Source organism: Flavobacterium ginsengisoli (genome assembly GCF_029625315.1).
GTDB classification, from domain to species: domain Bacteria; phylum Bacteroidota; class Bacteroidia; order Flavobacteriales; family Flavobacteriaceae; genus Flavobacterium; species Flavobacterium ginsengisoli.
In genome coordinates, this window is sequence record NZ_CP121110.1 from 634,386 (window position 1) to 692,056 (window position 57,671).

Genomic DNA, 57,671 nt, shown 5'->3' on the forward strand with positions numbered 1-57,671 from the left:
TAATCTGTAAAATCATTAAGAATCCGTTAGGAATTAATCCTACCTTGGTAAAAGTTGTGGATTAAAGAAAATAGAAAATAGAAAATATTACTGTTTTATTAACAGACTAAATTGGTTTTAAAACCACAGATTAAAAAGATTATAAGGATTTTTAAATGAACAAATTTAATCTGTGCTAATCCTTTTAATCTGTGGCAAAAAAATACAATTAGAAAAGCAAAAAGGAAATTTTATAGTTTAAGATTTTTCACAATTTTGATATAAATTGATAATTTCAGAACAATAGATAGAATTCGTAGTAGATTGTTGAAAGTTGTTTTTAAATTTACAGGAATTACACTTAAACTTATAATATTTTAAATTATGAAATTATCTATCGTAACCTCTTTACTTTTTTGCTGCATTTGTTTCGGACAAAATAATACAGACACTAGTTTGTATATGAAGTCTGATAAAATTACGTATCTAACAGATATTGGCTCAGAATCAGGAGATTTATATAAAACAATCGGACACCACGGCCCAGCAATTGAAAACGAATGGATGGCTTTGCGAATTTATTTCAGCGATAAAGTAGCAATCGATGTTTATTCTAAAGCTAAACCAGGTTTAGAATTAAAAAAGCAAATTGGTACCCAACGCCAGAACAGCAAAAAGAAGGCTGGGGAGCAGATTACTATAAAGTGGCATCTACTGTTGGTTTAGGAGGAGTAAAACTTTGGGATGGCGAAAAATTGGTGCCGTTAAATCCGGTAACAAATCGTTTGGCTCGTGTTGGAAAAACAGAAAATACTTCTTGGATGGAAATGATTTCAAGAGGCGTTCCTTACAAAGGAAAAAAAGTAGACATTTTAGTTCGTGTTACCGTGTTTTCTGGTAAAAGAGAAGCGAAAGTAGAAGCAGTTTCTTTAACTGGAGAAAAAGTGCAATTTGCAACAGGAGTAAATTACTTTAAAGATTGCGCAACAAAAAAAGGTGCTAATTACATAGCAGTTTGGGGAAAACATCCAGAAGACGTTGCAGCAGAAATTGTTGAAGTAGGAGGAGCGATTATATACAATCCGAAAGATTATGAGAAAACAACAGACGATGGAACGCAATATTTGTTGATTTCAAAACCTGCAAAAACTTTAGAAACTTCAATTATATCGTCAAGTGCAAGAGAAACAGAACTAAACACTTTAGATAAATTGGAAGCATTTATTAAAAAATAATTGAATTATCCTTTAAGCAAGGACGCGGATTAAACGGATTTATTTCGTAAAGGCGCGGATTAAAACGGATAATCTATTTATATTTTTAAACAGATTAATAAAATCCGGTTTAATCCGCGCCTTCGCGTTAGCGAATCGGTTTAATTCGCGTTTGATTTTACAGACTTACTATTTTTAAAATAGGACAAATAACGGATAATCATAAAATTAAAAACAAACAAAACACATGTTTAGAATATCGATTATATTAGTACTGCTTCTTTCTTTAAATTCCTGCAAATCACAGCAGAACATTAAGAAAGAAATTCAGATTGCTTTTATAGCCGATGCTCATCTGCAAGATATTTATGCCAAATTTGAAGACAATAATTATCAAGGCATTCCAAATCCTGTAACGGGCGAATATGCCAATATTAGAACGATGAATTCTCAATTGCATTCTACGAGAATTTTTAATGAAAACTATTTTGCTTTTTTAGAAGCTTTAAATGATATTGTAAAAAGAGGCATAAAACAGGTAGTGCTTCCAGGCGATTTCAGCGACGACGGACAGCCTGTTCACGTTCGTGGATTAAGAAAAATTCTAAATGAATACTCCGAGAAATACGGAATTTCATTCTTTGTTACTACAGGAAATCATGATATTGTAAAACCTTTTGCTCAAGATGCTGTTAAAACAGATTTTTTAGGAAAAGACGGAAAAGAACAAATTATTAGCAGTTCTCCAGACAATTTTAATAAAAGTAAAAGCGAACTGGAACCCATTATTACTGCCGATATAAAAAATTGGGGTTATAAAGAAACCATTAGCGAAATGCGTGATTTTGGTTTTTTCCAAAGAAGAGTGATTTGTATTGGGAAACTCCTTTTTCTAATTACAGCTATGAAAATTATAATTTTGAAGAAGCTCAAAAAGAATCCGTTTTAGAAAAAAGAACGTATTTAATAAAAAACACCAATTTGTATTTGCCTGATGCCAGTTATTTGGTTGAACCAATAAAAGGAATCTGGCTTTTGGCAATAGATGCAAATGCGTATGTTCCAAATGAAAAATTATCAGGAGAATCTAATAATCCGCACGATTTTTCGGGAGCAAATACAGGTTATAATAACGTTCTGATTTATAAAAACCATTTAATTAATTGGGTAAAAAAGGTTTCTGCAGAAGCAAAACAAAAAGGAAAAATATTGATTGCTTTCAGTCATTATCCGATGGTTGAATTTAATGACGATGCTTCGCCAGAATTAAAACAGCTTTTCGGTGCTAATAAAATGCAATTGCAAAGAGTTCCAAATGAAGAAGTAGCACAGCAATTTGCCGATGCTGGAATTCAGATCCATTTTGGCGGACATATGCACATTAACGATACGGGAGTTAGAACAACAGCAAAAGGAAATACACTTTTTAATATTCAAACACCATCGCTTGCGGCTTATATGCCAGCTTATAAAATATTGACTATTCATTCTCAATATGATCTGGAAGTAGAAACTGTTGTAATTGGTAAAGTCAATAAATTCAACAGTTTATTTCCTTTTTATCAAGAAGAATATGCTCATTTGGAAGCTATTAAAAGTAACATCATTTGGAACAAAGAAATTCTAAAAGCAAATGATTATGCGGCATTTACCAATTGGCATCTAAAGGAATTAGTTCGTTTGCGATTCTTACCCGAAGATTTTCCGACAGATTTTTTAAAATCGATCGAGAAACTTTCTGGTAAAGATTTATTAGAATGGAATAAAAATGCAAATGAAGTTTCTAAAGATTTGAAAGAGAATTCGCTAACATTTTCTGATTTTGAATCATGGACAGGTTTTGATATGATTTTCGATTTTTACAGATTAAAAAGTGCCGATGAATTGGCTTTTTCTGAAATTGGAAAAAAGAGATTAAAGCAATATGAATTGATATGCAAACAGTTAAAGAAATCAAATAACCCTAAGTTGGTTTTATGGGCCAAAATATTTTGGAAAACCATGAACGGCAAGCCTTCCAATCATTTCAGAATTGATTTAAAAAACAACAAAATTGATAATTTATCTGTTAAATAATTTTAATATTTATTGAATCAAAAAGATTAAATTGCATTTATAATTTATTTCCATGAGCCAAAAATCCTTTTTATTATTCTTGTTATCCGCCTTTTTTTATCATTCGTATTCACAGAATATAAAATTTGCGCATTATAATGATAATAACGGATTGTCTCATAATTCGGTGCGCCATATTGTACAGGATAAAAAGGGTTTCATGTGGTTTGGAACTTTTTCAGGACTAAATCGTTTTGACGGTTATCAGTTCAAAAATTACATGAGTTCTACGCCTGGTAAAAACAAATTGTACAATGATGATATCACGGCTTTAGAGCTGGATGAAAAAAATAATTATCTCTGGATTGGTACCCGAAAAGGACTCACGCTTTTCAAAATGGATACGCATGTTTTTACTACTTATTTTCATAAAAAAGACGATCCAAACAGTTTGCCAGATGATGAAGTTAGAGCCGTTTATGTAGATAAATTTGAAAGAGTTTGGGTAGGAACCAAAACGAAAGGAATTTATTTATTCTTTTTGAAAGAAAACCGATTCGAAAAAATTAAACTGAATGGTTATGAATATATAAAAGAAATTTTTGAAGATAAAAAAGGAAATGTCTGGGTTGGAAGTTATGAGAAATCATCTGTAGCCAAAATTACGATGGATGCGAAAGGTGCGATTGTGAAAATCAATAATTATACGCTTTCTGTTCCAAATTCGAATATAAAAAATCCATACCTAAATTTTATTTACGAAGATGCCAAACAAGATATTTTTGTTGGAACTCGTGAAGGTTTGTATAAACTCGATAAAGCAAGCGATAAGTTTGTTAATCTATATATTGAAAGCAAACAAGTTAGAGGTGCTTTAGGACCTTATTTTATTTCTGTTGCACAGGCTCCTGATGGCAAATATTGGGTTGGAACTTTGGGCGGATTATTAGTTTGTGATCAATTAGAAGACATTCAAAAAGGAAATTATAAATGGTATTATTCTATTCTTTCAGATGACACTTCGCTTGTCGATAATTTAATTTCGGCTCTTTATTTTGATAAATCTGGAGTCTTATGGATTGGAACCGAAGATGGTTTAGATAAATACGATCCGTATGAGAATCAGTTTACTTTAAATAAAGATATTTCGCGTTCTATTGGCAATCAAGCGCCTAGAATTAGAGGTTTTGCCAAAACCTATGATGAAAAAGTAATTGTTGCAACTTATCACAACGGGCTTTTTATTTCTAACATAAAAGGTTCGACACCTCTGCACAACACAGGAAAAGATATTGCTAGTATTTATTCTGAAGACGGAAAGATTTTTTACTGTGGTCTTTGGGATGGCAATGTTTTGGTTTATAATTATTTGAGCAATTCTTCTAGAGAAATAAATTTAGGATTTGAGAAATCGCCTGTTTTTGCCTTTAGAAAAATTACAGATGATAAAATGATTGTAGGTTCATTTGGAGAAGGAGCTGTAATTCTAAATACTAAAACACTTCAAGTAGAAACTTCAAGTAAACTTTTACCCGATTTTCAGATTAATGCTATTGAAAGAGACACCAAAAATAATGTTTGGTTTGCAACAGAAACGGGAGTGGTAAAATACAATATCAATACCGGAAAAATAGAAACATATTCGTCACTTTTTATCAAAGAAAAAGGTGTTCCTCATGACGAAAATGTTAGTGATGTTTTAGTTGATGTTAAAGGAAAGATCTGGGCTTCAACTCGTTTTGGGCTATGTTTGTACAATCCGAAAAAGAACGAATTTGAACCCGTAAAAAATCTTAAGGAACTTTCTGGAAAATGGATTACTGATATTTTATCAGATGCCAACGGTAATTTGTGGCTGAATATCAACAATAATAATATTGCTTTTGTAAAATCGAATTTAAAAGATATTAGCATTTATCACGTAAATAGCGGAAACAGATTGGATGTTTTTAGTTCTAGTGGTTTCTTTTATTTTAATAATTCTAATATTTTTCTTGGTGGTAAAAACGGAATTATTTCTTTTTCTCCGCCAGCGATGAAAAGAAACAATTGGTCGCCATTGCCTGTTATTTCTGAATTTAAGATTCAAAATGAGGAAGTTTTTCCAGAAATGGAAATCAACGGAGAAATTCCGCTTTCTAAAGATTTAAATTATGGAAATGAAATCGAATTAAGCCATAAAAACAGGAACTTTTCTCTGCAGTTTTCGGCACCTTCATTCGCAAACGAAAAATTGAATAAATTTCAATACATGTTAGAAGGTTTTGATAAAGAATGGATAACAGTTAATAGTACATCTAGAATTGTACAATATACCAATCTTTATCCAGGCAATTATACTTTTAAGATAAGATCAAGCAATAGCGACGGTTATTGGAGTAAAACGGTTTCTTATAAAATAAAAATTCTGCCTCCGTTCTGGCTTACGCCGACTTCTTTTTTAATGTTTTTTGCTATTTTATTCGGTGTTTTTTATTTCATTAGAAAAGAGATTAAGAATCGTATTCGTTTAAAACAAGAGCTGCTCACAGAAAAAGTAAACAGAGAACACGACATAAAATTAAATAATGAGAAATTACGTTTCTTTACCAATATTTCGCATGAATTAAGAACGCCATTAACGCTAATTTTAGGTCCAGCAAAACAGCTTTTGGATGAAAACAGTAATGCTACAGATTACGAAAAAAGCCGTTATAACTTAATTTATCAAAATGCCAGCCGATTGCTAAATTTGGTGAATCAGGTTTTGGATTTTAGAAAAGCGCAGTCGGGTGAATTAAAACTAAAGGTAACCAAAACGGACATTTTATCGTATTCAAAAAATATTTTCGATTCGTTTAAGGAAATGGCTTATAATAAAAAAATTAAGCTCAATTTTATTTCTGAAGATGATGAAATAAATGGCTGGCTAGACAATGACAAATACGATAAAATTCTTTACAATCTTTTGTCTAACGCCTTGAAGTTTACCAACAAAAATGGTAATGTAGATTTGTATGTGAGACTAAAAGATACGGTTGAAGATATTTTGGTAATTGAAGTTACAGATGACGGAATTGGTATTCCGTTAAAAAGTATAGATAAAATTTTCAAACGTTTTTACCAAGCTTCAAACAGTAAAGACAATAATACTGGATCAGGAATTGGTTTGTCATTGGTAAAATCTTTGGTTGCCATTCATAAAGGAACTATTTCTGTAGAAAGTACTGCAGGAAAAGGAAGTACTTTTAAAGTAGAAATTCCGATTGATCGTGAATCTTACGAACATAAAGAAGTGTTTGAATATGCTCTTAAAAATGACAATCTAAGTATGCTGATTCCAGAAAAGGTCGCCAAGAAAATTATTCAGAATACAGATTTAAAAGAGAAGATTCTGGTTATTGAAGATAACTCAGAACTCAGAAAATATTTGGTCGATTATTTATCGGATTATTACAAAGTGTATGATGCTGAAAATGGAGAAGAAGGCTTAAAAATCTGCCGACAAATAAAACCTATTTTATGCGTAACCGATGTTATGATGCCCGTTATGGACGGATTGGAATTTTGCCAGCAATTAAAAAATGATGATTTTATAAGTCATATTCCAGTTGTGATGCTTACAGCGTTGGGAGAAAATATGGATAAAGTAAAAGGTTATGATATTGGAGCTGATGGTTATTTGGTAAAACCTTTTGAGCCTTTACTTTTGAAAACGGTTATAGAAAATATGATCAAATCGAGATTAGATCTGAAACAAAAATTCTCTGGCGAAGTAGAAAGCAAAGTTAGCATGCTGACACATTCGCCAATTGACGAGGAGTTTATGGAAAAAGTAACGAATCTAATCAACGATAATTTAAGCGATGTTGATCTTTCAACCGATTTTTTATGTGACAAACTGGGCGTTAGTTCTTCCAAATTATATAGAAAAATTAAAGAATTGACCGATTTAGCACCAAATGAATTTATCAGAACCATTCGTTTAAAAAAATCAGCAGAATTGCTAAAAACCAAAAAATACAATGTTTCTGAAGTAACAGATTTAGTTGGTTTTAATGATCCATTATATTTCAGTAGATGCTTCAAGAAACAGTTTGGTTTCCCGCCAAGCAAGTTGATTAATTAGGTTTTTTTGACAGGATTCGGGCGATGGCGATTGGCGAAGCAATTCAGGAATTTTACAATCCAGCTCTCAAAGAGTCAAAAACATCAAAGTAGTGCGACTCACAGCGAAAGAATGTGCAACATCTAAATTAGCCCTGAAAGAGTGAAAGCATATTCTGAGTATTATGTGTTGAATTATTATATGGACATATTTGTGCTTTCACCCTTGTAGGGTGCTATTCATTCCCATGTTAGAGTGTAGTGCGGTGCACTAGTTTGATGCTTTTGGACTTTCAGTCCAATTCAAATTCTATCCATTTTTTCTTTGATTGATATGTAAAAATCCTACAATAATCAATTTTATCCATGTTTTTGATGTATTAATCCATTTTGAAAGAAGGATGTAATTCTATTTTTGTCTTATAACTTTTAACTATTTAGCATTATGAAAAAGCATATAGATACAGACAATCCGTTAAATAATTTAGATGAGTGGGAAGATGATTTGTTAATGCGATATCCTGATCCTTCTGAAGAAAATGAAGAAGTAAAAGAAAAGCAGAAAGAAGAATTTAGAAACTATGTCGATTCGGAAAGAGTAGAAACTGTTAAGGAGTTTTACAGAATAAACCACACGTATCAAACTTATGATTTTGTATGCGACAAAGAACAAGATTTTCTGCAATTTAATAGAAAAGAAATGTCAATCTGGGAAGCTGTTGAGTTTTTAAACACGCTTGTAGACGACAGTGACCCAGATATTGACTTAGACCAAACACAGCACCTTTTACAAACTTCAGAAGCAATTCGCGCAGACGGTCATCCAGATTGGTTTGTATTGACAGGTTTCATTCATGATTTAGGTAAAGTATTATGTTTGTTTGGAGAACCGCAATGGGCAGTTGTAGGAGATACATTTCCTGTTGGATGTGCTTATTCGGATAAAATTGTATATTCAGAATTCTTTAAAGAAAATCCAGATTTTACAGACGAAAGATTCAATACCAAGTTTGGTGTTTACACAGAAAACTGCGGATTGGACAATGTAAAAATGAGTTGGGGACACGATGAGTATTTGTATCAAATCATGAAAGATTATCTTCCAGATCCAGCTTTATACATGATTCGTTATCATTCCTTTTATTCTCAGCATAAAGAAAATGCTTATGCGCATTTAATGAATGAAAAAGATATCGAAATGTTTGACTGGGTGAGAAAATTCAATCCTTACGATTTGTATACAAAAGCGCCAGTAAAACCAGACGTGCAAGCATTGCTTCCTTATTATAAAGAATTAGTTGCGAAATATTTACCAGAAAAATTGAAGTTTTAAAAGGGTCATATAAACACATAGAAACATAGTCCCGATAGCTATCGGGATTCTTTTAAGTGTAAAAACATTTATTAGAAGAAACTAGTTTCCCACACATAGTTATATGTTTTAATAATAAAGTGAAACGCCTTTCAAGACAAAGAAAAACTATGTTTCTATGTGTTAAAAAATAAATGCCAGCTATCTAAAACCAAAAATAATGCAGAAAATCACAACCAAAATATTTTTTATTAGCCTGTTATTGCTTTTCACAATAGGAATTTCGGCTCAAGAAAAAGACCGTAATGATTGGGAAAATCCAGAGGTATTTCAAATTAACAGAGAGCCAGCTCGTGCGGCTTTTCTTCCGTATGCAGATGAAACTTCTGTTATAATGGATAAATATGAAAACTCACCTTGGTATTTTTCTTTAAACGGAAAATGGAAATTTTCTTGGTCGCCAACACCAGATGAACGTCCAAAGGATTTTTATAAAACGGATTTCAGTACTTTACATTGGAAAGAACTTCAAGTGCCTTCTAATTGGGAACTGAATGGTTACGGTGTGCCAATTTATACTAACATTACGTATCCTTTTGAAAAAAATCCGCCTTTCATTAATCATTGGGATAATCCAGTTGGGTCTTATAAAAGAGATTTTGTCTTTGCCAGAAAACTGGAACGGCCGACATGTTTTTCTTCATTTTGAAGCAGGAACTGCGAGCTATGTATATTTGGGTGAACGGAGAAAAAGTAGGCTACACAGAAAACACCAAAAGTCCGGCAGAATTTGATATTTCGAAGTATTTAAAATCTGGAAAAAATGATTTAGCGATAGAAGTGTACAGATGGAGCGATGGTTCGTATCTAGAAGATCAAGACATGTGGCGACTTTCTGGTATTGATAGAAATGTGTATTTGTATAGTACAGATAATGTTCGTATTGCAGACTTTTTTGCCAAACCAGATTTAGATGCTAAATACAAAAACGGAAGTTTAAGTGTCGATGTGAGTTTAAAAAATCTGAGTTCAACTTCTGCTAACAACCAAAAAGTAGTCGCAAAACTGGTTGATGCTTCTGGGAAAAATGTATTTGTAAAAGAATTGAATGTCAATTTAGAAGCGTCAAAAGTTCAGACTTTAAATTTTTCTCAAAATGTATCAAGTCCAAAATTATGGAGCAGTGAGACGCCTAATTTGTATACGTTGATTCTGACTTTAAAAGATGCAAAAGGAAATATTGTAGAAACAGTTGGAACACAAATCGGATTTAGAAAAGTAGAACTAAAAGGTGGCCAATTATTAGTTAATGGAGTTCGATTAATGGTTCATGGAGTTAATATCCATGAACATAATCCAGAAACAGGACATTATCAGGACGAAGCGACGATGATGAAAGACATTAAAATGATGAAACAGCTGAATATTAATTCAGTTCGCTGCAGTCATTATCCGAACAATATTTTATGGGTAAAACTATGTAATAAATACGGTTTGTTTTTGGTGGATGAAGCTAATATCGAAAGTCATGGAATGGGAGTAGAGGGACAACCTCTAATTTGGATGAATCCAAAAACGAATCCTGGTTATCTTCCAGAATGGAGAGAAGCACATCTAGACAGAATTTACAGCCTTGTTGAAAGAGATAAAAATATGCCGTCTGTAATTATCTGGTCATTAGGAAATGAAAGCGCCAATGGACCTGTTTTTCACGAAGCATACAAATGGATCAAAAAAAGAGATAATTCTCGTTTGGTTCAGTTTGAACAAGCAAAAGAAAACGAAAATACTGATATCGTTTGTCCAATGTACCCAACAATTGAATACATGAAAGAATATGCGGCACGTAAAGAAGTTACACGCCCTTATATCATGTGTGAGTATTCGCATGCAATGGGAAACAGCAGCGGAAATTTTCAAGAATATTGGGATATCATTCGCGGAAGCAAAAACATGCAAGGCGGATTTATTTGGGATTGGGTAGATCAGGGATTTTATGGAATTGATGAAGCAGGCCGTAAATACTGGACTTACGGTGGCGATATGGGAAGCCAGAATTACTTAAATGATGAAAACTTCTGTCACAACGGGTTGGTTTATGCTGATAGAACACCGCATCCTGGAGCTTTTGAAGTAAAAAAAGTATATCAGAATATCTTGTTTAAAGCTGTAGATATAAAGAACGGAATTATTGAAATCAATAATGATTTTGGGTTTACCAATCTGAACAAATACAATTTTAGATATGAAGTTTTAGAAAACGGAAAAGTAATTAAAGAAGGAATTTTGAATGTTGCTTTAGATCCGAAATCTAAAAAGCAATTTAAAATTGATTTACCAAAATTAGAGTCAAAAGAAGGAACAGAATATTTATTGAATGTTTTTGCTAGTACAAAAACAGGCTCAGAAATATTACCTCAAAACTTTGAAATCGCAAAAGAACAATTTGTAATTGAAGACGGGAAATATTTCGCAAAATCTGAAAATGGAAGTCTTGCAAAAGTACAAGATGAAAAAGATCAGTTTGTTTTGACTTCTGATAATGTAACCGTTAAAATCAGCAAATCGACTGGATTGATTTCGTATTACAGTTTAAAAGGCGAAGAATATTTCAAACAATATCCTGAGCCTAATTTTTGGAGAGCTCCAACAGATAATGATATTGGAAACAAAATGCAGATTAGAACAAATGTGTGGAGAACTGCTGGAAAAAACACTTCGTTAGAAAGTATTCAGCAAAGTGAGGAAAATGGCAAAAAATATATCATTGCAAAATTAAAATTGAACGATGTTGCTTCCGATTATACGATCAAATATGCATTAGGAAATGATGGTGCTTTAGAAATTCAGGCTTCTTATAAAAAAGGAAATAATCCGGTTCCAGAATTACCGCGTTTCGGAATGATTTTCACTTTAAAAAATACATTAGAAAATCTGGATTATTACGGAAGAGGACCTTTAGAAAATTATCCTGACAGAAAAACAGCATCCTTGAAAGGAATTTATACTAGTAAAGTTGCAGACCAATATGTGCCTTATACACGCCCACAAGAAAATGGATACAAGACCGATATACGCTGGTTTAAATTATCAAGCAATTTAGGAAATGGCTTGGAAATAAAAGGTCTGCAACCTTTAGGAATAAGTACTTTAAATAATTATCCGAATGATTTTGACGGAGGAATTTCTAAAAAGAATATTCATTCTAGCGATATTACTCCGAGAAATGAAGTTGTAGTTTGTGTCGATTTAACCCAACGTGGATTAGGAGGTGACAACAGTTGGGGCGCACCGCCACACGAACAATATACCTTAACCCAAAGCGAATACAGCTACGGATTTGTCATTAAACCACTTTAAATAATTTTAGTTTTCAGTTTCAGTTTTCGGTCACAGTTAGGACTGAAAACTGAGACTGCGACTGAAGACTAATCAAATAAAAAAATGAGTAACACTACAAGTGGAAGATTAATTTCTTTAGATGCACTGCGCGGGTTTGTGATGTTTTGGATCATGAGTGGCGAACATATTATTCATGCTCTGGCCAAAGTGGCTCCAATTCCTATTTTTGTCTGGATGTCATCGCAACTGCATCATGCAGAATGGAATGGTATTACCTTCTATGATATGATTTTTCCTGTGTTTCTATTTGTGGCCGGCGTTTCGATGCCTTATTCTTTCGAAAAGAAAATGCAACTGGCTGGTGTTAAATCTCCAAATGATTTGCCTCCAACCGAAAAGCGAAAAATATATTTATCGATGTTGAAAAGAACCTTCATTTTATTGGTTCTAGGATTTGTAGTAAACGGATTATTACGATTTGATGGTTTTGACCAAACGCGTTTTGCAAGTGTTTTAGGAAGAATTGGACTCGCTTGGTTTTTTGCCGGAATCATCTTTTTGAATTTTGATTTTAAAAAACAATTAATCTGGTTCTTCGGAATCTTAATTGGCTATTATGCTTGCAATGAAATGGATTCGGTCCCAGATTTTGGAGCTGGAGTTTTAACCAAAGAAGGTTCACTAGAAGGCTACATTGATCGTCTTTTTTTACCAGGAAGATTGCACAGTACGGTTTACGATCCAGAAGGAATATTTTCAACTCTTCCCGCTATCGCAACTGCTTTATTAGGCGTTTTTATAGGAACATTTTTAAAAGCAAAATGCCCATTCTCTATAAATGTGAAATTGCTTTTAATGACCTTAACGGCAGTAGTTTTAATTATTATAGGTTTGATTTGGGATATCAGTTTTCCAATCAACAAACATTTATGGACCAGTTCTTTTGTCTGTTTTGTTGGCGGATTTAGTATTTTGTTTTTTGTCTTTTTTTATGTGATAATCGATTTGTTTGGTTTTCATAAATGGGCATTTCCATTAATCTTAATTGGTTCCAATTCTATTTTAATTTATATCGCAGCAGAAGGTTTAGTCGATTTTAAACATACAGCAGATTATCTTTTTGGCGGACTTATACAATATATCTCGCTTAATTGGCGACCTTTTTTTGTCGCATTATCCGTCACCATTGTACAGCTTATTTTACTGTACTTTTTATATAAAAAGAAATGGTTTCTCAAGATTTGATAGCAATCAAATTTTAAAATACATTTTACTATCTAACCACACAATAACCACACAATTATGAATGTATTACAAACCGCAGATTACATTGTTTTCTTTATCTACTTTGTCATAGTTACTGCCTATGGAATGTATATTTACAGAAGCAAAAAAACTGTCGCAACGAGTTCTAACGAATATTTTTTAGCCGAAGGATCACTTACTTGGTGGGCAATTGGGGCCTCTTTAATCGCTTCTAATATTTCAGCAGAACATTTTATTGGTATGAGCGGTTCAGGTTTCGCCATCGGACTTGCTATTGCTTCTTATGAATGGATGTCGGCCGCTACATTAATTATTGTAGCAATGTTTATTTTACCCATTTATTTGAAGAATAAAATATTTACGATGCCTCAGTTTTTAGCCAAAAGATATAGCGGAACAGTGAGTACAATTATGGCTATTATTTGGTTGTTAATCTATGTCTTTGTTAACCTTACTTCAATAATTTATTTAGGTGCTTTAGCTATTTCTTCTATTGCTCCAATTAGCTTTCAGTTTTGTGTCATCGGTTTGAGTTTATTCTCGGTAATCGTAACATTGGGCGGTATGAAAGTAATTGGATACACAGATATGTTTCAGGTTATCGTTTTAATTCTCGGCGGATTAGTAACAACTTATTTAGCCTTAACATTGCTTTCAGATCAGTTTGGTTTTGGAAAAGATATTCTAAAAGCACTTTCGATTATTGCTGATGAAGCTCCAGGACATCTGCACATGATTCTAGAAGAATCAAATCCGCATTATAATGAATTGCCAGGAATGTCGGTTTTAGTTGGCGGAATGTTAATCAATAATCTGGCATATTGGGGATGTAACCAATATATTGTTCAAAGAGCTTTAGGAGCCGATTTAAAAACTGCGCGTAAAGGAATCTTATTTGCCGCTTTTCTAAAACTTTTAGTTCCAATTATTGCTGTTTTGCCAGGAATCGCCATGTTTGTAATGCACGAAAACGGAATGTTTCAACAAGAAATGGTAGATGCAGCTGGAGTTTTAAAACCAGATCACGCGTATCCAACATTAATGAATTTACTTCCGGCAGGATTAAAAGGAGTAGCTTTAGCCGCTTTAACTGCTGCGATTGTAGCTTCTTTGGCAGGAAAAGCCAATAGTATTTCGACTATTTTTTCTTTAGATATTTATAAAAAATATTTCAACTCGCAGGCATCAGAAAAGAAATTGGTTCGTACAGGAAGATGGTGCGTTGTTGTATGTATGATTATAGCGACTTTTGTTGCTCCTGCATTAAAATCATTAGATCAAGCGTATCAATTTATTCAAGAATATGTTGGATTCTTTTCGCCAGGAGTATTAGCGATTTTCTTGTTGGGAATGTTCTGGAAAAAAACAACTCCAGCAGCAGGACTTGCAGGAGCATTATTAACCGTACCTCTTGCTCGCAGTTTTGAAATTTTTACCCATGTGGACAGATGGCGTTTTTCCAGATTATCCTTTCTTAGACAGAATGACTATTGTTTTCTTCATAATTGTTTTAATAATGGTGGGAATAAGTGTGGTAAATCCAGTTTCTGAAGAAGAGTCTGAAATTCATCAAATAGAAGTAGATAAATCAATGTTTAAAGTATCATCAGAGTTTATCGTTGGTTCGTTTATTATCAGTGGCGTTTTAGTGGCTTTGTACACGGTTTTCTGGTAAGATTTTGGAATTGCTAAAAAGTCACAGGTTTTTTGTTTCACGCAGATGTGGCAGATTTAATTGATTTTTTTTATAAAATATCTGCAAAATCTGCTAAAATCATTTTAAATCTGCGTGAAAAAAATTAACAAAGAGATTAAAGTAAAGATCAAATAAAAATATGAAAAAGAAATCTATAATTACCTTAATTATCCTTTGCCTTTCGCTGACCGTTTCGGCGCAAAAGGTTTTTGATATTAAAAAATACGGTGCAGTTGGAGATGGCAAAACTTTAAACACAAAAGCCATTCAAAAAGCAATTGATGCAGCTGAATAAAAACAAAGGAGGAAAAGTTGTTTTTGCTAAAGGGACTTTTCTTTCGGGAAGTATTGTTTTAAAAGATAATGTAGAATTATTTTTTGAAGATGGAGCGATTTTGCTCGGAAGCACCAATCCAGACGATTATCCAAAATATGAAGGAATTAGAGCTTTTATTATTGCTAATCAATCCAAAAATATTGCGGTAAACGGAAAAGGAATTATCGATGGACAAGGAAGAGAATTGGCTTTAGCAATAGACAGTCTGCATCATACAGGAGTTCGAATTGATCCGAAATACAATTACAGAAGAATGCGCCCTGAAGATGGTAGAGGAAAACTGATTTCGTTTGTAAAATGCGATTCGATTACCATGACGCAAATTACATTAAAAAATAGCCCAGGCTGGACAATGTGTTTTAGAGAATGTAAAAACATTGTAATTGATTTTATGAAAGTGGAAAGCCGAGCGTATTGGAACAATGACGGAATTGACCTTGACGGCTGCGAGAATGCCCGAATTACCAATTGTAATGTAAACGCTGCAGATGACGGTATTTGTTTAAAATCTGAAGTTCCGGGATTGCACAATAACAATATTTACATCGGAAATTGTACGATAAGATCTAGTGCAAATGCAGTGAAATTTGGGACAGGTTCTTACGGAAGTTTCAAAAATGTGACCATTGAAAACATTAAAGTTTTTGATACTTTCAGATCAGCAGTTGCGATTGAATCTGTTGATGGTGCTGAGATTGAAAATATCAAAGTTTCTGATATTACAGCCCTAAATACTGGAAACGCAATATTGATTCGTTTAGGTCACAGAAATGGAGATAAACCAGGTTATATTAAAAATGTATCGGTTAAAAATGTAAAAGTACAAGTTCCCTTTGGCCGTCCAGACATTGATTACGATATGCGCGGGCCAGAAGTCGATTATTTCCATAATCCGTTTCCTTCTTCTATTGCAGGAATTCCAGGGCATTTGATAGAAAATGTGACTTTAGAAAATATCGAAATCATTTATCCAGGAAGAGCTTCAAAAGGAATGGCATATCACCCGTTAAGCAGGCTAAAAGATGTAAAAGAAAACATTAATGGATATCCTGAATTTACCATGTTTGGTGAATTGCCTTCTTGGGGATTTTATGTACGTCACGTAAACGGAATCGAAATGAAAAATATAAAACTGATTTTAGATAAGGAAGATTTTCGTCCAGCCTTTGTTTTCGACGATGTAAAAAATCTGACAATGAAAGCTATTGATGTTCCTTCGGATAAAATCAATCAGATTGTTTTTAAAGATGTTTTATCAAGCAATTTGGACAGCGAAGCCGCAAAAAGAAAAAATAGAACCAGAGCAAAATAAATTTGAATTACCAGCACATTGATAGTTGGCCACAAAGGCACTAAGACACAAAGTTTTTTTGCCAAAGATTATTAAGATTAAAAAGGATTTTTTTTCACGCAGATTCTGCAAATTTTGGAAGATTAAATTAGATTTCTTTAAAAAAAAATCTGCAGAATCTGTTTAAATCTGCAGAATCTGCGTGAAACAAAAAAACTTAGTGCCTTTGAGTCTTTGTGGCATTAAAAAAAATAAAAAATATGAAAAAGAAATCTATAATCGCGATCCTAATTTTCTGTATTTCCTTAACAGTTTCTGCGCAGAAAATTTACGACGTTAAAAAATACGGAGCAAAAGGAGACGGAAAAACCAACGATGCTGCAGACCATTCAGAAAGCAATTGATGAATGCAGTAAAACAGGCGGAAGAGTTTTAATTCCAGCACCATTTACCTTTTTGGCGGGACCAATTGATGTAAAATCAAAAGTAGATTTGCATATTGAAGCCGGAGCAAAATTATTAGCAAGTCCAGATGAGAAACTGTACACCAAAAGTGCTTTTAGAACCAATCCAGGCGAAGGAACGATTTGGATTGGAGGAGAAAATATAGAAGATTTTACCATTAGTGGAAGCGGCAAAATAGACGGAAACGGAATTTCTTTTATGGGAGCAGAGGAAGATGATGCCTATATTTTAAAACCGTTTAATGTATTAGATCCAAGACCGCACGTTCTAACAATTATTGGAGGAAAAAATATCAGAATCAAAGATGTTCATATCGGAAATTCAGCTTATTGGACTGTGCATTTAATTGGTTGTAATGATGTTGTAATTAGCGGAATTACTTTATTGAACAGCTTAAAAGTCCGTAACAGCGATGGAATTGATTTAGACCATTCTAAAAATGTTAGAATCAGTGATTGTTATATCGAAAGCGGTGATGATTGCATTTGTTTAAAAAACAGAAGAGAATTTGAAGAATTTGGCGCTTGCGAAAATATTACAGTAACCAATTGTACCATGACAAGCAGCAGCTGCGCTATTAAAATTGGTTCAGAAAATATGGATGCTATCAGACAAGTGGTTATTAATAATTGCATCATTAAAAATAGTAATCGAGCTTTAGGTATTCAAAATCGTGATGAAGGGACGGTAAGCGACGTTATTTTTTCTAATATTATTATCGAAAGTAAATTAAACACTGATACTTGGTGGGGAAAAGCAGAACCGATTTATGTAACAGCTTTTAGCAGAGCAAAAGGAAACCATAAAGACGCAAATTGGCGTTTTCCAAAAGGTGCGACAGAAGGTAAGGTCGGAGAAATTAAGAATATCTATTTCTCGAATATCCAATGTACAGGAGAAAATGGTGTGTTTGTAAGCGGAGAATCAAAAGATAAAATCAAGAATATTGTTTTTGAAAACGTTAGCGTTTACATGGATAAAACGACTTCTTTCCCTGGCGGATTATATGACAGACGTCCTGCAAATGTGGAAGGTTTTGTAAAAGGAAGCACTTCGGGTTTTTATTTTGATACTGCCGAAAGTATAAAAGTTAAGAATTGCACGGTTCAATGGGGGAAAAACAAACCAGAATATTATAAATATGCTGTAGAAAGTAAAAATGTTGATATTTTAAAAGTGGTTAGTTTAGATGGAGAATCAGCTTTTCCAAATAAATATGAGGCTGTTAAAAAGTGACGTAATCTTGTAGAAAAATTATAAGTGTAAAATTCACAATAAATTTTTGTAAAGTGATACTTTTCAAACTTTAAGCATAGCGTTTAGAATGATTAATTAATATATTGCAAGTATATTCTCAATATAAAAACAGTACAATGAAAAGAAATGTAATTTCAACATTATTCATAAGTGGTTTACTATTTAGTAGTATTTATGGAAATGCCCAAAAAGCGACTTTAGAAGTTGATGCTTCCAAAACAATAACCAAAATTCAGCCAACCATGTTCGGTTTGTTTTTTGAAGACATCAATTTTGCTGCAGATGGTGGACTTTATGCCGAAATGATTAAAAACAGATCCTTTGAATTTGAAAAACCTTTAATGGGATGGGAGCAACCTAAATCGAACAGGTCTTCGATGAATAAGGAATCTGGAATGGCCGTACCTATCAACATAGCTTCAAATAATACTAATTTTTGCAGAGTTGAGATTAATAATGATAAAGGCTACGCTTTAATAAATGAAGGTTTCAGAGGAATGGGAGTGAAGAAGGATGCTAAATACAATCTTTCTTTAAAAGCTGCGAATCATAATGGAGCAATAAAAAAAATTATTGTTCAATTAATAGATAAAGATCAAAAGGTAATTGGAGAAACAAGCATTGTTCCAAAATCAGATCAATGGACGAATTATACAGCACAGCTTATTGGTACTCAAACAGAAGCAAAAGCAAAATTAAAACTAACTTTTGAAGGAACGGGAATTATTGATTTAGACATGATTTCGCTTTTTCCTGAAGATACTTGGAAAGGCAGAAAAAACGGACTTAGAAAAAGATCTTGTACAGCTTTTGTATGATGTAAAACCTGGATTTTTGCGTTTTCCAGGAGGTTGTATTGTAGAAGGTAGAACACTTTCAGATCGTTACCAATGGAAAAAATCGGTTGGGAATGTGGAAGAAAGAAAGACAATGATGAATCGTTGGAATGTCGAATTCAACCACAAGCAAACTCCAGATTATTTTCAAAGTTTCGGATTAGGATTTTACGAATATTTTCAGCTTTCAGAAGATATTGGTGCAGAACCGCTACCTATTTTAAGTTGCGGAATGGCTTGTCAATACAATACAGGAGAATTGGCTCAAATGGATGAATTAGATCCATACGTTCAAGATGCTTTAGATTTAATCGAATTTGCTAACGGTGCAGTTACTACAAATTGGGGAAAAATCCGTTCAGACATGGGGCATCCAAAACCATTTAATTTAAAATATATCGGAGTTGGTAATGAACAATGGGGACCAGCTTACATTGAAAGATATAAAGTTTTTGAACAAGCCATAAAAGCAAAATATCCTAATATTATTATTGTGTCTGGAAGCGGACCTTCTCCAAAAGGTGAACATTTTGATTATGCAATGCAAGAACTTAAAAAACTTAACGCAGAACTGGTAGACGAACATTATTACGAAAGTCCGAAATGGTTTAGAGAAAATGCAGGACGTTACGATAATTATGATAGAAAAGGGCCAAAAATATTTGCAGGAGAATATGCTTGCACAAAGTGTTTCTGGAGCAAACCCAAATAATAGAAACAATTGGGAATGTGCTTTCTCTGAAGTCGCTTTTATGACAGGTTTAGAAAGAAATGCAGAAGTTGTTCAGTTAACTTCTTACGCACCTTTGATGGCGCATGAAGATGCTTGGCAATGGACACCAGATATGATTTGGTTTAATAATCTGCAATCTTATGGATCAGCCAATTATTATGTACAGCAATTGTTTTCGACCAATAAAGGAACAGATTTATTAAGCATTACAAAAGACGGAAAAGCGTTAATTGGTCAGAATGATTTGTATGCATCGGCGGTAAAAGACGCAAACAGCAAAGAAATTATTATAAAATTGGTCAATACTGCTGCATCAAGCCAAGAAGTGAATATTAATTTAAAAGGCGCAAAATTAAGTACGAAAGGAACAATAATAAGATTGGCAAGTGCAAGTACACAAGATGAAAACACTTTTGCAGAACCTAAAAAAATTACACCAAAAGAAAGTGAATACAAAGTGATAAAAGGAAAACAAGATTTAAATCTTCCTGCTTATTCGGTAACGGTCTTAAAATTGAAAATGAACTAATTAATTGTAAATTATTAATAGAAATACCATGCTATATCATTTTTTAAAAAAGGTTTTTATATTTATTTCTGCCATTACTGGATTTTTTGGTTATTCGCAGGATTTAAAATTGCAATATAATCAGCCTGCTGTTGAGTGGACAGAAGCTTTGCCAATAGGAAATGGTACGCTTGGGGCAATGGTTTTTGGAAGGGTCGATTCTGAATTAATTCAACTAAATGAAGCTACTTTGTGGAGCGGAGGACCTGTACAGAAAAATATGAATCCAGATGCATTTAAAAACTTGGCATTAATTAGAGAAGCATTAAAAAATGAAGATTTTGAAAAGGCGAATGAATTGACTAAAAACATGCAAGGAGCTTATAGCGAAAGCTTTATGCCTTTAGGAGATCTGATTCTAAAACAGGATTTTGGCGGGAAAAAGACAGATTCTTATAACAGAAGTCTTGACATTCAAACAGGATTAGCGGTAACCAATTTTAAAGTTGACGGTGTAAATTACAAAAGAGAAATCTTCGCATCAGCGCCTGCACAATGTATTGTGATAAAACTTTCTGCAGATCAGTTAAAAAAACTTTCTATTGCAATTGATGCTTCAAGTCTTTTGAAAAATCAGAAAGTAGTTCAAAATCAATCTTTGGTTTTAAAAGGTAAAGCACCTTCTCATTCAGATCCAAGTTATATTGATTATAATAAGGAGCCTGTTGTTTATGAAGACGCATCAGGATGTAGAGGAATGCGTTTTGAATTGATTATTAAACCAATTGTAAAAGATGGAGAAATAACTTCTGAAGGAAATAGATTAGTTATAAAAAATGCATCTGAAATACTGCTTTTTGTTTCGGCAGCGACAAGCTTTAATGGATTTGATAAATGTCCAGACAGTCAAGGAAAAGATGAACATCAATTTGCTGAAACTCCAATTAAAAAAGCTAGTGTTAAGAAATACGATGTTTTATTTAAAGAACATAAAGAAGATTTTCAAAAATTCTTTAACCGAATTTCATTACAATTAAATGTAAACGAAACCAATAAATCTAATTTGCCAACCGATATTCGATTAGAACAATATGCAAAAGGTGAAAAAGATGCTGGACTGGAAGCTTTATTTTTTCAATACGGCCGTTATTTATTAATTTCTTCTTCGCGTACACACAACGCACCAGCAAACTTACAAGGAATTTGGAACAATAAACTTCGTGCGCCTTGGAGCAGACAATTATACGACCAACATTAATCTACAGATGAATTATTGGCCAGTAGAATCAGGAAATCTGTCTGAAATGTTTTTTCCGTTAGACGAATTCATTAATAATGTTTCTATAACAGGAGCAGAAACAGCCAAAAGTTATTACCATGCAAATGGCTGGGTTTTGCATCATAACTCAGATATCTGGGCAATGACAAATCCGGTAGGCGATTTTGGAAAAGGAGATCCAATGTGGGCCAATTGGTACATGGGGGCCAATTGGTTGAGCAGACATTTGTGGGAACATTATCAATATACGGGCGATTTAACGTATCTTAAAAAAGTATATCCGATAATGAAAGGAGCTGCAGAGTTTAGTTTAGAATGGCTTCAAAAAGATAAAAATGGTTATTTGGTAACGATGCCTTCTACTTCTCCAGAAAATATATTTTATTATGATGGAAAAAAGAAAGGAACTGTTACAACAGCTTCTACAATGGACATCGGAATTATAAAAGATTTATTCGAAAATACAATTGAGGCTTCTAAAATTTTAAATACAGATGTTGATTTCAGAAAAACTGTAAGTAAAGCAGAAGAACAATTGTTGCCATTTCAAATAGGAAGCAAAGGACAACTGTTAGAATGGTATAAAGATTTTGAAGAAGAAGATCCGCATCATAGACATACTTCTCATTTGTATGCTTTGCATCCTGCCAATTTGATTTCTCCATTGAAAACTCCTGAGTTAGCAAATGCTGCCAAGAAAACGCTAGAACTTCGCGGAGACGATGGAACAGGCTGGAGCTTGGCATGGAAAGTAAATATGTGGGCGAGACTTTTAGATGGAAATCATGCTTATCAATTATTCAAAAATCAGTTGCGATTAACAAAGGAAAATAACACAGAGTATAATAGACACGGAGGTTGTTATCCGAATCTTTTTGATGCGCATCCGCCATTTCAAATTGATGGAAATTTTGCAGGAACAGCTGGTGTAATCGAAATGCTAATGCAGAGTCAGAATCAAGAAATTCATTTGCTTCCCGCTTTGCCAGATGCTTGGACAGATGGCGAAATTAAAGGTATTAAAGCAAAAGGAAATTTCTCTGTAGATATAAATTGGAAAGATGGGAAAATGAGTAAGACGAAAATTGTATCTAATAACGGAGGAACTTGCACTGTAAGAGCTGCAGAACCATTTGTGGTAGATAAGCTGAATATTAAAAGCGAAAAATCAACTATTGGTTATACTGCCGTATTTGCTACTAAAAAAGGAATCTCTTACAGTATTACACCAGAAAAACAGTAATATTTATATTTGGTTTGTTTAAAAAGTCGCTCTCTTTTGTGAGAGTGGCTTTTGTTATATAAGTTTAAAAGGAAAATCTCCCAGTTTCTTAAAGGAGAAACGGGGAGATAATCAAAAATAAAAAAAAACACAATTTTTAGAACGAGTATCTCAAGCCAAGCTGACCTTGGAATCTTGAAGCTAATTGATCTACAGTATAAGGTGAAGTAGTCGGTTTTTGGAAAGTATAAGTTGGATCGCCTGTAGCAACTCCGCCTAAGTTTCCTGATTTTGTTAAACCAAGACTTGCTGTTGAATTATAAGTGTTAGGAACAAAATAACTTCTTCCCCAATCTTTGTTGATAAGGTTTCCGATATTTGCCATGCTGAAAGAAATTTGGAAAGTTCCTACTTTAGTAACCTTAATTTCATCCATTAATTTTAAATCAGCTTGAATGTTCCAAGGAGTTGTATCTCCATTTCTTTGTGTAAATGTTCCTCTACGGCTTTTAAATAATCATTTCCGTTGATGAAAGCTTCATAATCTGCAACTTGTTGTGCTGCTGTTGCAGATGGAACTCCTGCAGAATTTACTCCAATATATTTTGTCGCTTCTGCTGCATCTTTAAAGATATAAGCTAAACCTGCTGCTTGTCCTGTTCCTGCAATTGTTGAGTTAACAAATCCCCAAGAAAACGGATTTCCAGATTGTGCATTGAAATACACGTTAGCAGATAAAGTGTTGTTTGGAGCAACTTTTACGCCGTAACCTACATTAGAAACGATTCTGTGCTTAATATTAAAGTTAGAAGTCGCTAACTGTGGATTATTTGGAGTTAAAGATTGGTTCATTTGGAAGTTACTTTCCATAGAGTTACGAATTCCGTTTGTGATATCACGAGAATCTCCGTAAGTATAAGCCACCATAAAGTTGAAACCGAAATCGTAAGTTTTAGAAATCATTTCAGTAATGCTGTAACGGTATCCTTTATTTGTGTTTGATAACAAATATGCATTTGAAAAAGCTGAGTTTATGTTTGCGGCATAAATTGGCATTTCGTGTTTTGTATCGTAAGAGAAATAAGTAGGATTATCTGTTTTATTTACTTGTTGAAACTCTAAGTCACGAATTACTTTTGTGTACATACCTTCAAGAGTAAATTTGTATCCGTCAATTGTTTTATCAAAAGCCAATGAGTTTCTTAAAACAGCAGGCATTTTAAATTTATTGTCAATTAAATCGGCTTGTACTTTTGGTGTAGCATCATGGTAACCGTTAAGTCCGCCAGTTGCTAAAGGATCTCCAGCAGCTGCAACCTGAGCAGCAGTTAAATTGTTTTTGTCATAACTTCCGTATCCAACACCATCATTGTAATAAGCATATCCTAACCATGCAAACGGAATTCTTCCTGTAAATACACCAGAACCACCTCTAATAACAAATGTTTTATCATCGTCTACATTATAAGTAAATCCAATTCTAGGAGAAACTAATGCTGAACTAAAGAAGTTGTTTTTAATTTGATTCAACGGAGTATAAGTATATGTTGTTCCGTAGTTTGGATCTTCAGGAGAGTTTTGTACCTGCTCGCTTAATTTTGGTTTGTTTGGCAAATCTGTATAATCAATACGAATACCTGGAACTACTTTTAATTTTTCTCCAACTCTAATTTCGTCTTGAACGTAAGCGCTATACATGTTTATTTTGAATTTAGCATACGGATTATTGAAGATTTCGTCTCTGGTAGAACCATCAAAAGGATAAGTTCCACGAACACGAGTAGGAAGTTTATTGAAGAAATCTGCAAGAGATTTGTATGAAACTCTTCCGTTAAGTGCATTTACGAAACCATAGTTGATATCGTAAAACTCATTATGAGTACCAAATAATAAAGTGTGATTTCCTGTTTTATAAGTAAGATTGTCTGTAATCTCAGCAGTATTTTGCTTCATGTTGAAAACAGTTGCTTCACGATCGTTCCCTAAGAAAATAGTTCCTCCATTATAACCAATTTCTGTTTGAGGAAACATGATATTATTAGATTTTGGATCACGATAATCTTTTATTGCCGAATAACTTGCAATAAATGAGTTAGACCATTGGCTATTGAAATGCGTTTTTAATTCTAAAACCGTACTGATAGCTTGGTTTTTCTGAGTAAAGTCCATACTCGCAAATCTGAAGTTTGCGAGCATCGCGCTCTAAGTTTGTAGCCTGAGAAATTACGGTATTGTTTCTTAACGAAAGGGAGTTTTTCTCATTGATTTTCCAATCAATCTTATTGAAGAATTTTTGGCTTTTAGAGAAGTTGTTGTAAGAACCGTAAGTTCCTGGATCAAATCCGTAGTTTGATTTTACGAATTGTGAAATTTGCTCTGCAGTAGCATTATCTACTAATGAAGTTAATTTTCCGTTAGAATCTGTTGAACCAGCATTATAAAAAACAGGATCTGTTCTTTCTGCATATTCCATATTAGTAAAGAAGAACAATTTATCTTTAATAATTGGCAATCCTAATCTGAAACCTACTTGGTAATCACCAAAAGAACTTGGCATTTTAGAACCGTCACCAGCATTGTTAGGACCAGTTATAGCAAGCACTTCTTCCGTAACTGTAAATAGATCCGCTCACAGTATTTGTTCCGCTTCTTGTTACGGCATTTACACTTCCTCCTAAAAAGTTTCCTAATTTAATATCGTAAGGAGCAATATAAACCTGAATATCTTGAATTGCATCTAAACTGATAGAATTTGAACGTGTACTGCTTCCTGGCATTCCAGAAGTTCCAGATTGACCACCCAAAGAAGGGCTAAATCCGATTGCATCATTATTTATAGAACCGTCAATTGTAACGTTGTTGTATCTAAAGTTGGTACCAGCAAAAGAGTTGTTAGAACTTTGAGGAACAAGTTTTGTAACATCCTGAATTCCTCTATTAATTAAAGGAAGCGAGTTTACTTGTTTTTCATTAATGCTTGTACCATTGTTTTTAGAAGAAGGTTTAGAACTTGTAATAACCACTTCTTCTAATACATTGTTATCTGCTTTTCCAACTACTATTGTTGGTAAATCATTTTCGCCAAGAGCTAGATAAATATTTGCATTTGAGTAATCTTTGGTGTCGTTACCTTTTATTTCTAATTCGTAAGGGCCACCAGCATTTAAGTTTTCAAAGCTAAAACGACCAGATTTGTCTGTTGTAGCTCTGTAAACTGCATTTGTAGGTAAATGCGTTAAAGTAACTTCTGCACCTATAACTGCAGTAGTTCCATCATTGACTTTTGCAGACAACGATGAAGTTGTAATCTGGGCAAAAATACTTCCTGCTGTAAGGAGCATTAAAGCCGAAAAAAAGAGTTTTAGTTTTGTCATGTTATTTATTAGTTTTTATCCACGACAAATAAACTCTCTTTACTTTGATTCGATTTAAGGCTTATGTTAACGAAAAATCAAAAAACAATTCTTTGTTAACTTAAGATAACGAAGATGTTATTTAATAAAAAAACGGCTATCGCTTTAAAATCAAGCAGTTTCTCTCACATCCCATAAAACAAGGTATTAGAGATAGATTTAAACAAGATTAGAGATAGATTAGAGTATTATGTAAATGTTACGAAGAGCAGAAAAGCTATTTTTAAGACCAAGAAATATCTTTGATTTTTATTTCAAATACTACGGAAATTGGAGAGAGAAAACAGTGCCTTTTTCAAGTTCAGAATCGACAGTTAAAGTGATGTTATGGCGTTTTAGTATTTGCATCGTAATAAAGAGTCCTAATCCTTGTCCTTGAATGTGTCTGGTGCGATCGCTTCTGAAGAATAAATCGAAAATAGATTTGAGGTCTTTTTCTTCAATTCCAGAACCTTGATCTATTATTTTTAGAAGCAGTTTTCCTTGCTCTTCATAAGCTACGATATTAACCTGTAAAGGAAAAGAAAACTTAATTGCATTGTCTATAATATTATACAGAGCAATAAAAAGCATGTGTCGGTTGGCATTTACAAATAATAAATCTTCATTATTGGCAACGGCATCCAAATTAAGTGCAACTTTTACTTCAGGATATTCGATATTTTTCTTTTCGAGTATATTCCATAAAATTTCATCTATTCTAACCATTTCCATCTGGTCAGGCTCTGAAAGTTCTAATCCAGATAAAATAAGCAAACCATCTAATGTTGACTTTAAGTGAAAAGTATCTCTTCGAAGTGATTTTAAAACTTCTTCATATTGCTCATTGGTTCTCGGATGCTGTAAAGAAACATCGATATCTCCTATAATAAAAGTAAGCGGAGTTTTTAATTCGTGAGAAGCATTCTTAAGAAAGTTTTTCTGTATTGCAACGCCATTTTCCAGTCTTTCTAAAAGATAATTAAAAGTTGTAATCAGTTCCTTTATTTCGTCTTTTCCGCTTGCTGTTGGCATTTCAAGTCTAGAATGTAGATTTTCTGTTGTAATGGTATTTACTTTAGAAATAACATCGGCAAAAGGCCTGAAAGTTTGTTTTGCCAAAAATCTTCCTAAAAGATAATTAAGTGCAATTCCTGCCAGATAAAAAGTAAAGAAAACAATGGCAAGCATTTCTAACTGCCTAATTCCAACATCGTCTATTCCAGAAACAACAATAATAAAATCTCCTTGATTGTCTTTGTAGTATAAACCGCTAAATTGTCTTTCGTCTATTGTAAAATGCAGAATTCGGTCTCGCGAAATAGCTTTTAATTCTCGATCATTTAATACAACAGGAACATCATCGCGTAAATACAATTTCTTTGTTTTTGCATTGTAAATTCGAATAGACTGATTCGCAATTTTATTAAATTGAGTTTCAATGTCTTTATAACTGACACTGTCCATTTTTCTAATTTCATCTTTCTCAAAATAGAAGAAAGCAGTAATTAAGGCGTTGTCTTCGAGTTTTTCATAATACAAATCTTTTCGATGGCTTTTAAAAAGCAAAAAAGATCCAATAAGAACAAGGCCTAAGATAAAGGCAAACAGCAGAGTCGAATTTCTGGCAAGTTTACTTTTAAGATTCATTAGATTTATCTTTAAGCATATATCCGGTACCTTTTATGGTATGTATCAGCGGAAAAGGAAAATTCTTGTCGATTTTATTTCTTAAATAATTAATATAAACATCAACAGTATTAATGCTCATATCAAGATCCATGTGCCAAACAGCTTCTGCAATGGCAATTCTAGACAAAGCAGTTTCTCGGTTTTTCATAAAAAAGATCAGAAGTTTTAATTCTCTCGAAGAAAGATTAAGTTCTTTACCATCTCTGCTGGCGCTTTGTTCTTTCATATTAATTTTGATTCCGGCATACGACTGAAAATCCAAAACGCCAGTGCTAAATTCTGTGCGACGAAGTTGTGCATTGATTCGCGCTAGAAGTTCTTCAAACAAAAAGGGCTTTGCCAAATAATCATCGGCTCCGGCTTTCAGTCCTCTAACTTTTTCTTGTGGAGTATCGAGTGCACTTAAAATAAGAATAGGAACAATTATTTTTCGATTTCTTAAAACTTCGCAGACTTCAAAACCAGAAATATCAGAAAGCATAATATCAAGAATGATAATATCATAGGTGTTTTCCATTACTTCGTTAATGGCGTCAAAACCTTTGCTGACATTTTTTACCTGATACAATTGCTCTTCAAGTCCTCTTGTAATAAAAGAAGCAACTCTCGGATCGTCTTCGACTAATAAAACTTTGTTCATCGTTTTTGAAGTAAATTAGGTAATATAATATTGGTTAGGAGTTTTCTTTTCAATCGTCTTTTGATCGTTTAATTCTAAAAGTGTATTTTCAATCATAAGAGACATTGCATCTAAAGCTAGATCATTTGGCTGAACGCCAAATGGTTCTTCTAATTCGTCGGCAATAGCTTCTAAGGCTACAAAAGTATAAGCAATAAAAACAATTGCAAAAGGCGTGATCCATCCTAATGTTTCTACAAATCCAAACGGAAGTATAAAACAATAGATATAAACAGTTCTATGCAATAATACGCTATAAGTGTACGGAATAGGAGTACTGGCAATTCTTTCGCATCCGCCAACAATATCCGAAAGTTTATTTAAATTTTCCTCGAATGCCAATTGCGCCATTCCGTCAATTTTGCCCTCTTCTTTTGCTTTTTTTACCCATAAACCTAATTCTCTTAAAATAATAATTGGCTTAAAATGAACATCTTTCAATTGTTCTTTAAAGTCTGAAGGAAGCAAACGATTAAAATCTTCTGTAGAATTGGTATTTCGTAATTGATGTTTTAAAGCATAAACAAATGCAATTAAAAGATTAATGAACTTTTGGCTTTCTAATTTGTTTTCTTTTGTATTTAAAAGTGTAATGCTTTGTCTGGCTAGCGATCTGGTATCGTTTAAAAGAGCGCCCCAAAGTTTTCTTCCTTCCCAAAAACGATCATAACTTACATTATTTCTAAAACCAAGAAATATGGCAAGCGCAATTCCGAACAAAGTAAAAATTGCTGGATTAATGTGAAGATTATATTCGAGAAGAAAAGATTTATAATAAACAATAAGGAAGGAAAACAAAAAGAGTAGAAACAATCGTGGAAGCAATTGGGGTAAAACAGAACCCTTCCATTCAAAGAGCATTTTAAACCAGTTGTCTTTTTTCTTAATAATCATTATGTAGAATAAAATTGATGCATTAAAAGTAATTAAAAGTATTTATTCTCTGTATTTTTTTTTAGAATAAATCTTTCGATTATAAAAAAGAAAAAGCCTGAAAAAATCAGGCTTTTAAATTCAGTTTTTAATACAATATTGTTTCGGCCAATTTGATGAGCTCATTCTGTGTTTTCATATCAGAGTCGTTTGCAAAGAGAATAATTCCCGAATTAGATTCTGGAGAAAAGACAACATAAGAACTAAAACCTAAACTTCCTCCAGTATGCGAAATTCTTACTGGACCATTTTCTGGTTTGGTTATTTTCCAGTTTAAGCCTATTGCACCATTCTTAAGATCTCCAAAAGTTGGCTGATGTGTTAATTTTGCATCTGCATTTTTTTCATTCAAATGATATTTAATGTATTGTAGCATATCTGATGTTGAAGAAGCTATTGATGCCGCAACCTGCATATCTTCCCAATCTATAAAAGGCATTTTTCTTCCTTTTGCATCATATCCAAATGCCATTGAAGCAGGAAGTTTAACATTGCCTAATAAAACGGTATTTTTCATTTTAAGCGGAGTTGTAAATTCTTTCTTTATAAGTGTGCCAAACTTTTCTCCATAAACTGTTTCCATAATATGACCTAATAATTGCGCTGCTGTGTTGCAATGTCTAGAAATTGCTCCAGGAACTGTATCTAATTTCACATCATGCAAATCGGTATAAAATTGTTGTCTGCTATATTTTCGATGCACGGCGTCTAATATATAAGCAATAGAATCGGGGTTGGCTTTCGCGAAAATCTCTCTGCTATCAGGCATCCAGTTTGGAAGGGCAGAAGTAAGGTTAGCAAGATTTAGTAGTGTAATTGGCGTTCCTTTATATTGAAGATTTGGATAATCTCCTTTCAAATATTTTCTAATATCATCTGTAAGAGTTACTTTTTTGTTGAGAACAGCTCTTGCTAGTAATGTTGAAGAGAATGTTTTACTGTTTGAAGCCAGTTCGTAAAGTGTATTTGAAGTAGGAAGAACTTGTTTTTCTTTTTGAGTAGAACCGTAGTTGTAGAAATATTCTTTTCCATCTTTTATAATTCCGATAGAAAGACCAACTCTTGAACTTTCTGACATAAACGGAAGAGCAGATTTGTTAACCAGAGAGTCCAATTTGGTTTTAAGCAGATTGTCGGCAGGAATTGTGCCTTTTTGAGAATAAGCCATTATATTACATAGTATTAGGCTTAATGTGATTAGAAAATTTTTCATTTTAAAAAAGCTGTTTTTATGTTAGTGGTAATTCAATTTTCTGGATTAAAGCTTCGGCGGAACCAAATTGTCTAAATCGGAAAGTTTATAAAACTTAAGATCATTCAATTTCATGTATTTGCAGATGAATTCTAAAGTTTCAATTTTAACCTGATAATTTTCAGTGATTTCTTTTACAGGTTTATGGCCGCAAAGAAGTAGAATTTTATTGTTTCTTTTGGCATAATCTAATAATTCTAATACATAAGGAATGCTGAAATGAATGTGGCTATTGTCAATATCAAAAGCAAAAACAATTTTAGAATTATTAAAATAGCTGTCTTGTTTTTCTGGAGCTTCACCACCAAATGCTCTTCCTCTAATAATTTTAAATAAAGGAGATAATGCTTGATCTAATGAATCTGATCTTTCTCCATAAGGATAAGCAAAAGATGTAACGTTGAATCCCTTTTTCTTCATAGAAACAATCATCGGATCTATTTCTTGTTTTAAGTATTCTTTGACGCTATATTTTTTGGTAAACTTAACAGCATTGTAATGATGATAACCGTGTCCAGCGATCTCATGACCATATTTTTGCATCTCTAACAGTGTTTTTATTTCGGGAGCTCCAATAGAATCAATTCTACAGACGTTAAAAGTGGCTTTCCAAGAATATTTTCTTAAAACTTGATCTGCTTCAGACCATTCGTCGACATAAGCATCATCAAAAGATAAAATTACTCCAGCTTTATATGCTGGTTTAGATTCGGGTTGTGTTTTTTTGCCTTCGCAAGAAAGTAAGGTTAAGAATAGTAAAAATAATACAGATTTTGTCAAAAATATCCTCATAGATTTTGGCTCGTTAATGAATTAAAATTAGAACATAATTCAATTCAAATATAGAGAATCTTCTTAATAATTGGTTCTCTGGCTACTTAAAAAAGATTTGTGTAAAGTTATAAGTGATAGATAATTATTGTAAATTTATACGACACAAGATATTTATTTTCATTGCTAAAATTATTCTATAATAGAAATATGAAAGTACAATCCATTTCTAACCGATTTCTTGTTTTTTTTAAAGAAAAAAAGGAATCTCTTTTATACGCGAAAATGATAAAATTATTAGGCAAGCAATCTTTACCATTTTCTTTCTCGGAATCGGAATATGGTTTATCAAACATGAAAATTCAGAATTAAAAGAAGTCAAAAATGTTATTGCAGATGCAAGCATTTTTTGGGTATTATCTGGTGTTATTCTAGCCGCTATTTATATCACATTGCAAGCTTTAATGTATTACGCCTCTTTTTTGGCCGTACAAAGCAAAATTTCATTTAAAGATGCCGTTATTCTCTTTCTAAAACGAAACTTTGTTAGTGTTTTCCTGCCTGCTGGCGGAATTTCTTCTTTAGCTTTTTTCACTAAACCAATCGAAAAGAAAGGTGTAAAAGCAACTCAAATTCATTTTGCATCAATTGTTTATGGTTTTGTCGGTATCCTTTCTGTTATTATAGTTGCTATTCCTGCTTTAATTTATTCTTTTTTTCAAGGCACGACAGGTTCTGGAGAATGGTATGCGTTTGCGGCAGTTGCTGGATTAAGCATTATGCTGTATTATGTTTATGTTTCGGTTATAAAAAAAGGATTTATTTATACTATTATTATTCGATTTTTTCCTTCTGCCGAGGTCTTTATGGAGGATTTAAGAAACAACAGAATCATAAAAAATAAGTTTTTGCTTGTAGTTGTTTATTCCACTATTATTGAGTTTGTCGGAATTGGGCATTTATATGTCGCCATGATCGCTTTAGGATTTGCGCCATCTTTAACCGCAGCGATAATGGGGTACATTATTTCGGTTATATTCTTGATTGTTTCGCCTTTTCTTCGTGGACTTGGAGCTATCGAAATATCAATGAGTTTTATATTGATACAATTTGGTTTTCAGAATGTTAATGCAATAGCAATTACCTTTCTCTATCGCTTCTTCGAATTCTGGATTCCGTTACTGGCTGGAGCAAGCATTGTTTTTATTCAGTGCCAATAAATTATTAATGCGCATTATTCCTTCTTTTCTAATTTTTATTTTAGGATTAATCAATATCATATCTGTTTTAACGCCTGCTATTTCTGAGCGTTTAGATGTTTTAGAAGATATAATTCCCATTTCTGCAATCAAAGTTTCCAACTATTTTGTAATAACTGCAGGCTTATTTATGCTAGTTAATGCGGCTTTTATGCTCAAAGGCTTGCGAACTGCGTGGTGGTTTTCAGTTTTTCTTACTGGCATTTCTGTAATAGGAAATATTACTAAAGCCATTGATTATGAAGAAGCTGTAATTGCACTTATTGTTCTGGTTAGTTTAATAGTGACAAGAAAAGAATATTATATAAAGAGCAATTCGCATTTGCAGAGTTTAGGTTTAAAAACGGTTTTAATAAGTATTTCAGCTGTTTTAGTTTATGGTATTTTAGGCTTTTATTTCTTAGACAAAAAACATTTTAATATTGATTTTGACTGGCTTCAATCGATACGATATACATTGCAAAATTATTTCTTGATCGGAAGTTCAGATTTGGTGCCTTTGGACCGCTTTGCAAGACGTTTTCTTTTGTCGATAAATATCTGTGGATTTCTCTCTCTAGGATTTCTGCTTTACGCTTTAATACGTCCGTATACAATTAAAAAACAAGCTGTAGAAGCAGATTTTTCTGCAAGCAAATGCTATTCTGAAGCAATATGGTTCGTCATCATTGGATTATTTTAAAACCTACGATGACAAGACCATTTTTATTGCCAAAAATCAGAAAGCTTTTTTAGCGTATCGTGTTGCCGATAATTTTGCTGTTGTATTAGAAAATCCAGTTGCAGAATCGAATGCCGAAATGAAAGAATGTATAATAGAATTTGATGATTATTGTTATGAAAACGGTCTAAGAAGCATCTACTATCGCGTGTCCGAAGAAAACTTAGATGTGTTTGCTTCACTGCAAAAAAAGAGTTTGTTTATTGGTCAAGAAGGAGTTGTAGACTTATCGCTATTTACACTCGAAGGAGGTGCAAAAAAATCGTTGCGAAATGCAATAAGCAAAGTCAAAGAAAAAGGCTTTAAAACTACTATTTACTCGCCGCCAATAAAGGATGGAGTGCTTCAAAAAATAAAAGCTGTTAGCGATGAATGGTTAGACAGTACAGGAAGAAGCGAAATTATATTTTCTCAAGGTAGATTTGATTGGGAAGAGCTTAAACAGCAAACGATTATTACGGTTGATAACGCCGAAGAAAAAGTTGTTGCTTTCTTAAATGTAATTCCCGATTATGCTGAAAATGAAGGAACTTACGATTTAATCCGTAAAACGAACGATGCGCCAAACGGTATAATGGATTTTATTCTTATTGAACTTTTCACTTATTTAAAATCGCAAAATTGTGAAGCTGTAAATCTAGGACTGGCCGCTATGAGCGGAATTGAGGAAGCGAATACTTTTCCTGAAAAATCAATGAAGTTTGCTTACGAAAGAATCAAATTCTTTTCGCATTATAAAGGTTTGCGAGATTTTAAGGAAAAATTTTCTCCCATTTGGCACAACAAATACTTGGTGTATTCTCATGATTACGATTTGCTTCAAGCTCCAATTGTTCTTAATAAAGTTGTAAAACCATAATTTTTTTAAAATATGAAAACAGCACAATTAAATTGGACAAAAATAATGGCAATACTTTGTATCATTACCTGTATTTCCGATTTTATTGCCGTGTTTGTATTAGGAAGCCGATACGCTGGATATGATCAGTTAAAAGATACAATGAGTTCGCTAGGGACGAGTATTAGTCCTGTTTCTAATATAATTTCGATTTGGTGGATTTGCATTGGAATTATATTTATTGGTTTTGGAATTTTTTTTGGAAAAGCATTTAATGACAACTCTAATGCTATAAAATTAGGTTCTGTTTTAATTATCCTCTACGGTTGGGGAGAAGGTATTGGCTCTGGTTTATTTAAAGCTGATAGAGTCGAGGGAAGAATGACTGATTCTTTTATGATGCATAGTTTGGCCGGTGGCATTGGTGTTATTGCGGCATTACTGCTTCCTTTTATTTTACGTAAAGCTATTGTAACACAAAGAAAATATCTGTTTCATATTTTTTCATGGGTTGTTTTTGTTTTCGGACTTATTACAACGATACTCTTTACATTTCGTTTTTCTTCAGATCAAAATAATTTCATTTCTCTTTACAAAGGATTATGGCAAAGACTCTTTCTGCTAAATCTCTATGTATATTTTATTGCGCTTTCGATAATAATGTATGGTAAAGAAAACCAGTTTTAATTTAACGTTAAAAAGAATCAAGATGAATAAAATAGCAATAATTTTTCTTTTTGTTTTTGGTCAAAGTATTTTTGCAGACAAGCTTGGACACTATAAATGTAGGTTCATTTGGAAAAGTAACGATATATAAACCCAAAGCGACACCAAATGCAGTTGTACTGTTTATTTCTGGTGACGGAGGCTGGAATAGTGGAGTAGTAGATATGGCCAAAAATATTGTAGATCAAGGAGCTTTGGTGGCTGGTATTGATATTCAGCATTATTTTAAAAACATTAAAAAAGAAAAATCAAAATGTTATTATCCAGCAGGCGATTTTGAAGAATTGAGTTTGATTTTGCAAAAGAAATTAAAGCTAAAACAATATTTTAAACCCATATTAGTAGGATATTCTTCTGGCGCTACACTCGTTTATGGAATGCTGGCTCAAGCTCCTGCCAATACTTTTAGTGGAGCTATTGCTTTAGGGTTTTGTCCTGATATTGAAACAGACAGAACTTTATGCGATGGTTCTGGACTAACTTCTCATGTTTTAAAAGAAGGAAAAGCCTTTTATCTAGAAAAAACAGAAAAACTTACAGCTCCTTTTATTGTTTTGCAAGGAACAACAGATCAGGTTTGCAATTATGCAGATACTAAAAAATACATGGACGGACTTAAACAAGGAAAATTAATTACACTTCAAAAAGTTGGACACGGATTTTCGGTTACAAAAAATTGGCTTCCTCAGTTTATAGATGCTTATAAAGAAATTCTGAATACACCCAATTATGCGAGACAAAAATCAGAGCAGAATTCGTTATTGAAAGAACAGCATTTGGAACCACTGCCTTTTGAAATGCCTTTAACATTGATTCCGACAAAAAGTAAAGATGAAAATCTTCCGATTGCTTTTGTCATTTCTGGTGATGGCGGCTGGACAAGTTTTGATCAATCTGTTGGAGAAGCGTTAGCGGAAAGAGGAATTGCAGTTGTTGGACTTGATGCTCAGAAGTATTTTTGGAATGCTAAAACGCCATCAGAAACTTCAATTGCTATATCAAAAGCAGTAGAACATTATTTGTCTGCAATGGAATAAAAAATCGGTTATTCTTGTAGGTTATTCTTTTGGTGCATCTGTTATTCCGTTTGTTGCGGCTAATTTTCCAGAAAACTTAAAAGAAAGTTTAAAAGGAGTTTACTCGTTATCGCCAGATGTAAAAGCTGATTTTGAAATTCATATTACAGATATGTTAAGTATGGAAAGTTCAAATGATAATTATGATGTGATTTCGGAAATCAAGAAGATAAAAGCTTATAATCCGGTTTGTTTTTTCGGAAGTGAAGAAGATCAAGAAACCAGAAAACGTTTTGCAGAATCGAATATTAAAGCCATAGAAATTCCAGGCTCACATCACTTCAACGATGATTATGCAAAAATAGCAGAAAGTATTCTGAAAGAAATGAAGTAAGAAATGAAAGCAATACAGATTAAAAGAGTTTACGATTCTAAAGAGAATGATGGAACTTATCGCATTCTAATAGATCGTTTATGGCCGAGAGGAATAAAAAAAGTTGATCTTAAAATGGATGAATGGGATAAAGAAATTGCGCCTTCGCCAAAATTGCGAACGTGGTTCGATCATAAAAAAGAACATTTTACCGATTTTTCTAAATTATATACAGAAGAATTAAAAACGAAAAATGAAGATGTTGAGCGTTTAAGAGCAATTGCAGAGAAACAATCCATTACGTTATTGTATGGTGCAAAAGATGCCGAAATAAATCATGCTGTTGTTTTGAGAGAATTTCTTCTAAAGAAACAATGAGAGCATAATAGATTTATTGGCGAATAGTTACCCATTTCTGAAATCTTCCGTGATGACTGATTGAAATATCCTGAAGTGAATTTAAAATTTTTAAATACGGAATTCCATTTTCATCTTTTACAATTTCTTGGTTCTGAACTTCAATCACATTATTGATATTTTTCTTATTATCTACAGCAATAGTATGAATGTTTTCTAAAGATAAAATTGTTTTTGTGTGATAAATTCTTTTATCACAAATTACTCTTCCTGATGCATTTTTTGAAGTCAAAGAGTCTAATGAACAAGAAAGCTTTTTCGGGCTGAATTCACGTATTTTGGTATGGCGATTATAGATTTTGTACGCAGCCTCTTTCATACTCCATAAAAGCCAAACCATGATTTCTGGTTCAGCATAATTTTTTATGAGCAATTGTTCATCAGCCGTAAAAAGCTTTTCTATAAAGCCTTTCCGTTGCCAATTGCTTTCTATACGTGACTGCGCGAGATCTATAATATCGTTGCCAATCATTTTTTCGGCAAGTTTAGTTTCGATAATTTCTAAAGCTGTTTTTACATCTAGCATTCTTTCCATATCGATATTGTCAATTACAATATTGAAGTTTTCTTCAAGATCAAGAACAATATCAACCAAGTTTGCCGAATTTATATTTAAATCTTTTATAAAATCAGTCTCTTCTGTTAAGTTGTCATAGGCGTCCATGTTGGTCACAAAAGGCTTTATAATTACTTTTAATCTTGCGGTAAGTTCTTGTCTGTCCATTTTAATTTTCGAATTTTTTAAATAATATGCACGCGTTTACATCGCCAAAACCAAAACTGGCTTTTGCAATTATTTTTGGGTTAGTTATTTTTGTTTCTAAGAGCACTTTTGACGAATCAATCAGTGCAGTAATTTCCGGATGTAGATCAATGCAGTTTTTATTTCCAAACAAAAAACCTTCATAAAGCTGTAATACTGTGGCAACACTTTCAATGCTTCCAGATGCGCTTAAACAATGTCCAGTTAGACTTTTGAGTGAATTAATGTACGGAAAATTAGAACCATTTCTCTCTAACGCTTTTGTCCAGTTTTCGATTTCTAAACTGTCTTTTGTTGTTGCTGTTAAATGCCCGTTTATAGCATCAATTTCATTCGGAGTTATTCCTGCATTTTCGATAGCAGTTTTAATGCATCTTTGAACGGCTGTACTGTTTGGTGCCGTCATCGTTCCGCCGTCGCGCTGTCCGCCAGAATTGACATTTCCACCCAAAATTTCAGCATAAATGATTGCGTTTCGTTTTAAAGCAGTTTCCAAATCTTCAATAATAAAAGCACCAGCACCGCTTCCTGGAACAAATCCAGCTGCCGAAGCACTCATAGGTCTTGAACCTTCTTCTGGATTGTCATTAAACTTGGAAGAACAAACACGAATCGCGTCAAATCCAGCCCAAATATAAGGCCCGCTATCAGAAGTACTTCCTGCCAAGATTCGTTTTGCCTGTCCAGATTGAATTCGGTCGTAAGCCATTAAAATAGCTTCGGTTCCAGTTGTACAAGCCGAAGAATTCGTAGTAACCTGATTTCCCAATCCGATTTTACCGCCAAGATAAGCGCTAATACCGCTGTTCATTGTTTGTGCCACAACTGTACTTCCTAATCTACGAACTTGCAGTTCATCAATTTTATAAATGCTTTCGCGAAATTTATCAATTCCAGAAGTTCCAGATCCGAAGATAGCTCCGCTGTCCCAATCTGGATTTTCGTTTATTGGCAAACCTGCGTTATTCCAAGCGTCCATTCCTGCAATAACACCATATAAAATTCCGGTGCTATTAAATCCGCGAAGTTCGAGTTCTGTAAAATACTGGGCTTTTAATTCCTCAGATATTTGAGGCTGACCCGCAATCTGACAAGAAAATTGCAATTCTTCTAACTGAGAATCATGACGAATACCCGAAATGCCGTTTTGCAGTGCACGACTAAACGCAGAAATGCCAACACCATTTGGCGCGGCAACTCCAAGTCCTGTTATAACAACTCGCTTTTTCATAATTTCTTGGTTATCATTCCAGCCAAAACACCTCGGCAAACTTCTTGTCCAGCTTCATTTTTCATTACAGCATTACATTTTAATTTTCCGAAACGGAAAAACAATTTTTCTGAAGTTACCGTTACTTTTTCATTTGGATAAACAGGTTTCAAAAATTCCATATCGGCAGAAGTAAAAGCAATTATGGTGTTTTCTCCCAATTCATTTCCTAATAGAAATATTCCTAAGCAAACCATTCCAATCTGCGCCATTGTTTCAGTTAGAATAACGCCTGGAGTAACGGGATTATCTTTAAAATGGCCTTTGTAAAAATCAAGATTTTCTTTGTAGGTATAAGTTCCTATAACACCGTTTTCATCTGCGTGAAGCAATTCATCCACAAATAAAAAGGGCTCACTGTAAGGAAGTTGTTTTACGATATCTGTTAATTTCATAAGCTTTCAAATTACCATTGCAATAAAACTCTTTGTGCTGAAAATCCTGGGCCAAAACTCAGCATTAAACCTTTTTCTCCTTTTTTCGGATTTCGATTCATAATGTTTTCTAAAACATACAAAACCGTAGCGCTCGACATATTACCGTATTGTTTAAGAATTTCTTTAGTGTCGTCAATATTTTTCTCTAATCCTCCAAAAAGAGATTCAACAGTTGTCACGATTTTTTTCCCCGGGATGAAAAATCATGTGATCAATATCTTTAATTTCTAAATTATTCTGTTTCAAAAAAGGATGAATAATATCGCCAAAATGAGAAGCAATGGTATCTGGAACTTCAATATCGAGAACCATTTGCAGTCCGCCGTTGGTTAGTTTGAAACCCATCATATGTTCAGCATCATAAAAATGATACATTTGTTCATCGAGAATTTCAGGACCAGCATCTTCTTCTTTTGAAGACAATAAACAGCAAGCAGCACCATCGCCAAAAATCGCAGCGCTGACAATATTCGGCATGGAGAAATCATCTAACTGAAAAGTTGCCGTTGGCGATTCTACAGCAATTACCGCCGCACGTTTTCCAGGATTCGATTTTAGAAAATTCTTGGCATAAATAATTCCCGAAATCCCTGCGGCACAACCCATTTCGGTTACAGGAAGACGAACAATATCTTGTCTGAGTTTCATTTTATTAATCAAATAAGCATCAAGCGAGGGAATCATAATTCCGGTACAGCTTACGGTAATAATGTAATCTAAACTCTGCGGATCCCAACCAGTTTTTTCTAATGCTTTTTCGAGAACTTGATGTCCAAGAACAATCATTTCACGACTATAAATATCATTTTTTTCTTCGAATGAAGTAGCGGTAAAAACCTCTGAAGGTTCCATGATAGAATAACGTTTGTCTACAGAAGCGCCTTCAAAGATCTTTTTGACTTTTTTAATAAAACGTTCTTCTTGACCTTCAAGCCATACATCTACAAGCGGAAGTATTTCTTCAGTCGTTCGTGAATATTGCGGAAGTCGCTTAACAGCTGTGATTATCTTTACACTCATATTTTAGTAATTATCCACTGGTAGCGAAACGCCCATTTCCAGTTTATGGAATAGTTTTTTAGATTTAGTTTTTCGGAGAAATGCTCCAATTCCTTTTTTTGAATCCTTTTAAAATGGAAATCAAACCATCATTACGAGACATTCTATTGAGATTGAAAATAACACTTACCAATTCAAATAATCGATAAGCGAGTTTGCTTCGATGAAGATCATTTACAACAATTCCAATCGAAGCATTTTTATTTAGAACATTCATAACTTTATCAATCTGCGCTGTTGTAAAATGATGCAACGTCAACGTACACAAAACAATATCATATTTCAGTTCATTAAAATCTTCGCTAAAAATATCCATACAGAGATAGTCAATATTTGTAAAATCTTGTGAAAGTTTCTTGGCATAATCAATTGTAAAAGCATTGGCGTCGATACCAATTAATTTAAAATTTAGATTTTGCTTTTTTCCGTATTTAGCAAGCATTCGCAACATATCTCCATTTCCGCAACCAATATCAGCAATGATTATTGTTTTTGAAATATCATTATTTTTTAAAAGTTCTTTTATGCCATGTAGCGTCAGTTTATTTCCTCCAAGCAATTGGTTGATAGAAGCAATTTGATCTAACGCGCCAATCAATTCTTCGCTTTCAAGCGAAAAATCATCCATTATCTCTATTTCTTCTGTTCTATATTTAGTGTTTACACCCATTTATTCAATTGTTATTGGTCGGCCGTGCGTTTGTTTTATAATGAACGAAAGTAATGCAGGAATCGATGCTCGCAATGGTCGTCATGATATGAGTTAAATTTTTATGCGTCAATGCATTTGATAATAGTCTGCCAAAAAATAATCGCTTGCTAAAATGCTTTTTCCATTCTTTGATATACTTTTTTTCAAATTCATTTCTGGTTTCAATCTTTCCATAATAAAAATCAAGAACTAGTTCAGCGACTATTTTAGCGCTATGGATCGCCATTGCCATTCCGTTGCCGCACATTGGATGAATCAATCCTGCGGTATCTCCAATCATTAAAATATGATTTTCTACACATTCTTTTTTGTCAAATGAAATCTGGCTTATAGTTAAAGGCTTTTCGAATAGGGAAGTGCTGTTTTCGAAAATAGCTTTCAGTTTCTTATTTTTATAAAGTACCGATTTTTGATACTCTTCAATGTTTTTGTATTTTTTAAAAGTTTCAAAATCGGCTAAATAGCAAATGTTTATAACGTCGTTTTCGACTTTAGAAACGCCGCAATAACCGCCTTGAAAATTATACAAACCAACGAGGCTTTCATCAAATTTCCCTTTGTAATGCGCTTTTATGGCAAGCCAAGGTGATTTTTTAGAAATAAAGTCTCTTGACAAAACTTGATCAATATTTGATCTTTTGCCATAAGCGCCTAAAATTATTTTTGCTGAAAAAATTTCTTCAGAAGTTGTTACGGTGAAAATGTCATTTTCAAAAGAAATAGTAGTGACATTTTCTGTAATAATAGTACAGCCATTATCGACGGCTTTTTTAAATAAGAAATGATCCAATTCATAACGGCTGACTCCGAAACCTCCAAGCGGAAGTTTTGTTTTTGCTGTTTTACCGTTTTGTGCAACAAATTCAAAATTTGAAATGCTGGTTGGATGGAGTTCTCTAACATCTATATCCAACCAAAATAAATAAGGAAGAATTTCATTTGAGATATATTCTCCACAAACTTTATGCTTTGGATATGTATTTTTTTCGATAAGAGTTACCCTCAAACCTTTTTTAGATAAGTGCAGAGCGCTTGCCAGACCAGCAAGACCGCCTCCAATAATAAGTACATCGGGATTTGTTCTCATACAACCAATTTAATCATAAAAACTCAAATGTTCTTACTTAATTCTATAAGAAATTAACAAAATTTCAATGTTGTTTATTCTGTGTTTTCTCATATAAAAAATGATAGTTTATTTTGTTTTTTTTCTTAAGACTTAAGATTTCAAATAAGGCAAGGAAACTTCTATTTTTTAAATTCGTAATAAAAATAATATTAATTTTTTCGCACTATCTTTTTCTCTTCTTGAGTTTTTTTCTTGAATTTGTTTTATTTATAATTACTATTTAAAATATTGTTTTTTAGTGATTTAATTTATTTTTTATAAAGTTTTAGTTTAGGTATTATTTACGATATATTCTGCGATTTTAAAAAATATGTAAATAAAATACTATTACTTTATTATTAATTACTATTTTTACACAGTCTAAATAAGAATAGTTATTCTGGTTTTTAAGAAAAAATCAGTCAAAAAATAAATGAAAAATAAAAGCACTTACGGTCATTACAATACAATTATTACGAGTTTCATTTTACTATTTGTTAATATGCTTTTGGGGCAAAATAATAATAGTATAAACGGTTTGGTTTTTCATTCTAAAAATCCATTATCGCATGCTACAGTAATTTTAGAACCTTCTTTTAAAAACACCGTAACTGACAGTAAAGGACATTTTTCATTTTCAGGATTATCAAATGGAGCGTATACAATTCGAATAAGCAATATGGGCTATAAAGATTACATTGAGAAAATTACTTTAAATGGCGTTGCTCATTCCATTCAAATCGAAATGGAACAAGGAGTCGATTTGAAAGAGGTCAATGTAACGAGCCGCATTAAAGAAAGCAGTAATCCTGAAAACTTGGTAAATGCACGATATAGCGCTATGCCAGTTACTGTAATCGATCGTAAAACAATTGAACTTATGGGGAGTAGAAGGCTCGATGAAGTTTTAAAAGAACAAACAGGAATTGCTATTGTAAACAATATTAGCGGTGGGGCTAGATCTGTTGGCGTGCAAATGCAGGGTTTTGGAAGTGAATATATTATGGTGTTAATCGATGGTCAGCCAATGGTGGGGAGAAACAATGGCAACTTTGACCTTTCGAGAATTAGCGTTTCCAACATCGAACGTATAGAAATTATAAAAGGGGCTTCTTCGAGTTTGTACGGAAGTGAGGCTTTAGGCGGCACTATAAATATTATTACCAGACATGGAGTTGTAGATCCGCAAATGCAGGCTTCAGTAAGTTATGGATCACTGAATATTGTTGATGCTACATTGGAAGGAGAGACGCCTTTTCTTGAAAATAAAGGCACTGTAAATCTTGCGAGCAAATTATTACAGAACAGATGGTTACAATACCAATTCTAAATACATACAAGGAACAACTTCGCCACCTTACGACAATTATAGCTTACAAGGAAGATCGCGTTATCAGATAAGCCAAAAGAGTTTTCTCGGCTTGAGCGGACGATATGGTCTTCGTCGTTCTTTTATGGAAAAGGATTTTGGTTTAGGCCATATTTCTGGAGATAATCAAGATGAGCAGGATTTAAATCTTTCGGTTTCATTTGATCATCGTTTTAATAGCGCATTTAGAAGTATTACAAGATACTACCTTACGTATTATACTGCTGATATGAGTGTAGCTTGGCAGGAAAATAATAGTTCGGTAAGTCAAGATGTTTTTCAACAGACACTTCATCGTTTAGAACAGCAGTTTTCTTATAGCAGTAATAATACATACCAGCTTGTTGGCGGTTTTGGAGGAAGTGTTGAAAATATGAATGATGTTGCGCTCAATGGTGTAAATTCTCTAGAAACTATGTTTTCTTATGTTCAGGGAGAATGGACTCCTTTCGAGAAACTAAAGGCAGTTGGCGGATTACGCTATGATCATACTAATAATTTTGGAGGAAGATTAAATCCGAGTTTTGGATTGCAGTATTTTATTAGTCCAAAATTAACTTTTAAAACAGGTGTTGGAACTGGATTTAAAGCACCAGATTTTAAAACCAATTATTTAGTGTTTTACAATTCAAACAGCAATTATTTAGTAATTGGAAATGCTGTTCTAGCACCAACCTTAGAACAACTTCAAAAAGATGGACAAATCAGCGAAATCAGACAATATGTTCTTGATCAGACCGCTGGAAATTTACAAGCTGAGAAAAGTACTTCTTATAATGCAGGATTGATTTTCGAACCTTCAAAGAAACTCAAAGTAGAGGGAGGTGGTTTTTATCATAGAATAACCAATCAGATTAATAGTATTCAAGTTGCTACAGGCTCAAATAACAGAATAATTTATACCTACCAAAATCTTCCAGAAGCTGTCAATAAAGGTTTTGAGCTTTCGCTAAAATTAACCCCAATAAAAAATCTAGAAATAAGTGCTGGTTATCAATACTTAATTGCTAAAGATCTTAGCATAAAAGATAGCATCAGAGCAGGAAAATGGCCTTACAGTCAGAATATTCACGATCCAGCAACTGGAAATTCGTATAAGCCGCGACCATCAGATTATTGGGGAATTGAAAACCGTTCCCGTCATATGGCGAATTCTTCTATTTTCTATCGCAATAATCCATGGAAACTTAATGCAAACTTGAGAGTGAATTTTAGAGGAAAGTATCCATTTGGAGATCGTAACGGAAATCAATTTATTGACAAATATGACATTTTCGTGAAAGATTACTGGCTGATCAATGCAAGTATTGATAAGCAATTATTGAATGATCATCTCAATGTCAGATTTACGGCAGATAATATTTTCGATTATACAGATCCGCTAATGCCAGGACAGCCAGGAAGAATACTTCTTTTGGGTGTTAGATATCGTTTCTTTAAAAACCAATAAACTCAAATATTTCTAATGACAACAATTAAAACATTTAACAAAAGTAAAATACTGCTTTTCGCGATAGTTGCGATAAGTTTGGCTTCCTGCAGCAGCAATGAGGAAGATACAAACTCTTCGCTTATTGATAATAAAAGCACTGTTATTACTGATCTTGCGGGTGACACTGGAGCTTCTATGGGAGATGGAACTAATGGAAAAGAACAGAGAAGTTTTCATACGTTTTTGTTTCGCTTCAGCGATAAAAAACAAATATGGTCGCATACCAAAGCAGATTCTTTGCAATATATGAAAACAAAAGACTGGGACATTGCTTTTACAGGACCTTACAATAGCGAAGTTTTTGTAAATAATGCAAAATACCAATATAATCCTGGTTTTGAAGGGCCAGCAGAAAATACTTCTGTTGTATTGCTTAATGAAGATTATAAAAATGTCACACAAGCACCTTCAGATACAGATTTTAATACTAGCGAGATAACCAAAATAGGATGGGCTTCTTCAGAAAGTTCTGCTGGATGGTTTTATTACAGCTTAAGCGACCACATTATGCAGGCAATTCCGAATCGCACATATGCGATACGTTTACCTGACGGGAAATATGCCAAACTGCAACTTGTAAATGCCTATAAAGGAAATCCTCCAGCGGTTACAGATTTGAATTGGCCTGCACCTTATTTCACTTTCAGATATTTTATACAGACAGACGGAAGTAAAAATTTAAATACCAAATAAATAGATAACCCCATGAAACGAATAAAAACATTAATAGAGAAAGTATCGCCAATATTGATGATGGTTTTTCTTATTGCTGCTACAACTACAGCATGTTCATCTGATGATAAACCAGCAGAAGGAAGCGGAAATGAAGAAAACCCAGGAACAGAAATTCCAGATCAAACACTTTTTAATAAAGTCATTCATGTAAAAAATTATCAAGGAAGTACTTCTGATGATAATCCGACGGCGCCTTCTGCAACACTTTACTACAGTCTTGAAGAGAATAAATCGGTTGACGGTTCTTATAAAAAAACAAGAAAATGGGATTTAGCTTTTGGCGGATTATATGCCAGCTTTTTGTCTGGAAATAACGGTTTAGACAATAAAAATAATGGTTATCAGGCAGGTGGAGTTGGCGGAATTACAATTGTAGCTAAACCTTTTGATGAAGTGGTTGATGTTCCGGCTGACAGTCAGTTTAAAACAGGAATTGATCTTATAGGAACAGATGATGCTGGTTCTTTTGGTAATGGAACTGGATGGTATTTGTATGATTTTGATGGAGTTGTTGTGTCTGATGGAACTAATCCGCAAAAAGCTCACGTAGCATATGCACTTGGTGAACCTCTTAAAATTATAAACGGAACAACTATTCCCGCAAGAACTATTATTCTAAAAACAGCAAACGGAAATTATGCCAAAATTAAAATGATTTCGGTTTACAAAGATGTTTATACGTCAGCTGAATGGTTTAAAGATACGCCGCACATGTATTACACTTTTGATTATGTAATGGTTCCAAAAGGAAGTACAAAATTTGAAATTAAATAACCAATCCAAATACAAATAATGAATACTAAAATTACAAAATTAAAAACACCTTTGTTTTTTGTTGCTTTTACGCTTTTTAGTCTTTTAACTTCTTGCGATAATGAAGAAGAAAGATGGACAGATGTAAAAGAAGATCCAGTTACAGAAATTGTTACCGACCTTGATGCACGAAGAATTATATCTTTTAAGGTTGTAAATCCGGGCGAAAGTCAAGCGATATATAGTGCTGTAAATAATTTAGAAAAAACAATTACAGTTTATCTGCCTTCTTATTATGAATATGAATATTTAGAAACTTCGATTTCACTTCCTGAAAAAACAACTATTACTCCCGCAGCTACCGAGTTAGTGCCTGTATTCGCAAAAACACCATTTACGTATACCACTAAAGCAGCTGATGGAACAACGGCTGTTTATACTGTGAAAATTGTGATCCAACAGCCAAAATTGGTTTTAAGAGAATTATCAAGTGAGACTTCAACTTATACTATACCCGTTTCAAGCTCTATGTTTTTAAAAGGTGAAAACTTTGTTCCTTCTTACGAAGTAACAAAAGTTTATGCTGTAGATGCACAAGGAAATAAAAAATGGCAATTTCAGCAGTATAATGAAGGTTTAGACATCTTTAGCTTTTCAGCGACTTATGTTTTTGGAGGAACTTCTAGTGAAGCAATAACATTAGAACCCGATACTGACTATTGGATACAGATGGAAAGCTATAATCTTACCGCTACAATGAAATATCCTATTAGAATTACAAAATAAACTTGCAAATAAAAAATGTCTGTCTTTTCTGCCGAGGTAATAAAAGAAGCCAAATTAATCTATTAAATATATCATTATGAAAAAAATAATCTTATCATTTTTAGCATTGGCTACTATTTCAATTACATCTTGTAGCTCAGAAGACCAAACTGCCGATTCACAAGGACTTGCAAAAGCACAAGAAGAACAAGTTTCTAATCAAACAGCCAAAGCAGTGCATTAGAATTATGTTCTGCAACTTCAACATCAGTAACTGTAAATAGATGGCAAGCACCATCATCTGTAGATACTAACTGGACTCCAGTAGCTGCTGTTATTGGCGGTGTAAACGTTCAGTGGGAAGGTATTTACGGAGCTTCACTTCGTCCTGTTGGAAATACAGCTCAATGGTACCTTGGTACAGTTGATTTAAATTCTGTTTGTGGAGAATGGGATTTATGGAAAGAAAGTGTTGAAGTTAAAAATGCAACTGGAAATGTTGGTACAGCTCCAACATCAGATCCTTATAATATAGTTGGATACAATGGTACAATATCTGGATCAAATTACGGATTAGGATATTACTCTTATAATATTACAACTCATGTTATGACTCCTGCTAAAGCTATTGTAATCTGGAAAGCAGCTGGAACAAATTCACATTCTGTTACAGTTCCTCATACAAGTGCTACAGAAGTTTATTTGGTAAAAGTAACTGCGGTTACTCCAGGAACTTCAAGCGACGTAATCAGTTATAACTGGTCTAAAGTATTATAAATCAATAACAATGTAAAAAGAAACATGGGATTACGACATAATTAAAAAGTGCTTGCAGTAAAGCTTGACCAGCGATCTCTGCAAAATACTAATATCATATCATTACCCCATGACTATCAAACGGCTTTTTGAATTACCGTAAGCATTGAAAATACAGACATTTTAAAAATATAAATGCCTTTATCAATAAGGCAAAAATAATAAAATAAAATCATTTAAAAATTAGATAATCAATACAATCATGAATAAAAAAAACAATACCAATGTATTTTTAATCGGATTACTTTTTTTATCAGTGCTATTCTTTTCTTGTGATACTGAATATATTGATAAAGTAAATTCAATTCCTGGCGATGTTGTAAAAGTTCCAGGATATACTCACATTGAGTCTTTTACGATAAAAGATGCAGATAATAATGATGTAAGCGCCGCTATTACAGAGGAAAATATAATAGTGACATGGAGTGTAAATACATCTTTTCCAGAAACCATAAAACCTGAAATTGTTCTTGGTACAGAAGCTGTAATTTCTCCGGCATCTGGAACAGAAGTTCCTTTTAAAGACGGAACCGTTTACACGGTAACTTCAAAAGCGGGAACAACAAAAAAATATACGCTTAAAATAGATTTCAGACAAACAGAACCAAGAACTTGGACTGTAGCCTATCCAGAAACTTTTAGAAAAGGTTTTTTGCAAAAGATTGTTAATATAGGAAACTCAGGAATCACATCATCGATAAATGATTTGTGGCTAAGTGTCGAAAACTCTAGAGTTTATTTGGTATCTGCAGAAGATGAGAAAACAGAATATACCGCAGAAATCGTTCATTTAGGTGGTTCGTTAGGAACAACCACATCGGGTACAGCGTTTACGGAATATGGAGTATATTATTTTCTTAAAGAAGACATGCCTGTAGGAACTTATGATTTACGTGTCAAAAACGGAATTTATACGCTTCAAAATGCAAGTGTCGAAAATAGATTTCAAGTTAGTGTTATTGAACCAGATTCTTTTAAAGCAGAGTTAATTGGTTCTGGAACAGAAAGGAAAATTGGAGATACATTTGAAATTAGAGGAGGTCAACTAAATACAATTACCAAAATAGAAATGTATAACAGTACAGCTCCAACGGCAATTTATCCGTTAGAATTTGTAAGTGGCACTATTTACAGAGCGATATTAAAAGTTCCAGAAGGAACACCTGCAGGAACTTATAATCGAGTAAGATTCTATAGAGATGCAGCCAGTACGCTTACTGCATATACCTTGAAAATTAAATAATTCGGATATTTTTTTAGAATGCGCAGACTGTAATGGTGTGCGCATTTTTTTATGTTTAGAAAAGTTTATTAATTATATATATTTGCCAACTTTCAATTAAAGATTTCTAAAATGTGGAACTATTTATATTTCAAATTCAGCATTAAATAAATGACAATACAAGATTTAGTAGGCACTTATTCTATTTCGGGAAGCAATCAGGACGAAAGTAATGAGATAACTTACAAAGGTGTTTTGACTCTGACTTTAGATCAAAACAATCGCATAAAAGCAGATTGGCTTATCAATTCGCATAAACAAAAAGGAACGGGTTTCTTTAAAGACAATATTTTGGTCATTAATTTTAGTTATAAAGGCGATGATCATAAAACTTATAAAGGAGTTGCGGTTTATAGATGCATTACCAAAGATATTTTAGACGGATTTTGGTCAGAGAAACATGGAAATCCATTGTATTTAGGAAGTGAATATTGTTTGAGAATGGAAACTACGGAAAGATTAAATTAGAATAGAAACAGCGCAAAACTTAAAATGTTTGCGCTGTTTTTTTTGCCACAGATTAAAAGGATTTTCACTGATTAAATCTGCATAATCTGCTAAATCTGCGTGAAAAAAAATATTTTGCAGAAACTATCTCAATTGTCTGCGGAATTAAGTTAAGCTGGATTAACAGCAGTTTTATATTTTCTGTTATAAAGAATAATAAAACCAACCCATATTACTAATAAAACTACAATTAAAATAAGTTCTGTATCATGTAAACCATTACGGAAGAAATTATTTAGCGAATGCACTCCCGCAACTGCCAATAGCGATCCTGTAGAAGTATATACTTTTCCGATTCCCCAAGTTCCAAAGAAAATGATTCCGAAGAAAATCATGTTGCTTGGCGTTGTTTCAAAGTTTAAATGCCATGCGAACCAAAGAACAGCAATAATTAAGATTGAAGTAAATTTAGGAAGCGATTTCAATTGTTCTTGCAAAAATCCACGCCATCCGATTTCTTCTAAAAGTCCGTAAACTAAAACTGTAAACATTAATAAAATTGGAAATTTACCGATTGTGAAATAATAAACACCTGCAATTAAAACAGCTGGAAGAATCCAATAAACGGCAAACGGAACAATTGCATTTTTATAAATTCCTTTTAACGACATTGGATTGTTAAGAGAGAATATTTTTATTGCAACCAAAGCACCCAAAGCAGGACCAACACCACGAAGCAAAATTACTAAATACGGATTTTCTATTCCTGACAATAAATTGGTTTTAACAGCTGCATATCTGCAGATTACAGCAATTACATAATAAACTATAATAGCGCCAAAGTTGATTTTATTTTTCATCGTTTTAAATTTGTTTGGTTTAGTGAAGCAAACTTAGCGAGCAAAAATGAAAATAAAATTGACTTTGGGTAAGAAATCATTTTTCCATAACTCTTTTTCGAATTCGGCTTAAACTTTCTGCTGTTAATCCCAAATAAGAAGCAATGATTTTGAGTGGTGTTCTTTGAAAAATTTCTGGACGCCCTTCTATAAGTTTCAAATAACGTTCTTGAGGAGAAAGCGTTAATAGATTAATTTGTTCTTGCTGTTTACGCACATAAAGCATTTCAGAAATAGCTTTTCCAATTCGTAAACCTGTTTCAGATCTTTGATACAGTTCGTTCAAATCTTGATGCGGAATAGACCAAAGCGTCAAATCTTCTAAAGCTTCAGTTTTAATAACAGATGGTCGCTGATTTAAAAAAGACATATAATCACTTATAAAACTTTTTTCATACAATAGATTAATGCAGATGTCTCTTTTACCATCCCAAACAAATAATCCCGCAGATCCTTTAATGATGATATTAAGATATTTTTCGACGCCATGATAATCTTTTATGATTTCAGATTTGTCAAATACACGAACTTTAATCTTCTCCGAAAATCCTGTCCAGATGTTCATATCGGCAGTAAAATAATTTTCGAAAATTCTCTTTACATCTTCTGGGGAAGGACTTTGTGGCATTGCTAAAAGGTGTCAGTTTAATCTTAAGCAAAATACGAAAGTAATTTAGATTTTTAAAGCAACTAACCTAGCTTTTATTGCAGAATATTTATGTATTGAACAAATCAATTTTATTTAGTTGTAGAATGTTCTTTTATAACTCTTGTTTTGACAAAAATAAACAAAGAGAGACGATGTAAATTGAATTGGCTTTTTTTGTAATTTGGTCAATAATAAACGTCAAAATGAATTTGTTTTAATTTTTACAAATGCAACAAAGAAAAATAATCAGATTTTTAACGTCCCTCATTGTTGCATTTCTAATTATTCCGAATTGTTACGGACAATATTCAATTTGTGGACATATTGAAACAACACAGAAAAACAAAACAGTGTATTTAAGTCTCTTGAAGTACGATGAAGAAACACTAATTACAGAAAGCCAGATTCTTTTTTCTACCCAAACCGACAGCACAGGATATTTTGAATTTAAAGGTCAATTGTTGTCTAAAAAAGATAAACTTTACCGCATCCATTCAAATATTGACGACATAAAAGGTTTACAGTTAGTAAGCAATAGCGACAAAAACAATTACTACAATTTTATTTTTTCAAATACTGACACAATTTATTTCTCAAAATCAGGAAATAGATGGTTTAGCCATTCTCAAAACTCAAATAATACCGATAGATTATGGAGGAACTTAAAACAATTTGAAGAAAAATTGACTCAAGGATATTCTGAAATTAAAAACAAGGAAGCTCAACAACAAACTATAAATGATTTTGTTGAAAAAGTAAAAGCATATAATGCTAAAAACATCTCGCCTGCATTGATAAAACTTCTTGCATTTTCGGATATAAAAAGAAAAAATTTTGATCTAAAAACGGACTTTGAAAAAAATCCGGATTTCTATAATGATATTTTAAACTCACTTAAAAGTTACTATTCCGAAACATCATATTATCTTCAATTTCAAGACGAAATTTCGAAAATTTCCAATACTGTTTTTCAACAAAAGTATTCGTTCCATAAAACCCTAAATTATATATTAGGAATTTTGGTGCTGATCCTGGCTGTTATTTCGTTTTTATTGTTCAAAAAAGTAAGATCAATACAACCTAAAGAAATACAACAAGAAATTTCAAATTTGACATTAACGAATCAGGAAGAAAAAATTGCAAAACTGATTTTGGAAAATAAATCAAATAAAGAAATTGCCGACGAACTTTTCATTTCGTTGAGTACGGTAAAAACCCATATTCGAAATCTTTATGCAAAACTAAATGTAACAAACAGGTATGAATTAGCAGATAAATTCAAAAATCATACTTAGGATTAGTCCTAATTTCAACCCCGATTTAGTCTATTTCTCAGTATTTGGCTCATTATTTTTGTTTCTGAATTTCAAACATAAATCAGAGATGAAAAAAATAGCACTAATTCTATTTGTATCGGTTTTTATCCAATTTGTCAATGCACAAGAAACCGACATCAATAAAATGTATCAATCTGCAGTTGAAAATTACGAAGCCAAAAATTACAAAAAATCGGAAGATGATTTTTCTAAATTGATAGAATTGGCAAAAGGAATAGAAAACTTATCAGATTCTGTTTTATTTCATGGCTCATCCATTTTTGCAGGAAATAATAACCCTGAAAAGACTTTTCAGATTCTAAATTATCTGGTTAATAAACGTTTTTATTCTGACTTTGATAAATTAAATAACGAAATCGAATTTCAAAAATGGTATCATACTAAAGAATGGGAAAATGTGATTTCTAAAATCAAAGAGAATAAAACCACAGAGCCCTTTAGAAACAGACAAAACATTAAAACTAAACTTCTGGAAGCAAAATCTGTTTTAGAAAAAGACAACGGTAGATTGTGGGGATACAAACTTTGGAATGATAGTATTATCGTGATTGATTATGATAACACTATTTACAGTTTAACAAAGCTGTCAAACTGTAAAACAGACAATGATACATTATATTATAAAACAATGGAGCCAAATACGTTGGTTTTTGTAAATACGACACAGAAATATGAAGGAAACGAATATGCTACAGTTTTAAACAATTATCTGGATGGTTCAACCATTGTTCACGAATTGTTTCATTTACTACAGCTTAAAACAAGGAAATTTAATGGAAATGCAATTGCTTATTTGGATGAAACAAATGCGCGGATTTTATTGAGGTTAGAATATGAAGCATTAAGAAATGCCTTGAAATCTATTAATCAAAACAAAGAAACTGGCGAAGTAAGAACTTATCTAAAAGATGCTGTAACATTTAGAAAAGAAAGACAAAAAAAATATTCAAAATACCTAAATGCCGAATTAGAACTAGAAACTTTGGAAGGTTTGGCAAATTACACAGGTTTTGTTTTATCAAATTATGAAAACAAATATGACCTAGCTATATCGGAAATAAGTAAAAGGGAGGAAGCCGAAACCTACACTCGACCTTTTCCTTACGCAACAGGACCAGCGTACGGACTAATTTTTGACTATCTGAATATCAACTGGAAAAATGGTTTGGACAAAATTTACAATTTTGCGGAAATTTATGAAATCAATGTAAATAAATCAAAACTCAAAATCAGTAAAAAGACATTAGAACAAGCCAAAGCGAGAAACAATTTCGAAGAAATAAATAAGCAAGAAACAGTAAGAGAGGAACGTCAAAATGAATTGATTGCCTACTATACAAATTTACTCATCAACCAGCCAATTTTAAAAGTTGCTGTGACAGATTTAGACAATTATGGCCGCTCATTTAATATGAACGGAACGTTAATTCTAAAAGACAAAGGAGTTGTATATTCAAGCATAAGAGGCAGAGATAAATCGGGAGGTAAAAACTTTGGAAGTTTTTCAACAATAAAAGGAAAAGACGAACTCGGCAAATCTGGGATTTTAAGCTATGAAAAAAATGGGACGACTTACTTTGTGTTTCCACTGCCAATCAAAATATCAGGTACAAAAATCATTGGAGAATTTTATGAGATTGACCTCAATCCAAACTGGAAAGCCATAAATAAAAATGGCAGAAATATGGAAATTGTAAAAGAATAGTTTTCTATGCGGAATCAAAAATTACTTCAAACAAGGTAATTGTAAAACATTAGCATTTAGAGGCTGTTCAACTTTTCGTTCCAGTTTTTCATTATTTACTGTAATATAAATTTCCATAGAACCTGTACCAACTATTAAAGCCAAAATGTGACCGCCGTAAGCATCAAATTTATCATCGGTTGCAACGCCGTGCATGTGTATTGAAGGTTTGTCTCCGCTCCAGGCAATAGATCCCGTTAAGCTTCCCATTTCGACTTTATTGAAAGTTTTGGGATGAAATTTCTTTTGGTTAAAATCGTAAAATCCAAAAGTGGCATCTTGCGCAAAACCAATTCCAGTAAAATTTGCTGACGGAATATTTTGCTCTTTGGCTAATTTTTCAATTAGTTCCAAAACATTATCGCCTTCGCGAAGAACCATCAAATAACCTTGAGGAGTTTTGGTATAACGGCATTTTTCGGCATCTTTTTGTTGAGCATTAGCAAAATTAAGAGACATTAAAAGTACTATTGCCATACCGATTTTAAGGGATTGAATTTTCATAAGTATTTAGATTAAAGAATTTGGCTGAAGTTCATTGTCATATTTTTCAGGATCAGAAGTCTGCATATTCGTTTTCTGGTTCTGGAATAACGTGAATTTTAGAATCGCTTATCGAAATTACAGCAGAACAAACATAGATTCCGACTTTTCCTTCGTTGTATTTAAAATCCAATAAAGTCAGTTTCACGATGTCATTTATGGAAAGTTCATAATAATTTCCATAACGGATAATTTTAAATAAAATCTGTTTTTCTTCGCTAATTTCAAATTGATTGGTTTGAATATTTTCAAAAATAAAATTATTCTTGACATCTTTTTCATTAAATCCCCAAGCTCTAAACTGCACGAAACCATTCATAAAATCAATCGAAATATAATATCCAGTTCCTTCTTTATCACATTCGATAACAAAACCCGTTTTTCCCATTCCTTCAACAGACAATGTTCCTTCCCAAACAAAATCATTTGATGGTTTTTCGAAGTCATAAATTTCATAACCGCTTCGACAGCCAAATCGCCATTTGTTTTCATTTTCCAAAACAAATTCGGCTGTCGGATTTCCTAGAATAGGCAATGGGTGAGGCAAATCTTTTTGAAGAATCGTTTTCTGATACAGTTTTTCCCAATAGTAATAACTTTTCAGCAAAAGTCTTCCGCTTTTATCGACATCCAATTCTTTTGGTGGCGGAATCACACGATGTGTATTGACGTTTCCGTCTGCAAAATAGAAATTGTAAACCAAGAAATGTTTTCCATCTTTAACCACTCTGGCAAGCATAGTTTCCTTGTGGCATTAAAACATTATTGTGAAATGCAGAATATTCTCCTCTAAATTCTGGCGAAGACCAATAACGAATTTTAATATCTTCTCTGATAGATCCTAAAAGATAATGCGTTCCTTTAATTTCAAAAACACACGGACATTCCACATCATCATAAACATACGGAATGTGAAGCGGTTTTTGCAAGACATAACCTTCCTTTTCTCTTTTTGCTACACCAATACAGCCTCTGCGGTATGTTGGTCCAGAGGCGCTTCGGGCGCAAATTAACAAATAATCTTCGCCTTTGTATTGGTATTTAAAAGGATCGCGAAAACTAATCCATTGTCGCGGGTTGTTATTTTTGCCTTCATAATGTGGAGCTTCGCTTTTAAACGGAAGTCCGTATAAGTTTTCCTTTTTCCAAGTAAGCAAATCGGTAGAGATTGCTCTTCCTACTTTTTGTTCGATTCCCTTGTCTTGGCGTTTGAGTCCTGTATAATACATTTCATAACCTTCGCCATCCGATTTTTTGCTGATGTGCATTGTCCATAACATATCATCGTCCCATTCTCCTGGATCGCCCACAAATAAAGCGTTTTTTACTCGTTTCCACGAAAGACCGTCTTTTGAAATGGCATGAGCGATATAATCATGATTTGGAATGATTAAATGAAATAAATGATGAATTCCTTTTTCATCTATAAATACATCAACATCTCCAATTTCCCAATTGCTAAATCCTGAACCTGAATACATTTTATTACTTATTTTTAAACTGTTAGTATGTTTTTTTGCCACGAATGGCACGAATTTTCACGAATTCTAATTTGAAGAACTTTGTCAAAGTTGTAGTTGTGATATGTCTTAGATTTTTGCCTAATTAAAAATTCGTGAAAATTTGTGCAATTAATGGCTTATTTTTTATGCTCAACGAATGAATTATTTTATGACTTTATAATGTTTTAAACCTTCCAAAATTCCTTCTGAAGCTGAATTTTTAGCGACATAAATGCTTTTTGTTGTTTCATAATCGGCAAGTTCTGCGCTTCGGTTTCCAACAATAATTCCTTTTACTGAACCTCTAAACATATCGACATCATTTCCAGAATCTCCTGCCGCAATTACATTACTTAACGGAATAGACCATTTTCTGCACAAGAATTTAATCGCATTTCCTTTTGAAGCTCTTTTGGGAATAAAATCTAAAAACTGCCCATGACTCGGAATAATGTTGACTTTGTACCAGCCCGTTCCCAAAGCAGTAATCAGTTCATCATGATTGTAGTGTTCTTTATCATAATAATATGAGATTTTATAAGGGTTTTGAGCTTCTTCTTCCTGAATTTTTATCCATTTAATGTCTTTCAATCTATTGACAATATCTTCTCGTTTCCATCTTCCTGCAAGAAATTTTGCCCAACCTTTATCCAAAATATAATCCTTTCCATTGGTGTAATAAATTTCGGTTCCGACAGAACAGATAATAAAGTCGGGTAGCGGAAACTCTTCTTCATCAATTACTTTTTTAACAAGCGCTAAATTTCTTCCAGAAGCCATTGCAAAAGCCATTTTATCGGTGCGATTGGTTAAATGAGCTTTTAATTCTTTCAAACCTGGATTTGCTAGTTTTGGTTCAATTAAAGTTCCGTCAATATCAGAAACCAATAAGTGATCTATTTTTCGTTTTAATCGACTGATATTGATATTTGGATAATGCTGTTTTTTGATTCCGGTTGAAGAAACTGATAGATTTTCATTAATTAAATCTACATAATGATTAACATGGCTTATCCAACTGTAATATTTTTGAATATTAGTT

Annotated in this window: 50 protein-coding genes and 5 pseudogenes (2 of these 55 cut by a window edge); 36 read left to right on the forward strand and 19 right to left on the reverse strand. The window is 33.1% G+C overall.

The annotated features are described in order from the left end of the window. The 18 genes and pseudogenes from P5P87_RS02645 to P5P87_RS02725 form a co-directional block, all read left to right on the forward strand. On the forward strand, nt 1–65 hold the 3' portion of the coding sequence (locus tag P5P87_RS02645; RefSeq protein WP_198858013.1) for a hypothetical protein. The gene continues 499 nt to the left of window position 1, outside the view; the window shows 65 of its 564 coding nt (coding positions 500–564); its start codon lies beyond the left edge, outside the window; the stop codon is at nt 63–65. Between the two features lie 376 nt (nt 66–441). After that, nucleotides 442–1,214, forward strand: a pseudogene (locus P5P87_RS02650) (DUF4861 family protein). 226 nt (nt 1,215–1,440) lie between these two features. Beyond that, on the forward strand, nt 1,441–2,142 hold the full coding sequence (locus P5P87_RS25750; protein WP_340696623.1) for a metallophosphoesterase: 702 nt from the start codon (nt 1,441–1,443) through the stop codon (nt 2,140–2,142). Next, on the forward strand, nt 2,064–3,269 hold the full coding sequence (locus tag P5P87_RS02655; RefSeq protein ID WP_340696624.1) for a hypothetical protein: 1,206 nt from the start codon (nt 2,064–2,066) through the stop codon (nt 3,267–3,269). The genes P5P87_RS25750 and P5P87_RS02655 overlap by 79 nt, the downstream gene beginning before the upstream one ends. 52 nt (nt 3,270–3,321) lie before the next feature. Then, nucleotides 3,322–7,356 (forward strand): hybrid sensor histidine kinase/response regulator transcription factor, encoded by a 4,035-nt coding sequence (locus P5P87_RS02660; protein ID WP_278021465.1) that lies wholly within the window; start codon nt 3,322–3,324, stop codon nt 7,354–7,356. Nucleotides 7,357–7,779: 423 nt separating this feature from the next. After that, a complete protein-coding gene (locus P5P87_RS02665; RefSeq protein WP_278021466.1) occupies nt 7,780–8,667 on the forward strand; it encodes an inositol oxygenase family protein in 888 nt (295 codons plus the stop codon). Nucleotides 8,668–8,866: 199 nt separating this feature from the next. Further along, nucleotides 8,867–9,355 carry a sugar-binding domain-containing protein gene (locus P5P87_RS02670; RefSeq protein WP_278021467.1) on the forward strand — a complete coding sequence of 163 codons (489 nt, stop codon included), beginning with the start codon at nt 8,867–8,869 and terminating at the stop codon, nt 9,353–9,355. A 17-nt stretch (nt 9,356–9,372) separates the two neighbouring features. Next, entirely contained in the window at nt 9,373–12,006 is a 2,634-nt protein-coding gene (locus tag P5P87_RS02675; RefSeq protein WP_278021468.1) for a glycoside hydrolase family 2 TIM barrel-domain containing protein, read from the forward strand. Nucleotides 12,007–12,090: 84 nt separating this feature from the next. Continuing rightward, the gene (locus P5P87_RS02680) at nt 12,091–13,233 is read left to right on the forward strand and encodes an acyltransferase family protein (protein ID WP_278021469.1); all 1,143 of its coding nucleotides are present in this window, start codon (nt 12,091–12,093) and stop codon (nt 13,231–13,233) included. 57 nt (nt 13,234–13,290) lie between these two features. Beyond that, on the forward strand, nt 13,291–14,805 hold the full coding sequence (locus P5P87_RS02685; RefSeq protein ID WP_278021470.1) for a sodium:solute symporter family transporter: 1,515 nt from the start codon (nt 13,291–13,293) through the stop codon (nt 14,803–14,805). Beyond that, nucleotides 14,771–14,929: a hypothetical protein gene (locus P5P87_RS02690; RefSeq protein ID WP_278021471.1), complete on the forward strand. Its 159-nt coding sequence runs from the start codon at nt 14,771–14,773 to the stop codon at nt 14,927–14,929. The genes P5P87_RS02685 and P5P87_RS02690 overlap by 35 nt, the downstream gene beginning before the upstream one ends. Before the next feature lie 160 nt (nt 14,930–15,089). Beyond that, complete coding sequence (locus tag P5P87_RS02695; RefSeq protein WP_278021472.1) at nt 15,090–15,245, forward strand: glycosyl hydrolase family 28-related protein; 156 nt, start codon at nt 15,090–15,092, stop codon at nt 15,243–15,245. Next, nucleotides 15,232–16,599, forward strand: coding sequence for a glycoside hydrolase family 28 protein (locus P5P87_RS02700; protein WP_278021473.1), 1,368 nt, complete (start codon nt 15,232–15,234; stop codon nt 16,597–16,599). The genes P5P87_RS02695 and P5P87_RS02700 overlap by 14 nt, the downstream gene beginning before the upstream one ends. A gap of 239 nt (nt 16,600–16,838) precedes the next feature. Beyond that, nucleotides 16,839–16,982 carry a hypothetical protein gene (locus P5P87_RS02705; protein ID WP_278021474.1) on the forward strand — a complete coding sequence of 48 codons (144 nt, stop codon included), beginning with the start codon at nt 16,839–16,841 and terminating at the stop codon, nt 16,980–16,982. Then, nucleotides 16,954–18,279 carry a glycoside hydrolase family 28 protein gene (locus tag P5P87_RS02710; RefSeq protein WP_278021475.1) on the forward strand — a complete coding sequence of 442 codons (1,326 nt, stop codon included), beginning with the start codon at nt 16,954–16,956 and terminating at the stop codon, nt 18,277–18,279. The genes P5P87_RS02705 and P5P87_RS02710 overlap by 29 nt, the downstream gene beginning before the upstream one ends. A gap of 137 nt (nt 18,280–18,416) precedes the next feature. Continuing rightward, a pseudogene (locus tag P5P87_RS02715) lies at nt 18,417–20,398 on the forward strand (alpha-L-arabinofuranosidase C-terminal domain-containing protein). Nucleotides 20,399–20,426: 28 nt separating this feature from the next. Beyond that, the gene (locus tag P5P87_RS02720) at nt 20,427–21,635 is read left to right on the forward strand and encodes a glycoside hydrolase family 95 protein (protein WP_278021476.1); all 1,209 of its coding nucleotides are present in this window, start codon (nt 20,427–20,429) and stop codon (nt 21,633–21,635) included. 7 nt (nt 21,636–21,642) lie between these two features. Then, the gene (locus P5P87_RS02725) at nt 21,643–22,899 is read left to right on the forward strand and encodes a glycosyl hydrolase family 95 catalytic domain-containing protein (protein ID WP_278021477.1); all 1,257 of its coding nucleotides are present in this window, start codon (nt 21,643–21,645) and stop codon (nt 22,897–22,899) included. Nucleotides 22,900–23,035: 136 nt separating this feature from the next. Here the strand turns inward: P5P87_RS02725 and P5P87_RS26260 are convergent. The 6 genes and pseudogenes from P5P87_RS26260 to P5P87_RS02770 form a co-directional block, all read right to left on the reverse strand. After that, nucleotides 23,036–26,252 (reverse strand): annotated as a pseudogene (locus P5P87_RS26260) (TonB-dependent receptor). A gap of 300 nt (nt 26,253–26,552) precedes the next feature. After that, nucleotides 26,553–27,920 (reverse strand): HAMP domain-containing sensor histidine kinase, encoded by a 1,368-nt coding sequence (locus P5P87_RS02750; RefSeq protein ID WP_198858026.1) that lies wholly within the window; start codon nt 27,918–27,920, stop codon nt 26,553–26,555. After that, nucleotides 27,910–28,602, reverse strand: coding sequence for a response regulator transcription factor (locus P5P87_RS02755; protein WP_198858027.1), 693 nt, complete (start codon nt 28,600–28,602; stop codon nt 27,910–27,912). Before P5P87_RS02755 ends, P5P87_RS02750 begins: the two co-directional genes overlap by 11 nt. Before the next feature lie 15 nt (nt 28,603–28,617). After that, nucleotides 28,618–29,535: a bestrophin family protein gene (locus P5P87_RS02760; protein ID WP_198858028.1), complete on the reverse strand. Its 918-nt coding sequence runs from the start codon at nt 29,533–29,535 to the stop codon at nt 28,618–28,620. A 127-nt stretch (nt 29,536–29,662) separates the two neighbouring features. Next, complete coding sequence (locus tag P5P87_RS02765; RefSeq protein ID WP_278021482.1) at nt 29,663–30,787, reverse strand: serine hydrolase domain-containing protein; 1,125 nt, start codon at nt 30,785–30,787, stop codon at nt 29,663–29,665. A 45-nt stretch (nt 30,788–30,832) separates the two neighbouring features. Beyond that, nucleotides 30,833–31,606, reverse strand: a complete 774-nt coding sequence (locus P5P87_RS02770; RefSeq protein ID WP_278021483.1) for a polysaccharide deacetylase family protein — start codon at nt 31,604–31,606, stop codon at nt 30,833–30,835. A gap of 338 nt (nt 31,607–31,944) precedes the next feature. Between P5P87_RS02770 and P5P87_RS02775 the strand changes: the two genes are divergently transcribed. The 7 genes from P5P87_RS02775 (at nt 31,945) to P5P87_RS02805 (ending at nt 36,908) form a co-directional block, all read left to right on the forward strand. Continuing rightward, nucleotides 31,945–32,817, forward strand: coding sequence for a lysylphosphatidylglycerol synthase domain-containing protein (locus P5P87_RS02775; protein ID WP_278022758.1), 873 nt, complete (start codon nt 31,945–31,947; stop codon nt 32,815–32,817). Between the two features lie 7 nt (nt 32,818–32,824). Further along, entirely contained in the window at nt 32,825–33,538 is a 714-nt protein-coding gene (locus P5P87_RS02780) for a potassium channel family protein (RefSeq protein ID WP_278021484.1), read from the forward strand. Further along, on the forward strand, nt 33,525–34,436 hold the full coding sequence (locus tag P5P87_RS02785) for a phosphatidylglycerol lysyltransferase domain-containing protein (RefSeq protein ID WP_278021485.1): 912 nt from the start codon (nt 33,525–33,527) through the stop codon (nt 34,434–34,436). The genes P5P87_RS02780 and P5P87_RS02785 overlap by 14 nt, the downstream gene beginning before the upstream one ends. 12 nt (nt 34,437–34,448) lie before the next feature. After that, a complete protein-coding gene (locus tag P5P87_RS02790; protein ID WP_278021486.1) occupies nt 34,449–35,102 on the forward strand; it encodes a DUF998 domain-containing protein in 654 nt (217 codons plus the stop codon). 71 nt (nt 35,103–35,173) lie between these two features. Continuing rightward, nucleotides 35,174–36,178, forward strand: coding sequence for an AcvB/VirJ family lysyl-phosphatidylglycerol hydrolase (locus tag P5P87_RS02795; RefSeq protein ID WP_278021487.1), 1,005 nt, complete (start codon nt 35,174–35,176; stop codon nt 36,176–36,178). Nucleotides 36,179–36,221: 43 nt separating this feature from the next. Next, nucleotides 36,222–36,551, forward strand: a complete 330-nt coding sequence (locus tag P5P87_RS02800; RefSeq protein ID WP_278022759.1) for an AcvB/VirJ family lysyl-phosphatidylglycerol hydrolase — start codon at nt 36,222–36,224, stop codon at nt 36,549–36,551. Nucleotides 36,552–36,554: 3 nt separating this feature from the next. Further along, complete coding sequence (locus P5P87_RS02805; protein WP_278021488.1) at nt 36,555–36,908, forward strand: DUF488 domain-containing protein; 354 nt, start codon at nt 36,555–36,557, stop codon at nt 36,906–36,908. A 13-nt stretch (nt 36,909–36,921) separates the two neighbouring features. Here the strand turns inward: P5P87_RS02805 and P5P87_RS02810 are convergent, their stop codons facing one another. From P5P87_RS02810 to P5P87_RS02840, 7 genes and pseudogenes are all read right to left on the reverse strand, one after another. Continuing rightward, entirely contained in the window at nt 36,922–37,419 is a 498-nt protein-coding gene (locus P5P87_RS02810) for a 4'-phosphopantetheinyl transferase superfamily protein (RefSeq protein WP_278022760.1), read from the reverse strand. Next, nucleotides 37,420–37,671 (reverse strand): annotated as a pseudogene (locus P5P87_RS02815) (acyl carrier protein); the annotation flags it as partial. 1 nt (nt 37,672) lies between these two features. Then, a complete protein-coding gene (locus tag P5P87_RS02820) occupies nt 37,673–38,941 on the reverse strand; it encodes a beta-ketoacyl-[acyl-carrier-protein] synthase family protein (RefSeq protein WP_278021489.1) in 1,269 nt (422 codons plus the stop codon). Beyond that, nucleotides 38,938–39,375, reverse strand: coding sequence for a 3-hydroxyacyl-ACP dehydratase FabZ family protein (locus P5P87_RS02825; RefSeq protein ID WP_278021490.1), 438 nt, complete (start codon nt 39,373–39,375; stop codon nt 38,938–38,940). Before P5P87_RS02825 ends, P5P87_RS02820 begins: the two co-directional genes overlap by 4 nt. 11 nt (nt 39,376–39,386) lie before the next feature. Further along, nucleotides 39,387–40,437: pseudogene (locus P5P87_RS02830) on the reverse strand (type III polyketide synthase). A 64-nt stretch (nt 40,438–40,501) separates the two neighbouring features. After that, the gene (locus P5P87_RS02835) at nt 40,502–41,146 is read right to left on the reverse strand and encodes a methyltransferase domain-containing protein (protein WP_340696625.1); all 645 of its coding nucleotides are present in this window, start codon (nt 41,144–41,146) and stop codon (nt 40,502–40,504) included. Between the two features lie 4 nt (nt 41,147–41,150). Further along, nucleotides 41,151–42,275: an NAD(P)/FAD-dependent oxidoreductase gene (locus tag P5P87_RS02840; RefSeq protein ID WP_340696626.1), complete on the reverse strand. Its 1,125-nt coding sequence runs from the start codon at nt 42,273–42,275 to the stop codon at nt 41,151–41,153. Between the two features lie 454 nt (nt 42,276–42,729). Between P5P87_RS02840 and P5P87_RS02845 the strand changes: the two genes are divergently transcribed. From P5P87_RS02845 to P5P87_RS02885, 9 genes are all read left to right on the forward strand, one after another. Further along, a complete protein-coding gene (locus P5P87_RS02845; RefSeq protein WP_278021491.1) occupies nt 42,730–43,626 on the forward strand; it encodes a TonB-dependent receptor plug domain-containing protein in 897 nt (298 codons plus the stop codon). Next, a complete protein-coding gene (locus P5P87_RS02850; RefSeq protein WP_278021492.1) occupies nt 43,580–45,115 on the forward strand; it encodes a TonB-dependent receptor plug domain-containing protein in 1,536 nt (511 codons plus the stop codon). Before P5P87_RS02845 ends, P5P87_RS02850 begins: the two co-directional genes overlap by 47 nt. A gap of 15 nt (nt 45,116–45,130) precedes the next feature. Beyond that, entirely contained in the window at nt 45,131–45,850 is a 720-nt protein-coding gene (locus tag P5P87_RS02855) for an HmuY family protein (protein ID WP_278021493.1), read from the forward strand. 12 nt (nt 45,851–45,862) lie between these two features. Then, nucleotides 45,863–46,666, forward strand: coding sequence for an HmuY family protein (locus P5P87_RS02860; RefSeq protein ID WP_198858044.1), 804 nt, complete (start codon nt 45,863–45,865; stop codon nt 46,664–46,666). An 18-nt stretch (nt 46,667–46,684) separates the two neighbouring features. Further along, nucleotides 46,685–47,431, forward strand: a complete 747-nt coding sequence (locus P5P87_RS02865; protein ID WP_278021494.1) for a hypothetical protein — start codon at nt 46,685–46,687, stop codon at nt 47,429–47,431. Nucleotides 47,432–47,507: 76 nt separating this feature from the next. After that, entirely contained in the window at nt 47,508–47,654 is a 147-nt protein-coding gene (locus P5P87_RS02870) for a hypothetical protein (RefSeq protein ID WP_278021495.1), read from the forward strand. Between the two features lie 365 nt (nt 47,655–48,019). Continuing rightward, nucleotides 48,020–48,187 carry a hypothetical protein gene (locus P5P87_RS02875; protein WP_278021496.1) on the forward strand — a complete coding sequence of 56 codons (168 nt, stop codon included), beginning with the start codon at nt 48,020–48,022 and terminating at the stop codon, nt 48,185–48,187. Between the two features lie 241 nt (nt 48,188–48,428). Further along, complete coding sequence (locus tag P5P87_RS02880; RefSeq protein WP_278021497.1) at nt 48,429–49,469, forward strand: hypothetical protein; 1,041 nt, start codon at nt 48,429–48,431, stop codon at nt 49,467–49,469. Between the two features lie 150 nt (nt 49,470–49,619). Further along, a complete protein-coding gene (locus tag P5P87_RS02885) occupies nt 49,620–49,976 on the forward strand; it encodes a hypothetical protein (RefSeq protein WP_278021498.1) in 357 nt (118 codons plus the stop codon). Nucleotides 49,977–50,125: 149 nt separating this feature from the next. Here the strand turns inward: P5P87_RS02885 and P5P87_RS02890 are convergent, their stop codons facing one another. Beyond that, nucleotides 50,126–50,815, reverse strand: coding sequence for a CPBP family intramembrane glutamic endopeptidase (locus P5P87_RS02890; protein WP_278021499.1), 690 nt, complete (start codon nt 50,813–50,815; stop codon nt 50,126–50,128). A 76-nt stretch (nt 50,816–50,891) separates the two neighbouring features. After that, complete coding sequence (locus P5P87_RS02895; RefSeq protein ID WP_278021500.1) at nt 50,892–51,482, reverse strand: Crp/Fnr family transcriptional regulator; 591 nt, start codon at nt 51,480–51,482, stop codon at nt 50,892–50,894. Between the two features lie 248 nt (nt 51,483–51,730). Between P5P87_RS02895 and P5P87_RS02900 the strand changes: the two genes are divergently transcribed. Further along, a complete protein-coding gene (locus P5P87_RS02900) occupies nt 51,731–52,798 on the forward strand; it encodes a response regulator transcription factor (protein WP_278021501.1) in 1,068 nt (355 codons plus the stop codon). 88 nt (nt 52,799–52,886) lie between these two features. Further along, nucleotides 52,887–54,545 carry a hypothetical protein gene (locus P5P87_RS02905; protein WP_278021502.1) on the forward strand — a complete coding sequence of 553 codons (1,659 nt, stop codon included), beginning with the start codon at nt 52,887–52,889 and terminating at the stop codon, nt 54,543–54,545. A gap of 21 nt (nt 54,546–54,566) precedes the next feature. Here the strand turns inward: P5P87_RS02905 and P5P87_RS02910 are convergent, their stop codons facing one another. The 4 genes from P5P87_RS02910 to P5P87_RS02925 all read right to left on the reverse strand — a co-directional run. Next, entirely contained in the window at nt 54,567–55,088 is a 522-nt protein-coding gene (locus P5P87_RS02910; protein ID WP_278021503.1) for a PPC domain-containing DNA-binding protein, read from the reverse strand. Between the two features lie 52 nt (nt 55,089–55,140). After that, on the reverse strand, nt 55,141–55,866 hold the full coding sequence (locus tag P5P87_RS02915) for a hypothetical protein (RefSeq protein ID WP_278021504.1): 726 nt from the start codon (nt 55,864–55,866) through the stop codon (nt 55,141–55,143). Continuing rightward, complete coding sequence (locus P5P87_RS02920; protein ID WP_278021505.1) at nt 55,847–56,608, reverse strand: glycoside hydrolase family protein; 762 nt, start codon at nt 56,606–56,608, stop codon at nt 55,847–55,849. The genes P5P87_RS02915 and P5P87_RS02920 overlap by 20 nt, the downstream gene beginning before the upstream one ends. 183 nt (nt 56,609–56,791) lie before the next feature. Beyond that, a protein-coding gene (locus tag P5P87_RS02925; RefSeq protein WP_278021506.1) for an HAD-IIB family hydrolase crosses the window boundary here: on the reverse strand, nt 56,792–57,671 show its 3' portion. Its footprint extends 248 nt past the window's final position; 880 of the gene's 1,128 nt are visible here — the last part of the coding sequence; the start codon falls outside the window, past its right edge; it ends in the stop codon at nt 56,792–56,794.

Bases quoted from the DNA above. Each gene is read 5' to 3' on its own strand.
- P5P87_RS02840 (WP_340696626.1), bottom strand. From the start codon at position 42,275: ATGAGAACAAATCCCGATGTACTTATTATTGGAGGCGGTCTTGCTGGT.
- P5P87_RS02855 (WP_278021493.1), top strand. From the start codon at position 45,131: ATGACAACAATTAAAACATTTAACAAAAGTAAAATACTGCTTTTCGCG.
- P5P87_RS02725 (WP_278021477.1), top strand. From the start codon at position 21,643: ATGAATTATTGGCCAGTAGAATCAGGAAATCTGTCTGAAATGTTTTTT.
- P5P87_RS02900 (WP_278021501.1), top strand. From the start codon at position 51,731: ATGCAACAAAGAAAAATAATCAGATTTTTAACGTCCCTCATTGTTGCA.
- P5P87_RS02660 (WP_278021465.1), top strand. From the start codon at position 3,322: ATGAGCCAAAAATCCTTTTTATTATTCTTGTTATCCGCCTTTTTTTAT.
- P5P87_RS02680 (WP_278021469.1), top strand. From the start codon at position 12,091: ATGAGTAACACTACAAGTGGAAGATTAATTTCTTTAGATGCACTGCGC.
- P5P87_RS02805 (WP_278021488.1), top strand. From the start codon at position 36,555: ATGAAAGCAATACAGATTAAAAGAGTTTACGATTCTAAAGAGAATGAT.
- P5P87_RS02885 (WP_278021498.1), top strand. From the start codon at position 49,620: ATGACAATACAAGATTTAGTAGGCACTTATTCTATTTCGGGAAGCAAT.
- P5P87_RS02705 (WP_278021474.1), top strand. From the start codon at position 16,839: ATGAAAAAGAAATCTATAATCGCGATCCTAATTTTCTGTATTTCCTTA.
- P5P87_RS02755 (WP_198858027.1), bottom strand. From the start codon at position 28,602: ATGAACAAAGTTTTATTAGTCGAAGACGATCCGAGAGTTGCTTCTTTT.
- P5P87_RS02875 (WP_278021496.1), top strand. From the start codon at position 48,020: ATGACTCCTGCTAAAGCTATTGTAATCTGGAAAGCAGCTGGAACAAAT.
- P5P87_RS02825 (WP_278021490.1), bottom strand. From the start codon at position 39,375: ATGAAATTAACAGATATCGTAAAACAACTTCCTTACAGTGAGCCCTTT.
- P5P87_RS02910 (WP_278021503.1), bottom strand. From the start codon at position 55,088: ATGAAAATTCAATCCCTTAAAATCGGTATGGCAATAGTACTTTTAATG.
- P5P87_RS02710 (WP_278021475.1), top strand. From the start codon at position 16,954: ATGCTGCAGACCATTCAGAAAGCAATTGATGAATGCAGTAAAACAGGC.
- P5P87_RS02845 (WP_278021491.1), top strand. From the start codon at position 42,730: ATGAAAAATAAAAGCACTTACGGTCATTACAATACAATTATTACGAGT.
- P5P87_RS02765 (WP_278021482.1), bottom strand. From the start codon at position 30,787: ATGAAAAATTTTCTAATCACATTAAGCCTAATACTATGTAATATAATG.
- P5P87_RS02835 (WP_340696625.1), bottom strand. From the start codon at position 41,146: ATGGGTGTAAACACTAAATATAGAACAGAAGAAATAGAGATAATGGAT.
- P5P87_RS25750 (WP_340696623.1), top strand. From the start codon at position 1,441: ATGTTTAGAATATCGATTATATTAGTACTGCTTCTTTCTTTAAATTCC.
- P5P87_RS02665 (WP_278021466.1), top strand. From the start codon at position 7,780: ATGAAAAAGCATATAGATACAGACAATCCGTTAAATAATTTAGATGAG.
- P5P87_RS02700 (WP_278021473.1), top strand. From the start codon at position 15,232: ATGCAGCTGAATAAAAACAAAGGAGGAAAAGTTGTTTTTGCTAAAGGG.
- P5P87_RS02720 (WP_278021476.1), top strand. From the start codon at position 20,427: ATGCTATATCATTTTTTAAAAAAGGTTTTTATATTTATTTCTGCCATT.
- P5P87_RS02670 (WP_278021467.1), top strand. From the start codon at position 8,867: ATGCAGAAAATCACAACCAAAATATTTTTTATTAGCCTGTTATTGCTT.
- P5P87_RS02880 (WP_278021497.1), top strand. From the start codon at position 48,429: ATGAATAAAAAAAACAATACCAATGTATTTTTAATCGGATTACTTTTT.
- P5P87_RS02860 (WP_198858044.1), top strand. From the start codon at position 45,863: ATGAAACGAATAAAAACATTAATAGAGAAAGTATCGCCAATATTGATG.
- P5P87_RS02685 (WP_278021470.1), top strand. From the start codon at position 13,291: ATGAATGTATTACAAACCGCAGATTACATTGTTTTCTTTATCTACTTT.
- P5P87_RS02810 (WP_278022760.1), bottom strand. From the start codon at position 37,419: ATGATTGGCAACGATATTATAGATCTCGCGCAGTCACGTATAGAAAGC.
- P5P87_RS02675 (WP_278021468.1), top strand. From the start codon at position 9,373: ATGTATATTTGGGTGAACGGAGAAAAAGTAGGCTACACAGAAAACACC.
- P5P87_RS02915 (WP_278021504.1), bottom strand. From the start codon at position 55,866: ATGCTTGCCAGAGTGGTTAAAGATGGAAAACATTTCTTGGTTTACAAT.
- P5P87_RS02695 (WP_278021472.1), top strand. From the start codon at position 15,090: ATGAAAAAGAAATCTATAATTACCTTAATTATCCTTTGCCTTTCGCTG.
- P5P87_RS02690 (WP_278021471.1), top strand. From the start codon at position 14,771: ATGGTGGGAATAAGTGTGGTAAATCCAGTTTCTGAAGAAGAGTCTGAA.
- P5P87_RS02890 (WP_278021499.1), bottom strand. From the start codon at position 50,815: ATGAAAAATAAAATCAACTTTGGCGCTATTATAGTTTATTATGTAATT.
- P5P87_RS02895 (WP_278021500.1), bottom strand. From the start codon at position 51,482: ATGCCACAAAGTCCTTCCCCAGAAGATGTAAAGAGAATTTTCGAAAAT.
- P5P87_RS02870 (WP_278021495.1), top strand. From the start codon at position 47,508: ATGAAAAAAATAATCTTATCATTTTTAGCATTGGCTACTATTTCAATT.
- P5P87_RS02820 (WP_278021489.1), bottom strand. From the start codon at position 38,941: ATGAAAAAGCGAGTTGTTATAACAGGACTTGGAGTTGCCGCGCCAAAT.
- P5P87_RS02760 (WP_198858028.1), bottom strand. From the start codon at position 29,535: ATGATTATTAAGAAAAAAGACAACTGGTTTAAAATGCTCTTTGAATGG.
- P5P87_RS02750 (WP_198858026.1), bottom strand. From the start codon at position 27,920: ATGAATCTTAAAAGTAAACTTGCCAGAAATTCGACTCTGCTGTTTGCC.
- P5P87_RS02780 (WP_278021484.1), top strand. From the start codon at position 32,825: ATGCGCATTATTCCTTCTTTTCTAATTTTTATTTTAGGATTAATCAAT.
- P5P87_RS02905 (WP_278021502.1), top strand. From the start codon at position 52,887: ATGAAAAAAATAGCACTAATTCTATTTGTATCGGTTTTTATCCAATTT.
- P5P87_RS02865 (WP_278021494.1), top strand. From the start codon at position 46,685: ATGAATACTAAAATTACAAAATTAAAAACACCTTTGTTTTTTGTTGCT.
- P5P87_RS02920 (WP_278021505.1), bottom strand. From the start codon at position 56,608: ATGTATTCAGGTTCAGGATTTAGCAATTGGGAAATTGGAGATGTTGAT.
- P5P87_RS02790 (WP_278021486.1), top strand. From the start codon at position 34,449: ATGAAAACAGCACAATTAAATTGGACAAAAATAATGGCAATACTTTGT.